The 51448-nt window shown below is 40.5% G+C and carries 49 protein-coding genes and 3 pseudogenes; 37 read left to right on the top strand and 15 right to left on the bottom strand.

Annotation, left to right across the window (positions count from 1 at the left end; genetic code table 11):
• From KTG12_RS17030 to KTG12_RS17075, 10 genes and pseudogenes are all read left to right on the top strand, one after another.
• Nucleotides 1–343: pseudogene (locus KTG12_RS17030) on the top strand (hypothetical protein); the annotation flags it as partial.
• 64 nt (nucleotides 344–407) lie between these two features.
• The gene (locus tag KTG12_RS17035) at nucleotides 408–959 is read left to right on the top strand and encodes a hypothetical protein (RefSeq protein ID WP_216945485.1); all 552 of its coding nucleotides are present in this window, start codon (nucleotides 408–410) and stop codon (nucleotides 957–959) included.
• A gap of 449 nt (nucleotides 960–1408) precedes the next feature.
• Entirely contained in the window at nucleotides 1409–1723 is a 315-nt protein-coding gene (locus KTG12_RS17040) for a hypothetical protein (RefSeq protein WP_122334187.1), read from the top strand.
• Between the two features lie 265 nt (nucleotides 1724–1988).
• Nucleotides 1989–2195: a hypothetical protein gene (locus KTG12_RS17045; RefSeq protein ID WP_075965687.1), complete on the top strand. Its 207-nt coding sequence runs from the start codon at nucleotides 1989–1991 to the stop codon at nucleotides 2193–2195.
• A gap of 10 nt (nucleotides 2196–2205) precedes the next feature.
• Nucleotides 2206–2529: a hypothetical protein gene (locus KTG12_RS17050; RefSeq protein WP_075965686.1), complete on the top strand. Its 324-nt coding sequence runs from the start codon at nucleotides 2206–2208 to the stop codon at nucleotides 2527–2529.
• Nucleotides 2530–3064: 535 nt separating this feature from the next.
• Nucleotides 3065–3400, top strand: coding sequence for a hypothetical protein (locus KTG12_RS17055; RefSeq protein WP_139322586.1), 336 nt, complete (start codon nucleotides 3065–3067; stop codon nucleotides 3398–3400).
• A 4-nt stretch (nucleotides 3401–3404) separates the two neighbouring features.
• Complete coding sequence (locus KTG12_RS17060) at nucleotides 3405–3980, top strand: hypothetical protein (RefSeq protein WP_075965683.1); 576 nt, start codon at nucleotides 3405–3407, stop codon at nucleotides 3978–3980.
• Between the two features lie 39 nt (nucleotides 3981–4019).
• On the top strand, nucleotides 4020–4643 hold the full coding sequence (locus tag KTG12_RS17065; RefSeq protein ID WP_147379075.1) for a hypothetical protein: 624 nt from the start codon (nucleotides 4020–4022) through the stop codon (nucleotides 4641–4643).
• Between the two features lie 21 nt (nucleotides 4644–4664).
• On the top strand, nucleotides 4665–5102 hold the full coding sequence (locus KTG12_RS17070) for a hypothetical protein (protein ID WP_122339027.1): 438 nt from the start codon (nucleotides 4665–4667) through the stop codon (nucleotides 5100–5102).
• Nucleotides 5103–5210: 108 nt separating this feature from the next.
• Nucleotides 5211–5696: a single-stranded DNA-binding protein gene (locus KTG12_RS17075; RefSeq protein WP_075965680.1), complete on the top strand. Its 486-nt coding sequence runs from the start codon at nucleotides 5211–5213 to the stop codon at nucleotides 5694–5696.
• 96 nt (nucleotides 5697–5792) lie between these two features.
• Here the strand turns inward: KTG12_RS17075 and KTG12_RS17080 are convergent, their stop codons facing one another.
• Nucleotides 5793–7034 (bottom strand): RepB family plasmid replication initiator protein, encoded by a 1242-nt coding sequence (locus KTG12_RS17080; RefSeq protein ID WP_075965679.1) that lies wholly within the window; start codon nucleotides 7032–7034, stop codon nucleotides 5793–5795.
• A gap of 1662 nt (nucleotides 7035–8696) precedes the next feature.
• Between KTG12_RS17080 and KTG12_RS17085 the strand changes: the two genes are divergently transcribed.
• The 5 genes from KTG12_RS17085 to KTG12_RS17105 all read left to right on the top strand — a co-directional run bounded on the left by KTG12_RS17085 (nucleotide 8697) and on the right by KTG12_RS17105 (nucleotide 12536).
• Nucleotides 8697–9284 carry a hypothetical protein gene (locus KTG12_RS17085; RefSeq protein WP_075965678.1) on the top strand — a complete coding sequence of 196 codons (588 nt, stop codon included), beginning with the start codon at nucleotides 8697–8699 and terminating at the stop codon, nucleotides 9282–9284.
• Between the two features lie 3 nt (nucleotides 9285–9287).
• Nucleotides 9288–9677 (top strand): hypothetical protein, encoded by a 390-nt coding sequence (locus tag KTG12_RS17090; RefSeq protein WP_139322584.1) that lies wholly within the window; start codon nucleotides 9288–9290, stop codon nucleotides 9675–9677.
• Nucleotides 9678–9784: 107 nt separating this feature from the next.
• A complete protein-coding gene (locus KTG12_RS17095) occupies nucleotides 9785–10105 on the top strand; it encodes a hypothetical protein (RefSeq protein WP_075965676.1) in 321 nt (106 codons plus the stop codon).
• A gap of 149 nt (nucleotides 10106–10254) precedes the next feature.
• Nucleotides 10255–10899, top strand: coding sequence for a hypothetical protein (locus KTG12_RS17100; RefSeq protein ID WP_075965675.1), 645 nt, complete (start codon nucleotides 10255–10257; stop codon nucleotides 10897–10899).
• Nucleotides 10900–11117: 218 nt separating this feature from the next.
• Nucleotides 11118–12536, top strand: coding sequence for an exodeoxyribonuclease VII large subunit (locus tag KTG12_RS17105; protein ID WP_081415414.1), 1419 nt, complete (start codon nucleotides 11118–11120; stop codon nucleotides 12534–12536).
• On the opposite strand, the gene KTG12_RS17110 is transcribed toward KTG12_RS17105, so the two are convergent.
• Nucleotides 12533–13903, bottom strand: a complete 1371-nt coding sequence (locus KTG12_RS17110; protein WP_075965673.1) for a DnaA N-terminal domain-containing protein — start codon at nucleotides 13901–13903, stop codon at nucleotides 12533–12535. The genes KTG12_RS17105 and KTG12_RS17110 overlap by 4 nt on opposite strands.
• A 2561-nt stretch (nucleotides 13904–16464) precedes the next feature.
• Here KTG12_RS17110 and KTG12_RS17115 point away from each other — a divergent pair.
• The 19 genes from KTG12_RS17115 to KTG12_RS17190 all read left to right on the top strand — a co-directional run bounded on the left by KTG12_RS17115 (nucleotide 16465) and on the right by KTG12_RS17190 (nucleotide 31745).
• The gene (locus KTG12_RS17115; protein ID WP_075965672.1) at nucleotides 16465–16803 is read left to right on the top strand and encodes a single-stranded DNA-binding protein; all 339 of its coding nucleotides are present in this window, start codon (nucleotides 16465–16467) and stop codon (nucleotides 16801–16803) included.
• A gap of 271 nt (nucleotides 16804–17074) precedes the next feature.
• Nucleotides 17075–17299 carry a hypothetical protein gene (locus tag KTG12_RS17120; protein ID WP_075965671.1) on the top strand — a complete coding sequence of 75 codons (225 nt, stop codon included), beginning with the start codon at nucleotides 17075–17077 and terminating at the stop codon, nucleotides 17297–17299.
• Nucleotides 17292–17483, top strand: a complete 192-nt coding sequence (locus KTG12_RS21840; protein ID WP_075965670.1) for a hypothetical protein — start codon at nucleotides 17292–17294, stop codon at nucleotides 17481–17483. The genes KTG12_RS17120 and KTG12_RS21840 overlap by 8 nt, the downstream gene beginning before the upstream one ends.
• A gap of 256 nt (nucleotides 17484–17739) precedes the next feature.
• A complete protein-coding gene (locus tag KTG12_RS17125; protein ID WP_122334191.1) occupies nucleotides 17740–18471 on the top strand; it encodes a hypothetical protein in 732 nt (243 codons plus the stop codon).
• A gap of 230 nt (nucleotides 18472–18701) precedes the next feature.
• On the top strand, nucleotides 18702–19559 hold the full coding sequence (locus KTG12_RS17130) for a DHHA1 domain-containing protein (RefSeq protein ID WP_075965668.1): 858 nt from the start codon (nucleotides 18702–18704) through the stop codon (nucleotides 19557–19559).
• Between the two features lie 15 nt (nucleotides 19560–19574).
• A complete protein-coding gene (locus KTG12_RS22165; RefSeq protein ID WP_216945486.1) occupies nucleotides 19575–20951 on the top strand; it encodes an ATP-dependent RecD-like DNA helicase in 1377 nt (458 codons plus the stop codon).
• A gap of 1967 nt (nucleotides 20952–22918) precedes the next feature.
• Nucleotides 22919–23758 carry a ParA family protein gene (locus KTG12_RS17140; protein ID WP_075965666.1) on the top strand — a complete coding sequence of 280 codons (840 nt, stop codon included), beginning with the start codon at nucleotides 22919–22921 and terminating at the stop codon, nucleotides 23756–23758.
• Between the two features lie 17 nt (nucleotides 23759–23775).
• Complete coding sequence (locus KTG12_RS17145; RefSeq protein WP_075965665.1) at nucleotides 23776–24294, top strand: hypothetical protein; 519 nt, start codon at nucleotides 23776–23778, stop codon at nucleotides 24292–24294.
• Between the two features lie 1180 nt (nucleotides 24295–25474).
• Nucleotides 25475–25897, top strand: a complete 423-nt coding sequence (locus tag KTG12_RS17150; protein ID WP_075965664.1) for a hypothetical protein — start codon at nucleotides 25475–25477, stop codon at nucleotides 25895–25897.
• A 637-nt stretch (nucleotides 25898–26534) separates the two neighbouring features.
• Nucleotides 26535–26726: a hypothetical protein gene (locus KTG12_RS17155; RefSeq protein WP_075965662.1), complete on the top strand. Its 192-nt coding sequence runs from the start codon at nucleotides 26535–26537 to the stop codon at nucleotides 26724–26726.
• A 335-nt stretch (nucleotides 26727–27061) separates the two neighbouring features.
• The gene (locus KTG12_RS17160) at nucleotides 27062–27373 is read left to right on the top strand and encodes a hypothetical protein (protein WP_139322583.1); all 312 of its coding nucleotides are present in this window, start codon (nucleotides 27062–27064) and stop codon (nucleotides 27371–27373) included.
• Nucleotides 27363–27731, top strand: coding sequence for a hypothetical protein (locus tag KTG12_RS17165; protein WP_216945487.1), 369 nt, complete (start codon nucleotides 27363–27365; stop codon nucleotides 27729–27731). Before KTG12_RS17160 ends, KTG12_RS17165 begins: the two co-directional genes overlap by 11 nt.
• Nucleotides 27712–28212: a helix-turn-helix domain-containing protein gene (locus KTG12_RS21855; protein ID WP_227226048.1), complete on the top strand. Its 501-nt coding sequence runs from the start codon at nucleotides 27712–27714 to the stop codon at nucleotides 28210–28212. Before KTG12_RS17165 ends, KTG12_RS21855 begins: the two co-directional genes overlap by 20 nt.
• A 550-nt stretch (nucleotides 28213–28762) precedes the next feature.
• Nucleotides 28763–28957, top strand: a complete 195-nt coding sequence (locus tag KTG12_RS22325) for a DUF6597 domain-containing transcriptional factor (RefSeq protein WP_049129949.1) — start codon at nucleotides 28763–28765, stop codon at nucleotides 28955–28957.
• 125 nt (nucleotides 28958–29082) lie between these two features.
• On the top strand, nucleotides 29083–29709 hold the full coding sequence (locus KTG12_RS17175) for a Type 1 glutamine amidotransferase-like domain-containing protein (RefSeq protein ID WP_004315354.1): 627 nt from the start codon (nucleotides 29083–29085) through the stop codon (nucleotides 29707–29709).
• Nucleotides 29706–30638, top strand: coding sequence for a YafY family protein (locus tag KTG12_RS17180; RefSeq protein WP_004315355.1), 933 nt, complete (start codon nucleotides 29706–29708; stop codon nucleotides 30636–30638). The genes KTG12_RS17175 and KTG12_RS17180 overlap by 4 nt, the downstream gene beginning before the upstream one ends.
• 31 nt (nucleotides 30639–30669) lie before the next feature.
• A complete protein-coding gene (locus KTG12_RS21860; protein ID WP_004315356.1) occupies nucleotides 30670–30909 on the top strand; it encodes a hypothetical protein in 240 nt (79 codons plus the stop codon).
• Nucleotides 30863–31282: an RteC domain-containing protein gene (locus KTG12_RS17185; RefSeq protein WP_008770715.1), complete on the top strand. Its 420-nt coding sequence runs from the start codon at nucleotides 30863–30865 to the stop codon at nucleotides 31280–31282. Before KTG12_RS21860 ends, KTG12_RS17185 begins: the two co-directional genes overlap by 47 nt.
• Before the next feature lie 130 nt (nucleotides 31283–31412).
• Nucleotides 31413–31745 (top strand): helix-turn-helix domain-containing protein, encoded by a 333-nt coding sequence (locus KTG12_RS17190; RefSeq protein ID WP_008997282.1) that lies wholly within the window; start codon nucleotides 31413–31415, stop codon nucleotides 31743–31745.
• A gap of 52 nt (nucleotides 31746–31797) precedes the next feature.
• Here the strand turns inward: KTG12_RS17190 and KTG12_RS17195 are convergent, their stop codons facing one another.
• The 10 genes and pseudogenes from KTG12_RS17195 to KTG12_RS17240 form a co-directional block, all read right to left on the bottom strand.
• Nucleotides 31798–32517, bottom strand: coding sequence for a hypothetical protein (locus tag KTG12_RS17195; protein WP_103877822.1), 720 nt, complete (start codon nucleotides 32515–32517; stop codon nucleotides 31798–31800).
• A 4-nt stretch (nucleotides 32518–32521) separates the two neighbouring features.
• A pseudogene (locus KTG12_RS17200) lies at nucleotides 32522–33441 on the bottom strand (relaxase/mobilization nuclease domain-containing protein).
• Nucleotides 33407–33790 carry a MobC family plasmid mobilization relaxosome protein gene (locus KTG12_RS17205; RefSeq protein ID WP_004315361.1) on the bottom strand — a complete coding sequence of 128 codons (384 nt, stop codon included), beginning with the start codon at nucleotides 33788–33790 and terminating at the stop codon, nucleotides 33407–33409. The pseudogene KTG12_RS17200 and the gene KTG12_RS17205 overlap by 35 nt, the downstream one beginning before the upstream one ends.
• A 145-nt stretch (nucleotides 33791–33935) precedes the next feature.
• Nucleotides 33936–34901 carry a toprim domain-containing protein gene (locus KTG12_RS17210; RefSeq protein WP_004315363.1) on the bottom strand — a complete coding sequence of 322 codons (966 nt, stop codon included), beginning with the start codon at nucleotides 34899–34901 and terminating at the stop codon, nucleotides 33936–33938.
• Between the two features lie 162 nt (nucleotides 34902–35063).
• Nucleotides 35064–36137 (bottom strand): AAA family ATPase, encoded by a 1074-nt coding sequence (locus KTG12_RS17215; protein WP_004315364.1) that lies wholly within the window; start codon nucleotides 36135–36137, stop codon nucleotides 35064–35066.
• Nucleotides 36138–36142: 5 nt separating this feature from the next.
• Nucleotides 36143–36430, bottom strand: coding sequence for a helix-turn-helix domain-containing protein (locus KTG12_RS17220; protein WP_005802192.1), 288 nt, complete (start codon nucleotides 36428–36430; stop codon nucleotides 36143–36145).
• A 131-nt stretch (nucleotides 36431–36561) separates the two neighbouring features.
• Entirely contained in the window at nucleotides 36562–37485 is a 924-nt protein-coding gene (locus KTG12_RS17225) for a hypothetical protein (RefSeq protein ID WP_004315366.1), read from the bottom strand.
• Between the two features lie 111 nt (nucleotides 37486–37596).
• Nucleotides 37597–38790, bottom strand: coding sequence for a site-specific integrase (locus KTG12_RS17230; protein WP_049129820.1), 1194 nt, complete (start codon nucleotides 38788–38790; stop codon nucleotides 37597–37599).
• 284 nt (nucleotides 38791–39074) lie between these two features.
• Nucleotides 39075–40234 (bottom strand): annotated as a pseudogene (locus KTG12_RS17235) (type II toxin-antitoxin system HipA family toxin); the annotation flags it as partial.
• Nucleotides 40224–40544 carry a helix-turn-helix transcriptional regulator gene (locus tag KTG12_RS17240; RefSeq protein WP_075965659.1) on the bottom strand — a complete coding sequence of 107 codons (321 nt, stop codon included), beginning with the start codon at nucleotides 40542–40544 and terminating at the stop codon, nucleotides 40224–40226. The gene KTG12_RS17240 and the pseudogene KTG12_RS17235, both read right to left, overlap by 11 nt.
• 839 nt (nucleotides 40545–41383) lie before the next feature.
• Between KTG12_RS17240 and KTG12_RS17245 the strand changes: the two genes are divergently transcribed.
• Nucleotides 41384–42079: a hypothetical protein gene (locus KTG12_RS17245; protein ID WP_075965658.1), complete on the top strand. Its 696-nt coding sequence runs from the start codon at nucleotides 41384–41386 to the stop codon at nucleotides 42077–42079.
• A gap of 107 nt (nucleotides 42080–42186) precedes the next feature.
• Nucleotides 42187–45051: a hypothetical protein gene (locus tag KTG12_RS17250; protein WP_216945488.1), complete on the top strand. Its 2865-nt coding sequence runs from the start codon at nucleotides 42187–42189 to the stop codon at nucleotides 45049–45051.
• A gap of 330 nt (nucleotides 45052–45381) precedes the next feature.
• On the opposite strand, the gene KTG12_RS17255 is transcribed toward KTG12_RS17250, so the two are convergent.
• Both KTG12_RS17255 and KTG12_RS17260 read right to left on the bottom strand, forming a co-directional pair.
• Nucleotides 45382–47592, bottom strand: coding sequence for a DUF262 domain-containing protein (locus tag KTG12_RS17255; RefSeq protein WP_122334238.1), 2211 nt, complete (start codon nucleotides 47590–47592; stop codon nucleotides 45382–45384).
• 9 nt (nucleotides 47593–47601) lie between these two features.
• A complete protein-coding gene (locus tag KTG12_RS17260) occupies nucleotides 47602–49335 on the bottom strand; it encodes a DUF262 domain-containing protein (RefSeq protein ID WP_122334239.1) in 1734 nt (577 codons plus the stop codon).
• 256 nt (nucleotides 49336–49591) lie between these two features.
• On the opposite strand from KTG12_RS17260, the gene KTG12_RS17265 reads away from it, so the two are divergent.
• Entirely contained in the window at nucleotides 49592–51139 is a 1548-nt protein-coding gene (locus KTG12_RS17265) for a leucine-rich repeat domain-containing protein (RefSeq protein WP_216945489.1), read from the top strand.
• A gap of 117 nt (nucleotides 51140–51256) precedes the next feature.
• Here KTG12_RS17265 and KTG12_RS17270 read toward each other — a convergent pair.
• On the bottom strand, nucleotides 51257–51448 hold a 192-nt coding region (locus KTG12_RS17270), incomplete at its 5' end, for a transposase (protein ID WP_216945490.1).

Below are 51448 nucleotides of genomic sequence, written 5' to 3' on the forward strand. Positions count from 1 at the left end.
AAAAGCAGGTTGGCAACTCTATGTCAGAGACCGCAATACGACATTCGAGCCGATGGGCATTTCAGCCGAAAATTATGGCGATGATTACATGGCATTCGATTCAAGCAGTGCGGAATCGTTTTATGAAGACGAAGTGAAACCATTGCTGGATGACATCAATAGCCTTGAAGACTTGGAGAAATTTGTGTCTGGCCGCAAAGAATTGCTTGACGAGATCAAGAGTATCGACGAAACCCAATTGGTAATAGCCTGCCATGGGCATTACTATGAAACGGTAGATAGGGAAACAATGGAATGGTCGTTCGATTCGAAAACATATGTTATCGGAGTTATCAAAGACTAATAATTAAGCATATGAAAACATATCAGACATCGTGTATGTGGCGATGTCATAAAACCACTATAATATGGAGTTACCTAAAAAAGCAGCCAAACTTTTTGCAGATAATGCCAAATTACAAAAAATGGCATACAACATGATGGTCGAAATTTGTAAAGGACACGGTGGAAAGTTTAGATTTTCATCTGATCTTTGCATTGATTTAGACTATGGGGTTATCGGAGTAACGACCTGTAACTTGAAAGGAATGTATCTTAAAGATGATTATCTTTTGGTTGAAAGCACTACTACTGACGGTGGATGTAGCAAAGATGTACATGTACTCAACAAGCAAAGCCTTGAGATTCTTGAAATTTTACAGGATGCAACCATCTTAGGTAATGAAGAGGTATTTTTAAAGGAACATCCCAGCCCGGAGACAGTAACGGATGATGATATAGAAAGTGCATGGGTGATGCTGGCAGATGTACCTGTCAATTCAAAAGGAAAAATTGACCGGGATTTCCTGTATTGGGAAAAGGGAACAGATCGGAAAGTTATCTGGAACTGGTTTGACCAAAATCACAGCCTGGGAATTGGATTTCTTAATGAAACCGTTGTATTTCTCCCCGTTTTCTGAGTTCTAATAGGAATAGCCGCCGGAGTAATTGCAAAAATAACTCCGGCAGCAAATCAGAAACGGTCAGCAGAATAGGTATCGGCCATCCTCCCACTCCAATAGGGAGGTTGCTTTACAAGCAATTTTTCCTCTATATGTGAGGTGTACGGGCGTCCGCTACTTATTCCTATAACAGCCCGGCTCAGATTTCCTTGCCTGCGTAATACACGGAAGATGAAAACATCTTCCTATTTCCATTTACCTTCAGTTAACCTGTTATGTTTGGAATGCTTCAATGGAATAGTCCCTACCTACCCTTCATAGACTTATATATTGAGGTTTAGGGCTGCAACTTATATATTATAACTACCTTTGTGTCAGAGAAATAAAGATAGTAATTCATTCCAGTGTACAGTCCGGAATGAGATTATCTTTTTTAGTTAAGTGTTCAACTTTTAAAATTTGTGTATATGACATGGAGTGAGCTAATGAGAGAGAACGGTTACGAAACCAAAACAACATTCTGGATGGATTTTTCCATTGCAGATCGGTTTGGAATAGAGGCGATCAAGGATACATTCAAGCGGGCTTTCGACGAGTGGAAAGAGCACTACGAGTATCTTACAGAGATGGTTTTGGTGTTGAACCACAAGATTTGGCAGCATTACAAGGGCAATCAGGAGGTAGCCAGATTATACGAGCAGTATTGGCGTGAAGCTAACGCATATGCGCTGGAACATCTGAAGGATGATGAACTGGAGTATTATATTAGTGTTACCGACTAATATCTGCTTCCCTGTGTCCGGACTTTTTAACAAGAACCGGCACGGGGATAATGTATTCGACTCCATAATACACGGAAGATGACAACATCTTCCTGTATTTCTTTAAGTCAGAAGCAACTCCTACAGGGTTCAGCTATGTCTGAGAAGCTTCAATGGAACAGTCTCTACCTGACCTTCAAGAATTTATACATTACGGTTTGTGATAGTAACTCAATTAATATAACTATCTTTGTATCAGAGAAATAAAGATAACATATAGACAACTATGGATAAGACAGCAGCAGAAGTATTAGGACAGGCAATGAACCGGAAGCCCTCAAACGGTAAAAGTGTTTGGTGTACTATGGTGTTGAGACTCATGGACACCGAAGAGTATAGCAATAATTATTGCCGTTCATTGGCACTGGTTCTTGAACTCTTTCCTGAGGTAAACAGGAAAGAATTGGAAAAGGAACTGGATAAATACATCTAAAAATAAGGCTATGGGAAAGACAGTAAACATAAAGGATTTAAGAGAAAAAGGGGATATTGTTCTTGTGGTGTTCAAAGAGCACACACTGGGCTATATCAACCTTGAACGACCGGGCACGCTGGCAGTATTACGTGCTTGCGTATGGAAAGGGGCAGACTGGAGCAGTTCACCTACAGTTCCGTTACCGCCCGCAGAATATAAGGTAAGGATTGCTACCCCAAAAGACTTTGACGATTATAATGTAGCCTTTGTGGGATACAACAATGACCCGGTATATAAGTATATCTATAATTCTGGTAATGAGCCAGTGTATGCTGAGTACAAGGTAAAATAACAGAAATGTGATGCTAAAAAACCAAATAAACTATAGAGTTACCACAAACAATGAAAAATCTTTTCATCAAAAATGAAAAGTTACAGGAGGAAGCATATAATACCCTTCTTGAATTATGTAAGAACAACGGCAATAAATTAAAAATTTCGTTTTCCACCTGCAATCTAAAAGGACTGTATATCTAAGATAACAGCCCCTTTGTGGAATGCTTTAGTATCTGTGGAGGAAACTCTAAAGACGTGCCCGTAAACAAATACCAGAGCCTCGAAATTCTTGATATTTTGCAGGATGCAGTTATAGAGTGATAGAAACTGGTTTTCCTGCGCCCACTTCCTGTTGAAGTCCGGGCACGGGAAGATCTGAAAACGGAATAATTTTGCCGAAAGCCGCCCCCGGTTTTCTTTAGGCTCCACAAAAATGGCATTTTGCTTATATGGAAAAGTTGTGGCTTGTTTTGCTTATTCAATTATATATCAGCATATTATGCAACAGAATAATAAATGATTATCTTTGTATAAACCAAAAAGATGAAGACATGAAAAAACTTTCAGTTGAGATATTGAAGAAATTGATCCTAGAGGCAATCAATGCCGGATACCACCATACTGGTGATATTATACAGGTTTGCGAAGCCGAGATCTCTTACCACAATTTCTGCCAAGCCATTGCGGGGCTTAAGCCTGTCATCATAGAGGACAACATCACTTACCGGTTGCGGTTTGGGGTATATCCGGACGAAAACGGTGAAAACAAATGGTTGGCAGGTTATCTGTCTGAGAAGCCGTACAATCAGTACCTGACCATCGGCGAGGGTAAGACCTTGTTTCAAGCAGCGTTCCACCTGAAACGATTGCTCAAAATTAAAGATTAAAGATATGAACAAACAGATAGACCTCAATGACGTCGTTCACGCTATACTCCGTGGAATGATGGATCAACACCCCAGCGAAATCACGATAGGTGACTTCAAACTGAACTGCTTCTACATCGCTTCGGCTGCAGGAAAGAAACATCTTGCCCCTACGTTCCAGCAGGCTACCCTTAAGCTTGCTGAATGGATCGAGATGTATGGTCTCGACCACCTATCCTTTTCCCTTTGGTCTATTGACGAGGAAGGGCAACCAGCCAAATGGACAGATTTGTCATCCAACGAAATATTCTACCTGTCTGTTTACAACTATCTGTTGAAATCACGGACGCCATTCGAAAGCAAAGGAGTGGTGAAGTTCATTGATGACAAAATTATACCTGCCGTAATGATCGATAATTACGAAGAGGTGTACAAGGACGAGATTCTTTTCCGGTTCTTTATGGATGCTCCGGCTATGCTGTGCCAAGACGGGATTATCCGTTCCCGCCGTGAACTTTTAGAACAGTATGAGTTTGAAGAAGATGATGAAATCTATGAGAGACTAATGAGTTCTAGGGCTAGTTATACCGCTGCATTATAACACAACCTTTGACAAATAAACAATCAAATACCTCTAGCTATGATATTACCCAACATGAGTTACCAGGAGATAGCGGCACACCTTTCTTCCGACATGGATGAAGCGTTGGCTTTCTCAAAAAAAATAAAGTTTGCCCGGTACCGGAGCGAAGCTATTAAGCTGAAACGATACCCGCTGTTTTTTAAGCCGGTAGGATTTACGTCCTCTCAGCATAACAAGTGGTTTATCTTTCCACATGTGAGAAACCGCGCTGACTTGGTCAGTATCCCTTTTTATGTAGGATGCACATTCACCAAGTACAATCGTCTCTGCCTTTTTATCCAAATGGATCTGGAAGGGGAAAACTCCTCACTCAAATTCATATTCACAAACAGGTTCTTCGAGAGATATGCCGACCGAAAAGGCATAACTGGTTCTTTAACTCAAGAAGAGATTGTCTATTCTTTCATCAAAGAGCTTGGACAACTCGGACTTAGGAATATGGAAAACAAAGATCCGCTTCATGCAATTCTATTCTATGAGACCGGAATGGCATTGGGACATTACGATTCGGTTGACCGGAACCTGGTGGTATTCCATTCTTATGTGTCGGTTCTAAACGGGCCGAATGATCTGAAGAAAATGCACCACGATTGGCTCTTATTCAGATCCGTATTCAACTAATAACTATAAACATTTAATGAAATGACAAATAACCCAATTATATTCAGTTCTTTCATTCATTCAGACTTGAAAGAGAAAATGGATAGATTTCATTCAATCTACAAGGCGATGGATCAGTCAACCAACGGAAACATCATCTCGTTCCTAATGGATGACAACGGGGAGATTATCGGATATAACTTGCACGGAAACAAATTGAACAGTCTCTTTTTCGGTCCCTCCCACCCTTGCGTCTGGCATTTCGAGAACAAGGATGTCGTTTCAGTGGAACACCTGCCTGACGGTCGGGTGATTCGTCGCCTGTTCCGCAGATTACATCCTAGAAAGAAATGCGACAGGTTCCTGACCGCAATTCTGAATGGCACATCCATATCGGAGAAGAGCATCAATTACTATACAGCATCATTGTATGATAGCGTCTCACAATTTGTAGAAGAACAGGAAATGGATGCAAATTGAGATAATTTTTCGAATATTTTCAGCTGTTAGTTTGCTGATTTACAAAAACAAACTTATCTTTACGCAATTATTAACCGACCGGATAACCGGTCACCAAAACCAAATAACATGAAAGAGCAACATCTTTACATCGGTCGCTTGGTCAAAGACGCTGACCAACGTGAAATCGGCGAGAACGTAGTATTTAACTTTACCATTGCAGTCGATTGTGGCTATACCGACAAGCAAGGACAATGGGTAGACCAAGCCAAATTTATTGAATGTGCTTTCTGGAGAAGCAAAAAATCCACTTCCGGTATCCGCTACAGTTCAGAAAGACTGGTAAAAGGCAATCTGGTGCAAATAACATCCCACAGCATGTCAGCACGTGCCTATCAGGAACGCGAGAATGACCAACTTAAATATGACAACAATGGTGATCCCGTATTGCGCACTGTCCAGACAGCAAAAGTGTCTGAAATTGAGTTTCTAATCGTAGACAAGAGTCGTCTCAGCCAGCAGAATACACAACAGCCTGCACACTCCAATCAGTCACCAGTCGTTGTGGCACAGTCCGAGACAGCAGACAATATCAAGGATGACTTGCCATTCTAAAAATCAGGATTACTGAAAAAGTTGTTTTGTTGTTCATAAAGAGAAAGAGGAAAGTTGGTTGTGAAACCAGTTTCCTCTTTATCATTAATCACTCATTCATTTATAGTAAGTCCCCTTACTTTCATCGTACTTATAGCCCATCCTTTTGGCAAACTTGCCTACAGTATTGATTTCACCAGGTACATTACTACCATAAGCATTTACATAGGCAATCCATTTTTGTTTCATCTGGTCGAAATTCAGTTCCTCTCTCTCAGCCGGTGGCATATCCCGCAAAATGTCTTCCGGTTTGATGTCAAATGCCATCTTATCAAAGAGATTCGCCATGTACTCAGCTTCTTCTTTGACTTTGGCATGATTTCTTTTGACACAATCAATTTCAGCATGCTTTTTAGTCTTATTGGCAGGAGATGGAATGCTGATAATGTTGATTTCACTGGGTTGTTCCACGTAATTTTCCTTCATTTTGACATCAAATGCCAGACCGACATATTTTCGGCACTTACGTTTGGCCCATACAGCTACAGTGATATCGGTAAGCTCATTGATGTAGTTGATGGATTTAGAGCTGACCTGGTTATTGTTAATGATCTCCATTTCAACATAGGTAACATCTATTTTCACAAATGTTCTCCCTTTTGGTTTTTTCCGAATTCCCAAGACTTTGTTAAAGAATCGGGTTACCGCATTTGGATATTGCGTTTCGTCATAGGTTTTGTCGGTGGCTTTGACTAACTGGGCCTTCAGTTCGTCCACGCTGACTTCCATCATTGTTTTCAGGTTTGCAGCTGACTTTAACCATGGATAGAGCCATGCCTGTACCTCATTATTCAACAAGTTGGCTATGGTGGGAGTAACCTTATTGTACCGTTGGAGAGAAGTGATAAAAGGCTTGGCTGATTCAGTCAGCTTATACATGATGTAGTCAGTCTCGGCATTGTATCCAAAGTACTCAAACCAATAGATATTCATAAAACTGACACCTTTGGGGCCTTGCTTCACAATCTTAAAGTAAGGCATGCAGGTCTTTATTTCTTCTTCCAGCTCCTTTATCAGATTATAGTTTATCTTTGTGGTCGTCAGTCCCAGATACTTGATAAGGTCTTTGCGTTTTATAGCATAGTCACTGTATTTAAATAGTTCCGGATTGCTTTCTTGTAGAGTAACATTTTGGCTGATTGTAATCAGCAAGCGGAAGTACCGGATGTTCCTGATCTCAAATTTGACATTTTTGAAATCATAAAGGGCATCTGGAATCCTTGCTGGCTTTTTGCCGTCGTATCTCTCTATGCAGAATGTTTCCTTAGGCAAATCAGTTTTGGTTTCTTTATTTGACATAAGTTTTTTATAATGAATGAGTTACGATTACTAAATTACTCCAATAATTTTAAATCAACAAAAAAGCAGTCAAAAAACGGGGATAATTTTGCACGTTTTAACAAAGCTGTCCTCACAGGACGTGAAATTCCACCGTTTTTCCACTACAGGTGAGATTTCCACCTGTGACCACTTTTTCATTTATAGTAACCACTAATAGGGCGAATAAGCTGTATTTTACCACATAATCGGGAACATTTCACGTTGATCCGGATATTTGCGGGCAATTATAACCATTCATGAGGTAATTGTGCTAGTCCGGGAACGCGATAATATGCCGCTGGCATCAGATGATAACCTATCGTAATATAAGCAGCTGTGGGGTAAATTAACCGATACCATCCCCCCCACCCCATAAATAGGTACATTTCGTGAAGATTGCGATAGTATACACTTAATATACACAGTTGTAGGGATATAGACATAATTTGAATATACTGATAATCTGACAATTATAAAATATGGGAGAATGTATTGTAACAACTTGAAGATGATATAATTTACCCCACAACTGAGTACATTACGAATCTCACAAAATGGCATTCAATCAAATATAACCTATCATAGGGCATAATATTCCCCACTAGAAATGTTCATCAGTCATGAGGAAAACCTCAAAAATTGTGGATATTTCCCCATTTATGCAAATATCTCTGGCTTTTCAGACTGTTTTTGTCCCAAAAATAATCACCTATGGGGATTTCTGAGTGATTGGTAGCATTAAAGAATGAAATATGATGATACTTTGAGGGGTTTATAATGTAACCACCTATGGGGTAAAATGGGTAATTTCCGTTATACAGCCCACAGCTGGTGACATTTCAGCGCTCATTTTCTCTGTTTTTTCCATATATAACCACTGATAAGGATAAAAGACTAAGAATCATAACAAACGGAAACTTTGATATTTAAGTCAATATATTGGAAAGATTTACAATCATATTGTACTCAATCATGGGGGATTAGGAATGTGAAAAGGATTTTTACAAATTACCATGGATGACGCCATTCTAAGGATACTGATAACAACAGGCAAATATCACCGATTGTGGGGAAAAATATGCAATTTGGGGTTATTTTTCCCCATTACCGGTTACATTACATCCATATTGCCGATGCCGTTAAGTGTTAAGCGGAAGTAAATGCAATTTTGCATAATACTATATTTCAGAAATTTACAAAATACAATGGTTCCAATTTACCCCACAGCTGATGATATTACAGGCCGAAAACCGATGATATTAAAAGGTTCGTAATATATTATTACAAATCGTAACCCCACAATTGGGTACATTACGACCCCACAGTTGAGTACTTTTTATCCCCATAGGTGGTTATATCTTAAGCAAATTTACCCCATAGGTGATGACATAATATCCCCACAGGTGGTGATATTATATATATTGTACATATTGATTATTAGACACTTACAACACCCTATACATATAGACATTTTTATAGACACTAATAAGACAATAATAGACATACCGGTAGGAGAGAGTTCATTTTAAAATTTTCAAGAGCCTTCGGCACAAAATGTTATTTTAGTGTAAATTAGATTGATTTACACTTGCGAATCATAATGAAAATTGATATCTTTGCAAGAAACTAATAATCAATCTTATGAACCAAAACGAAATAGATTTACTGTTTGGCAGAATTTGTTCTGCTTCTGAAAAACTTCACTATCTTAGAAACAAACTGTATCAATTCATAAAAGTAACCGATGATGGGGAGTTAACCCAATTGACGGTTCCTTTGACTGTCGTTCCACAGCACAGCCAGGTGGACATTTCAAATGTTCGCATAATTGTTACGCACGCATACAAAAGCCAAGCCGAATTGCTGAATCTGGTACATGACGATTTTCAAGTTAATGCAAACCTGGTTCCTCTGGAATGTCTCGTTTCCATTTCGGATGATCTTAAACTTGAATTGCAGAAAATCAAAGAGAACATCTACGACGTTGCCAAATCCCTTCTCGAGAAACAAAAGGAGACAGTATATTTTGATTTGACGAATGATTCCTCAGAGTGTCTTCGTACCAACGGCACTTACTTTAAAGTTTTTAATCTTACCTTGATCAATGACACACTCATATTGGGAGGTGCCGTTGAAAATGATACGCCAGAAGTCTGTCCTGCCGATGATGTCTTCATTGAGGATTTCTGTGGTCTGTTGATGGCTCATTGTTCAGATCTCAAACCGTAAATTATGAAATTCATAAATAATCTTCGTAATCTGCTGTCACTTGACCGCATGCAGCAACAGCGTCAGCTTCGTCTTTGCGAAAGAATGATCGACGAAGCTGAAAATTGTTCTTCGTTCAAAGAACTGCTTGCTTGCCATCAGCATATATTCAGCGAAGGGATTCATATACCCAATCTGGATTACCAGCCTACAGGCATGTTCCGTGCAGCTGCCGCCCAGCTGACTCTTGAGAAAGTCTATCTAGGAAACATTTGCGGATTATTCATAAAGAATGCAAGATACTGGGAGTCTTCCAAGGATTATATTGCCCGGGATATCTGTCTGAGGCAATGGCAAAATGCACTCATAGCCAATCTAACCGATTATTCCCGATCACTCACTCAAAAGAGATAACGCTTTAATGGAATAGTTCCTTCTCGTCTTATATTTTTAATATATATCTATTTATCAACTTGTTACATATCGTTTTCGTATCTTTGTATTAGAAAATAATCAGAGATATGGAAGCGATATTAGTGAACAACAAGACCGGACAAAGACGGGTCGAAGATCTGTCCTTGGAAGAGTATTATTACTTTGGTTCCAAAGAGGAACATCTCACTCCCGGACACCCTGAAATTTTCCGGAAGGAGATTGAAGATGTACTGAAACACCTGATATGGGGCGTTATTCATTCCTTCCCGTCAGACTACCCGAAAACAGATTTGAATATTTCCAATGAAACCGTAAAACAAGATGCCGCAAAAATAGCATTAGAAAGATTGAGAGACAAAATTGATAAAATACTAAAAGACAAGAAATATGAAGGTTTATTTATTTAACCAAGACTTTACGAAAAGTAAAGTCGCAAAATTCACAAAAAAACAATGCGAGAGAAACTGCATAGACAGTAAGCCTGTGCAGTGGCTGGAGAATTATATCAACACCGATGCTATCGGTTTGGATTTATACATCAGAATTATCTAATACTATGAATACAATATTATTAAATGCTGAAGATATTAAAATTGGATTCCGCTGTTTAGCGGAACTCCTTTTGGAAGGAATGAAAGAACTAGATGAAAACCAATGGTTTGAACTGGGAGTGAATTATGGCGATGAAATAGGTACGAAGACACTTTTGAGCAGCAACGAAAAGGAAGACTTAATTAGACTGGTTTTAACAGACCAATGCAGTCAGGAAGAAATTTTGAAGGTCGGATTTGACCATGTTTTCCTGGAATTGTGGGGAGAGAATTCAAAGGGGAATCCAGAACCTATTTATTCATCCCAACCGAATGCCTTCACCCTGTTCGGCAAATTGTGTGAAGCTATTCCGGAAGGACATTACATCTCCGAAGGCTCACTCAAACAGGAAAAAGGGAACTATATCATTGAAAAGGAATATCAGGGTGAAGGATTCCATTTCAAAAATGAAATAGGCTATGTATTCTTTACAGATTTTCCTGCCTATGCCGGAGAATATGCCGAACCTGACGAATACGAGACTAGAAAAGATTTTGAGAGGCGTGAGAACCTTCCAAGCTTAGGGGATGATACTGCCATTCGTATATTCCAAGAGGTTGAATGGACTTGTTCCGACACGTTATATAACGAGCTGCAATATTCAGAATAAAAAGATTCGGGTACTATTTGCATGAATGGTACCCGTTATCCCCCACCCTGACCGGGAACGCACCCACGTTCCCTATGTTTATGTCTGTAACTTTCCAAATGGCTATCAGCTTAGATGAAGAAGTGGAACTCTCCCCCTACCCTACACAGAATCATTCCGGCATTTCTTTAAGCCCCGAATCTTTTGTACTTTTGTAGTAGAAAAACAAACCAAGGAATATGAACCTAATGAATCAGACACCCATATTTACCCCAGCATCATTGTTGACTTGCTATAATTCAGCATTGAAGGTTGCAGTGGAAGCTTATCCTATTACCGTTCAAGGGATATACCGTCCGGATCGGATGAACAAACTGTATGGCGGTGTATTCTATGACCGCCTGATTCAAGAATCCGGCAAGGAGGAACTGGTCATCAAGGTTCGTCCCGCCCAACGGGAGCAACTGTCAGGTAAGGCTGAAAAGCTGATTACCATTTACGGATTTGTAAACCGTAAGGTAAGACCGGACAGCGTAATCGGCGTTTCCTTGGATCTTGAATCTGTCCTCAATGTGGAAGAAAGCAAGGTATCTGAGGACGAGAAGCAATTCTGGAACTTACAGAGAGAAAAAGCACAATCCGGCAAGAAGGATGTGTCCTTGTTGTTCAAAAACCGCCTTTTCAGCAACGAGAAGCCACGTGTTGCTCTTTTGTGGGCCACATCCTCATGTACACGGACAGAGTTCAACAACGCGGCTGGAAATGCCGCACAGAGCATCGAATTTGTACAGCTGGACACTACTTTCGCAAATATTGCCCAAACTGTCCGGACACTCAAAGAGGTGGACGGGAAATATGATGCCGTGGCTTTGGTGCGTGGCGGTGGTTCCGGTCTCGAAGTATTTAATAACAATGATCTTCTTGGCACAATAGTCCGGATGAAGTCGGCTGTAATCTCGGCAGTAGGTCATGCCGAGGAAAAACATAACCTCAAATTGCTTGCGGATCTGGTCATCGACACTCCGACAGGTTTGGGTAAGTTTTTCTCTGACATCACGGAATCCGTCACTTCCGAAAAGGCAAAATCCAAGGCTGCTTTGGTCGCAGAAGTACGCAAACAGTTTGCCGAACAAATTGAGACACAGAATAAGACCAATGCAAAACTACAGGAGCAATTGAAAGCAGCCACAGAAGCACAAAAGAAAGCGGACGAACAACATGCCATTCAGGTGAAAGGCCTCCAAAATCAACTGGAGCAAATATCCAAATCGAATCAAGTAAAGGATAAGACAAATCAGGAACAAGTCAAGAACCTTACAGATCAGATTGCAAAGCTGAACTCAACACATAAGGAGCAGACCGAAGCTGCCAACAAACAGATTCAGGAACTTCAAAAGCAGTTGGGCGAGGCCAATGAAAAATCTGCCATACAAATGGGAAAACTATCCCAAGGTTTTCAGGCACAACAGAAATCATTTACCGAACAAGTTGCGTCGTTGCAAAGGGACGCAGAACTTCGTCTTAAAGAAATCTCAACCAAAAACATTGAGATTGAGAATCTGAGAGCGAATCAAAGCAAAGGTGTGTCAACCACTATGCTGGCAGTCGCTTGTGCCGCTTCCACAGTCATAGGATTTATTCTTTCCTTTCTGTTTTAATTGGGCATACGGTATTTGAGAGATACTATTTTCTTTTTAAATCCGGTTTGAAGGGATTCCCTAAGTTGGGCAAGGTATTTTGATTCAATCATATCATAGACAAACTTTGAAGGCACTTCGAGAGTGAGATCGTAACCGCCTTCTACTTTGTCTATCTTGACAAAGCGCACAGGAGTAAACCAAGTTATATATGCTTCCTCTCCTACATTCTTCTTCATTGCCTTTCTGAATGCTTCAATTTCCTTAGCGAATATACGTTCATCGCCAAACTCTTCTTCTTTAGGTGTGTCAGGAACGATTTCTGCTTCTGGAGTATTTTTCAACAGAAATCTTTGACAAGAAGTGAAAGCATAGGCGCCAACATCAGTAATAGTACTATTTTCTGATTCAATTTTTGCTCCTAATTCGATAAGAAAGTCCGAAAAAAGATGTATGTTATCCTGATTAATCATTCTCAGCAATTGTTCTCTTTGTCTTTTAACCTTTATTTTGAAATCCACACGCAGACTTTCATCTGTCCGGATTTTTAAACTGGTATAGGTCAGATTCTTCATGTTTTCCTTCTCTTGCTTGGAAACAAAGATCTTAAAGTGCAAATAATCAGGGGTTCCGTTTTTTTGACCCTTCTTATAGACAGGAGAGGCTTCAAAATAACACTCACTTAAACCAGCTTCGAATTTTTCTATCAATTCTTTTTCTGCAGTTTTTATTACACTATTATAAAATGCGTTCCAACGAAGATACTTATTTTCTAGACGCAACATAGAACGTAATTTTTCTACCTGAATTTTGGTTTCTCCCTGCGATTTCCATGAAGTCACAAAAAAATATAAGCGCTGTGTATATTTGTTTTTTGTCTTAGTGATAACCTGCTTCAGATACTTCTGATATCCATACACCTTTGCATCTATCAGGGATAGTGCAACATCCTTTTTAATCTTGACTATAACCGTGCGCACATATTTTTCGTCCGGCATATATACTTCACACAATCCTGCATACCGGATATAATTACGACCTTCTTCATCTTTGACTGGCATTTCGAAAGGTGTTGTTGCAAGTTTGATAAGAGACTGCTTGATTTCAGGATATCTTCTAGGGTCTATACCCAAAGACTTCAATGGTATCTTCATTGTCAATTCATTATCATTATTTCCATCTGAGAATAATGGTAACTGTTCTACATTGTTAGTGATGGACTTTTTAATGGATTCCTGCATACATTCTATCATCGCCACCAAAAATTTGGTCTGAGTGGGGTCATAATCAAATTTGGAGACCGTCACTGTGATAGGTTGTACCAGCCATGTCATCTCGTTGACCGGTAAAACTGATTTGATTAGTTTTTCTTTGTTGCCTTTTGTCATTGTCAAGATATTTTGTGCCAAAAATACTCTTTTAAGAGAATAAAAAGTATTAAGATGTGTATATTTTTTTCATGTTAATGTTTTTTAAGGACAAAATAAGCTCGTTACATCTATTTCGGAACTTTTTGTCGTAATTTATCTTAATTATTTTTCTGTCTCCCATTATTTCAGACAGTTATGATTATAGCTATTCATTAGAAGGATGAAAAGTATCCCAAATGTTCCGAAATACGTGTAATGACAAATATAAATATTGAGATTAACCCCACTGTTAAGTTTTGCAAATTTCGTTTTCAAAAGTTCCGAAATTGGTGTAAGTAAAAAATGATATATGATAATCCGAAAGAAAAAATGAAGCTTGCTTCTCATGGTAATTTTATTAATATAAGAAGAAAAAGAAATATTGATAATATATAGATGCTTGTAAACTGCTGTATTTTAATATGATATAAATCATCCTTACATCTGATTCGGAACTTCAATACTTCTAAATCGGAACTTTACTCCCAATAGTCTGCATCCAAATCGGAACTTTTATTACATCTAAAACGGAAGTTTTGAAAAACTGAAAGTTCCGAAATAGATGTAACGGCATATTTATGATCTGTATATTAGGATGTTAAGCTTTATATGGATCTGTGGGAATCAGAGTTTCATAAGTAATCTAGTCAAAAGTTCCGAAATACGTGCAATGCTTTATGTAATATTCAGTATATCTGCACTTTTGTTAGCTCGATAGTCAAGTCAGCTATAATATAAACCTGATAAAAAAGTTCCGAAATACGTGTAACGACAGGCTGGCTACATCTATTTCGGAACTTTTGTAAACGGACTACCTGGAACATCTATGAGGAGTAGATAGTACATTGAAAAGTTCCGAAATAGATGCAATGGATTTGCAAAACATTGTATATCAGCGTAATATGAAACCTACGAAGTATTGATCGTGTGGAATATATTGGATAAAAAAGTTCCGAAATACGTGTAAGCAACCCGTTGTTGCATCGATTTCGGAACTTTTGCCTGCATGTTGTATAGACTGTAAATATACTGAGAAAAGTTCCGAAATAGATGTAACGGCATTGCGAATGGTACTATTTTTCAATTTACAGTCAGTTATTATGTATGTATAAAGCACTGTAAATAACCAGTATATATAGAAATGTGATTATTACTGGCAAATTTAAACTGCTTTGATGAACTTGGAATTAATGTTTCCTTTTACGTGTAAACAAGCCGTCGTTGCACGAGTTTCGGAACTTTTAGCTCATACGAACGGAATATCTCAATATAGTGAACCATGTCCTGAAAAGTTCCGGAATAGATGTAATGGTGTTGGTATTATATTGTATATCTGACTTCTACGTGATGGCTGATTCTCGATAAAGGTTCAATGAAAGTTCCGAAACAGGTGCAAACAGGCAACCGTTGCACGTATTTCGGAACTTTTTGAGCGGACCAAACACACTATCACAGCAAGATAGGCTGTATTCATTAAAAGTTCCGAAACAGATGCAACGATATATATAACCTTCTATATATCTTAGAAATATGAAACCATGGAATTATTGACTGTGTGAAATATATTGGATAAAAAAGTTCCGATTTACGTGTAAACAGCCCGTTGTTGCATCTATTTCGGAACTTTTGTCTTCGTGTTGTATAGACCGGAGGTAAACTGAAGAAAGTTCCGAAGTAGATGTAAGCCAATTTGAAATTAACTGTGTATCATTTGGTTGTATATGCACAAATTTCACTCTAATAAGTATGACATTCTTGATAATTATGTTACCTTTTACTTGTGAACTGCCAAACATTGCACGTATTTCGGAACTTTTGCCTTAATACAGTTTGAAGTATCACTCTATAATATATACAACCATGAAATGTTCCGAAACAGGTGTAGCCAAATATATATTTTATTGTTTTACTGGCTTCTATAGAATTTCGGTGATACTATATTCTATGATAATCACTTGATAAAAAAGTTCCGAAATACGTGTAAACCGTCAGATATTGCACGTGTTTCGGAACTTTCTAAATTTTGAAGTTCCGAAACACGTGTTGCAAACTACCGATCTTGATGTTAACATCGGAATTAAAAGTTCCGATTTAGATGCATCAAAGTTCCGAATCAGGTGTAATATCCTTAATTCCCCTTTTGACTTTCAGATAGTTATGAAATACTATAATTCAATATTCTCTTTGTTATATATTTAAAACATTGATCTGAGAAGCTTCGCTTCCGGGTTGTTCTACATTTTTTTGAGCGGTATATTGCGGTAGAACGCTCAAAAATGAGCGGAAATGTTCGCGGAGTTCGACAACCGATCACCTTGATTGGTACTCATTATGGCCCTACCTTGAAATACCTTAGGAAGAATTCTGAGTACAAATTGAATGGCGCTTAAATGAAGAAGTAAAGTTCGTTTGCCTTTTGCTGTAATGTTATCTAATATTCTGTGATATAGTCTATTATGACTATATTTGTAATAGAGAAAAGAAAGAGATAATAATCATAATAAGAACCGGAGGCACCGGTATAAAAACTGTCATTAGTTATGTCAACTATTAAAGGTTTCGTGCAGAATGAGAGAATTGAGATTCGTGAAAATAACGGTAGATCAGTTTGTAATTTTGACATTTGCGTTTCTGAGGGTGCGCAGTATAAGGACACCGAGGGTAATTACAAGCCCCGTACTGGCTGGAGGGCTCTTTTTGTGAAGGTTGAGATGTGGGGTCAGAAAGACAAGGTGCAGCCTATGGTCGAGAAATTGAAGAAAGGATCATTAGTTGCCGTAACTGGTGACCTGGGTATGAAGTCTCATGAGTACAATGGTCAGACCTACACAAATGTGTCGATGATGGCTTATAAAGTAGAGCCTCTTGTAAAAGGGTAATGCTTGGTTTGAGACTTTTTACCATCTGGAATTGAATTGATGCCATAATTGAGGATTCGCTGTGAAGTGCGTCCTCTCTTCGTTTTGCGGAGTCTGACACCAGACTCCTGATTTATTTCTCCCGAGAAAGCGGATCTGCTTAATTGGGAAAGTTCCTTTAGATGATGTAAATGGCTGAATATCCGGTTGTTGAAAAGTAAATGAGACCCTTTTTGTATCTTTGTATTAGAGATAATTACCCCGATTACCAAACCATTTAAATTTATCAATTATGAAAAGAAAGAAAATTGGACTATTTGTTTTGTTGTCTGTAATCCTGTTTGGATATGCCGGTACAGTTGACTATACGGAAGCTGTTGTCTACAATATGCCGCAGGTTATCTATGATGGGATTGTGGAAGAACATCCCGATTTCTCTCAAAAACAGATAGCAGACTATTATGTTGAAAACCAAGAAGAGTTGAATCTCTTCTATAAATTTGCTATGAATGAGTAAAGTAAAGTACTTGCCATCCTCTGTTGGGGAACGGTTTAATCTTAGCCGTTTCCCTAACTTTCACAAGTCTGGTTCTGTTTCTGGAATGAAAAAGTTGTATTATGGTAAAGACGCCTTGCTGGTACGGTGTGGAAATTATATCTATAATGTCAGTTCAGAACCTGACATCTATCATTCGATATAGATTTTGCATTTAGTTTTGTATATTGGAGAGGATTCGCTGTGAAGCGCGTCCTTTCTCGCGTTTCACGAAGCCTGATTAACAGGCTTCTTTTTCATAAGAACCGGTTTGCTAAAATGGGAATGTAGAGTTAGGATAACAGATGAGCGCTAATCTTCCCTTTTGTTGTTATTGGATAGTTATATTACTAAATTTGTGATAGTTAAGATATAAAATAATAATGAATGGGTATCCCCTACCCTATTAAAATAAAAGGACGATGAAGGAGAAAATATTCCGATTTAACAATGGATTTATAGGTACTATGAATGAATTCTGCCTGAAATTTGGTACATCTAAAGAAAAGAATTATCGCAATGCTCTTAAGTGGGTTGGACGTCGGTATAATGTGATGACCGCCCTCGAGCAAGAGGCATACGAACGTAAACGTAAATATGCCAGGCCGGATTATCGGGTTTATACTGGGACAAACTGCTTCTACAGTATAACTAAGTCGCTCTTTGAAAAACTGGACCTTCCGGTTTCCAAACCTGAAATCAGACATGATGTATTTGTACTACCTGAAAAAAATCTCCTTTTTTTCAGGTATATTTCTAATGAATGGTCAGGAGACAGGTATTGGGAGGATGCCATGGCGCAATATGCCAAGGATGCTAGCGAACAGACATTTCGTTTGTTGGTAGGTGCCGGATGGATTCACACAGGGAACTTTGATTCAGAAAAGATAATCGAGACGATTATCAGCCATACCGATGTAGATGTGAGGATTCAGGTGAAAGGTGAAAACCGGAGTTTTCAGTTTCAATATTCCAGTGTGCTTGGGGATAGAGGCGTTGATTATTGTCGTCTGTCCTATGCGGATATGACAGAAGCCGGTAAAATTATCCGGATCTTGAATAATCAGCAGCATTATTATAATTTCAACACATTGGTTGATAGAATGACAGATTGTCCAGATACAAAGCGGGCTGATTTGATTTATTTAGATTGATATTTTCCGGCTCATGAGGTTAGGGTGCTGGCAGTGCCCTTTCTTCAGTCGGTATTTTCGAAAGCCGACCAACGACTTTCTGTTTAAGTTCTCCCCTCTCCTACTCCTAGCTATGTATAAGAGCTTTAATGGAAAAATTTGATTGTGTGTCCATTTTAGAGATATCAGCTTCAGATCTGTGTAGGTCCCTGATTTATTTCTATCTTTGTGTACGATAAATGATTAAGACTATGATATACGTTTTTCACCATAATGATATTGACGGTCATGCAAGTGCAGCACTCGTAAGACTGGCTCACACCGGAAAGGAGTTTTCCTTTGTAGAATGTGACTATTCCTTTTCTTTGATTCCTTTCATTCAGGAAATCCAACAGGACGATATGGTATATGTCGTTGATTATTCGTTCAAGGAGAATACCTTGCACGAGTTGAAAGCTCTAATGCATGCTACCGATAATCTCGTGTGGATTGATCATCATGTATGTTCTGTCCAGCTTGTTGAGCAGCACCTGGAGCTGGTGTCAGTGAAAGGAGTATTGGATATGAGATATTCAGCGGCAGCATTGGTTTATACATGGTTCCATAAGGGTGCTGCCCGTATCCCGTACTGGATACAGCTGGTATCTGATTATGACACATGGGCGAAGCAGTTGGTCGATACGGACGCTTTCAATTATGGAATGTTGGCCTCTGACTGGTCTGTAGAATCAGACTTGTGGGAATCGCTTACTGATGACGTTACCATGAACATCGTGCGCAAAGGAGAGTCTGTACTGGAGTATATCAAACAGAGGTCTAAGTCACATCTGAAATCCTATGGATTTGTGACTGAATTCGCTGGTTACAAATGTTTGGCAGTAAACAGCCGATACGAGTCAAGCATGATCTTCGACAGTGTGCGTAACCAATATCCGGTATGTGTCATGTTTGAGTTTACTGGGCGATGCTGGAAATATTCTCTCTATACGAATGGCAGACTGAACGCTTCCCAAATCGCTTCCATCTATGGAGGTGGTGGACATGCCGGTGCAGCCGGATTTACAACAGATACTCTCCTACCCTGTTTTACCAAAGAAATATCAGAATAATAAGAAGAGACTACTATGAATGCTAAGACAATGAGTGATAGAACTATCCAAAAAAAGAAAAGAATGATTGTAACCGGTGAGATGAAGCATTTTCTGGATCTAGTAGAGAATACATCTCAATGTATTTTTCTCACTGGTAAGGCTGGTACCGGCAAATCATCTCTACTGAGAATGCTACTTGCCAGGACATCAAAACAAATCGTGGTGGCCGCCCCTACCGGTGTTGCAGCTGTCAATGTGGGCGGTGTTACCCTGCATTCATTGTTTCAGTTGCCTTTTGGTCCATTCATTCCAAACATCGACCTGTTGGGATACACGCATGACGCTCTGCCTGCCTATAAATTTAGTTCAGAAAAGGCAGAGGTTCTTCAAAATATGGAGGTGCTTGTGATTGATGAAGTCTCTATGCTGAGAGCTGATGTACTGGATGCCATTAATGACGTGCTTTGCCATGTCCGTAATAATCCTCTTCCTTTTGGTGGTGTGCAGGTGGTGTTCATCGGCGATCTTTACCAGTTGCCGCCTGTAGTGAATAAAACGGAGTGGAAATTGCTCTCTTCTGTTTACCAAACTCCTTTTTTCTTCTCTTCAAAGGCTTTGGTGTTGACAGAATTGAGATTAGTCTGTCTGACTCACATTTTCCGTCAGACAGATGACAACTTCATTTCCCTTCTGAATGATGTTCGATGCGGTAAATTGTCAGATTCTTCACGTCGGTTACTGAACGCTTTGTATAAGCCTGGGATTGATGCATCTGAGTTGGAGGATGGTTTTGTAATGCTGACAACGCATAATGCCAAGGCAGACAAAGTGAATCAGGATAAACTGGATGAACTCTCTACACAACAGCAGGTGTTTACTGCCAGTGTCAAGGGAAATTTCAGCGCATCTGCAATGCCGGCTGAGTTCGAGCTGTGTCTGAAGATTGGAGCCAAAGTTATGTTTTTGGCAAATGATAACGAGGCACATCTCTATCATAATGGAAGCACAGGAGTCGTTGTCTCTTTCAAGAAGAATTCAGTATACGTGCGTCTTGATAGCAATGGTATTGAAATTGAAGTACTGCGCCACAAATGGGTCAACAACAAGTACGAGTATAATTCAACCTCAAAGATGATGGAGTTTGTTGAATGCGGATCATTCTCCCAGTTGCCCTTACGATTGGCGTGGGCAGTAACCATTCACAAGTCCCAAGGAATGACTTTTGACAAGCTTGTGGTAGATGCCAAGGCTTCATTTTCTCCGGGGCAGGTGTATGTGGCATTGTCCCGGGCTACAGGGACCAAGAACCTTACTCTTTCGTCCCCTATCCTACCCGAGACCCTTTCAGTTGACCCACAAATCTTAAACTTCTTTAATTCATATAGTTATGATGAACAGACAATGGATTAAATGGTGTAACTTTCGCAATCAAAATCTATTAACTTTTTAAACTATGAAATTATGAACAAGTGGTATTTAATTTTTAAAGCCAAAGACACAAACGGTAAGTTTTCCCGTTTCGGAGTCGAATGCGAGTCCAAAGATAAGGCACTATCCTTAGTAGATGTTGTTCAGTCCAAATATAACGTCATGTATAGCCGGGTATGCTGTCATCCGGTTATGTCCAATCTGAATATGGTTGATTTGAACTCTAAGTGTTTGTTACCGTTAAGATAATATTTATGTTCTCTGAGGAGCTGGTGTGTGAACATAGGCTTCTTTTTAATATGAATGATTATGGATAATGTTTTAGTATGCTTTTTGGTCGTTCTGGGTGCAACCTACCTGCTTCGTTTGGGGTTTACCTTATTCAGGAACATTCTTTCCTTGCTTGCAAAGATTGTTCTGTTTCTCAATCGGTATTTACTTAGGCGTTGATTGAAAAGCTTTTATTATAGATTATTGGTGTTCTATATGTGCAGAATTATAGGTAATTAAAACTCTACATTTCTATTATTGTATTATTCTGTATTACTACAATTCTCAATGGTATTTTTGGATATACTATAGTTCTAGGTTTACAGTTGATTGTAGTATTGAGGTTTTAGGTAATTGAAACACCTGTCGTTTGTTTACTCTGTAGTTTTAAGGAATCGGAGAACTGGGCAATCAAAACCCAGTTAACCTATAATACCCTCCCCTATCTTTCTTTCTGTTGTTACGTTGTTTTATAATTCTGTAATTGTAGATGCCTAGAGTTATAGGTAACTATAATATACATTATTCTGTGGTTATGGGGTAATGTAGTTTTAGGTAACTGAAAGCCTAGATGTGCAAGATGCTATTAGTTATATAATCTGGGAGTATTGTTGTTTTAGTGTCCTGGACGTCTTGGTTTCTGAGGTTCTATATATATGAAGTAATATAGTTGTAGGTATATTGTGTTCTGGGTAACTATAACTCTATAATATTGAAATTGCTTTTATTTTGTGTTGTAGGGTTCTGAAATCCTAAGGTTTTAGATGACTGTTGTTCTGAGGTTGTGGTTTTCTGTTTTTATATTTATAAAGATTTAGGTATTTGTAGTATTAAGAATTTGGTGTATTGTTTGCATAGCTTATTGGGATTATAGCGTTATAATGCCATGATGTTATAGGTAATCAGTGATATAGGTGAATAGTATTCTGTATGTCTGTATGTTTAAGGTTGTAATCATTCAGTGATTTATACTTCTAAAACTCTATTGATATAAGGCAATAGGTTTTAGGTGACTGGGGTACTATGGTTTTATTAACCCAATATTCTGAATGTTTAATATGCGGTTGTTTTGTTTGTCTAGGTTTCTGATATTATAGGATAATGGGTGAAGGGAACAATGGTAATATAGGGAACTGAAACGCTATATCATCAGCAATCTAGTGATATAGATTTTCGAGTGTTTGTTTTGCTGTTTTGGTGGTGTGGCTTTCTATATGATTGGTGATATGGTGTTGTGGTGGCTCAGGTAAACAGGGTTATAGATAATCAAAACTTAATGGTATTGTTTGTTCATAATTTTGGATCGTTGGATTCTTGTCGGGGTGGGGGCTTTTTTAGTGGATTGGAGTGGTTGTTGAAGTTGTATTTGGATTCTGATGTTGCAAGTGATTAAGAAATTGTGTTGTTTTGGATATGTGTTTAGATATTTAGATACTTCGTTTTATATTTAACATGTGGCGCTTATTGCTAAATGGCAATGATTGATTTGTGGTTTTTGTATTATGGAGTTATGGGTAATCAAAACTCTGGTGGTATAGATATCCAAGGATATAGAGTGTTGATGTTGTAGAAATATAAAGTTTTAGAATATTATAGTATTAAAAATATGGATAATTATTTGTCTGTTTGCTTAAAACTTTGTATCTTTGATACGTTGAATTTCTAACGTTTTTTTATCAATGACAAAAGTAATATCTGTATTAAATTACAAGGGTGGGGTAGGGAAGTCTACCACAGCCTATAATTTGGGGGTGGCACTGTGGATCTTGGGCAAGAAGGTGTTGCTGATTGACACTGACGCACAGTGTAACTTATCTGCCCTCTTAGGGTTTGACCAGACCGAAGGCGACAGTACCTTTTATGAATGGATGGACAAAGATGACGCTCAGATACCCCTATATTGTTTGTATGACGGACTGTCATATATCCCGGCCTCCAAGTCTCTAAGTGCCTTAGAAGGGACTTTGTATAGCAAAAGAAGTCGCGAACGGATTTTGGCCAAGAAACTTGCTCCGTATTTACAAGCGAACGAAAATGGGGAGTGTCTGTTCGATTATGTTTTGATTGATTGCGCTCCCAAGGAAGGAGTCGTTAATGACAACGTGATGACAGTGAGTGATAGCGTGCTAATACCCATCGAATGTAGTGGTTTCTCTTTGCAAGGTATGCAAAATCTGCTGCTTTCCATTAGAGACATTTCTGAGAACACCAACGAAAAGCTGGACATCCTTGGTTTCTTAATGGTAAAATACGACAAGCAGACCCGCATTACCCGACAAGTTTTGCAATATTTCGAATCCAATTACCCGAACAAAGTGCTTAAAACAAAAATCCGCAAAAATATCAAATTTGACGAAAGCCCCTTGGCACATCAAGGTATCTTTGAATATGCTCCAGATTCAAATGGTGCACAGGACTACATGTCTCTGGCTGAAGAGTTGACCGGACAGGAGCGTCCAGCAGATTGGCAGTCTAAGGCAGTTAACGCATGGAATAACAATAATGAGTCATATAACTAAAACCAGGAGGAAAACATATGGCGAAAAAGAATAAACCTTTAAATGTGGGTGGATTCATGCAGGAAGTAAAGAATAATCAGCCCACCAAGAATGAAGAATTTCCTGAAAAGAATAAGGAAGTTACAGTTCCGGAATCTACACAGTCTTCTGTTGTAGATGACGGCGGGCGCAAGCTAGATCCGGTTGTACAGCCCGTAGAAGAGATGTCGGCTCAGGAAACCAAACCCGAAAGCAAGAAAGTATCTCGTGATTCGCAAGCTGATGTTGCCAAAGAACGTAAATCAACGCAAATCAAAAAACAGCTTGGAGGCAGACCTACGAAAGTCACTCAAAGAAATATTAAGCAGGTCTTTAAAGTAGATGCACAATCATCTACTGATTTGATGATGATAAAAGCCATCAACAGGATTGACGTTCAGGATGTAGTTTTCACTGCTGTCCAAGAATTCCTGGCGAAGTATTATACAAGAGGGCTTGGTCTCAGTAATGATGCGATAGAAAGAATTACCGAGATTACAGAAAAGTACGATGTTTAGTCCAAAGGAAAGAAGGGTAGGAGAGAGTCATTTATCTTCTACCTTTTTCTTTTTCTTTTCGCATACTTTGAATCGTTGATGTGTAAATGCCAAGGAAACGGTGTCTGGAGTCATTTATGTCCCGCCTGAGGTGTTTTCTTGCCCTGGGCAATCTTTGCCTCGCTAAAGTCTTTTTTCGTGTCCTGAGGCTTCTATTTGCGTTGATCTTATTTCTGCTCAATCCTATACATACCTGTTCGCGGAATCCGACCCCGAATTCCTGTTGTTTTCCCTTCTGGGTAGATTTGCTTTAAAACCCGGCAAAGCCTTGTATGTGAGATTGGCTACGATGAAATGGTTGCCAAAATTAAAGATGTACAGAAGCCCGCTCTTTGATACTCCATCTAAAATGCTCCGGATGGAGCAGCGAATCAAAAGCCTTCGATAGAAAGTCAAAAAGTCAATCCGGTTTTCAGTGGGCAACATAGCCGTCCCTGGGAATCGGATCTTTCTTTTATCAAAATGTCGTTTCGGAGCCTTACCACCAGGCTTCCGTTATATTTACCTTATAGTTTTGCCATCTGAAACAATTTCGCTGAAATGGACAGTCCTCATGTATAAATGTAGGTTTATAATTTTAGATTTTTGTTTCTGGAATTATTTGATAAACACAACCCATTCTACGATATTCACCTGTATACTTGTTCGGTCGCACGCCTGTGCACTTGTTCAGTTGCACACCTGATCTATTTTTGTACTTTTTTAAGTTGATTCTTATGTTAATATTCAAATAATCAATGAAATAAATTATTGTTTTAGTTTTTGGTAATTAACACGGATTATGGAATGGCGGTCGTATTTAATTCGTGTTAACATAATAGTGATTCTCTTTATTCCTTTTTCATTTGTTGGCGTTTTGCTTAAATAATCAGAGCGAATTAAAAATCGGTCATATGATTTGTAATAATAAAAAGCAGGTTTTTATGGGAGGGAGTCCTAAAGCAAAGAGCACGGATTTTACCCCTGCATTTTTCCTATTGCAAGATGTGTTTCTGTATATACCGAAATCAAACCTACCGCTTTGAATTCTGTATATACAGAAACTCTTGGTGCCTTCAGCACTTGAAAAGGCTCCAGAGTCGCCTTTTATTTTGATATTCGTAAATAGTTCGTAACTTTGCATAAACCAATCAATTTGACTATGGATTTTAAAAAAGCGGGCCGTCCTAAGGCTTCAAAAGAAGAAAAGAGAGACAAAAAGATTCTCTTAAAATTAACCGTCGCTGAATACGATGCCTTACAAAATAAAGCGCAAGGCTTTATCTCTGTTAGTGATTTTATTCGGACTAGAATTTTCTACAACTCAACTTTTCAGCAGGTTCAACCAGAGGAATTCATAAAGATTTTGAAGCAGTATCTTGATATTTTAGCCGAAACAAAAGCGGCTATGTCTGAAAGTTTATCGGAAATAAAGAGGCATATAAACGATGGTGATGACTCCTTGAAAGATACTTTTTCTGCTATGATGGAACAGTTTAAATGGCAGGTCAAAGTAGAAAAGGAAATTGCCACTTATATGCAACGGATGCTGAAAGCCGGTCGTAAATCTAAGAATATAAGCTAGGGTAGGGGAGTACCCTAGCTTATATTCAGCAGCTTTTATCGTTCAACCAACCGGGCATGGAAGTCGTTTATGATCTTCTTCATTTCATCAGATAAATAGCCTAACGCTTCAATTTTCATCCATTCAGGAATGTCCTAAATGGTTTCGGCCATACTGCCTACAATGGTCCCTAATGTATCTGCATCGACTCCTAAACTAACAACTGTCTGATTGCATCTTCAAAATTGTGGCTATGCATGATTATCCAGAGAGCTACAGGTACAGTCCCTTGGCATGTTTCATCAAATAGGTTTCTGTATTCTGATAGATTCAACTGAAACTCTTTGGGGTTTTCGTAATACAGGCTGATAGCTTGATGTAATACATTGTCCCGAAGAATTTCCGGCGTTATGTTTTTTCTGGATTCTGATGTCCAGTATCGAGCATCCCTGGATATGCCGATTGCATTGGTAAAGGGTTGTTATAATCTTCCTCAAAAATGGAAGAACTTTTCTGTTCTTGACAAAAAAGATATTGATGGAGTAATGATAGGAGATTTTAGAAACGGAGTGGTTAAGATATATTTCTTTGATTAATCACCCATAACTCAATAATAAAAGAACTGAGCCTTGGGCGGCTTTGTAAAACCCATATTCATATGAGCGATTTTAAATCATGCCTGATTGAAGAACATGCACAACTTGAAGAAAAGCTGAACAAGCTGAATGATTTCAATCAAAGCGAAAAGGTCAATGCGATTGATCCGGCACAGAAGTATCTTTTGCTTGTACAGGCCGGAGCGATGTACACCTATAACGAGTGCTTGAAAGCCAGATTGGAACGGTTGTAATTGTGCTGCAGGATAGTCTGAGAGCTATCCCGCACTAATAACTAAATATAAATGAGTCGAAATAGCTCATTTCACGAAATAATTGGCTAACACCACTATTAGTAAGGATGTCGTGGATCACGACGCCCTATGGCTTACTATTGCATCCCCAGGATTGACATAACGAAAGAATAAGAAGATCTGAGCCTAAATAGCTCAAATCAATTATATTTTTATGTTTTCTAACATGTGAAATAATTAGATAAACGCTTGCGCATATCACAAATATGTGATATATTTGCAGTGTCAATAATTAATCAAGAGTGGCGGCAACACTATAAATGCGGCAGAGAATTATGAAAGCAATAGCAGTACCAACATTAGAACAAGCCATTGAGCTTGTTCATACAGGCAAAATTCACGATTTCAACTTTGAGATAAACGGCTGGAATGCCAAATTGAATGGGTTTGAATATGTCGTTAACGGGACGACATACAATGTCCCTGAATTAAGAAAGATATCTCCGGATACCAATCGAGAAGCCGATAGGCTGGAAGCACATATTGCCAAACAATATGTGGCTTATATGGAGAGACAAAAGGCAGCTCCTTACGTGAAAGCAGTAGAAAACCTTATAAATAGAAAATACAGAAAATATGGAAAATAAAACAAGCGTACTGTCCAACTTCGGACGGTATATGGCAATTGCCGAATACCTTATTTACAGTCGCGATTGTGAATGTTACTGGTTAGATTTTACAGCTCTGGCACTTACGCAACCAACTATTTTCTTTGTCAAAACGATAAAGAAAATACATGAAAATCGTACCCCAAGAAGGAAGTTTTTTAATACTTCGGAAGGTGTTGTGCATAAATATCGAGACGTAAATGATATATTGGCAGAAATAGTAGGCTCCTTCCCAGCGGAAGGATTACCGACTCGGTTTACATTGGATGAGCAATCAACAATCATGATTAACTACCATAAGCAAAAAAGCGAATTGTATGAAACTGTTAACAAATAAAATAGAAGGCGATTACGAGTTGGGCGAACACGTGACATCGCTTTACGCTGCATATCTCGATATAGACGAAGATAAGGTGATTTACATCTTTGATGAGTCCAACAAACCGGAAGAACATTTTGACTTTTTAGCGAAAATGGATATCACCCACCCCTATATTATGTCCGGCAATACAGAGGAGTGGAAAAGTGACTTTATCATCATGTTTAAAAAAGAATTATTAAAAAAAGGGCTTTGTAAAGAGAATGCCTCTGGATCTTTATTTGCCCTGTCCGATTCGGACTCCCAACGCATGCGTATTGGGCAACGTATAGCACAATTGCGAAAAGAAGCAGGGATGTCTCAGGCTGAATTGGCTGAAAAAATAGGGACAAAGCAACATGCTATCACTCGAATAGAGAAGGGGGCTTTTAATATCGGATTTGACACATTGCAGTCTATCGCCGAAGTTTTCGGCTTAAGGATTGATTTTATAAAATAAACTTTATATATTTGCCAAGTATACTACCATATGTAGTATGGTTAACAAATTATAAAATGCCTGGGTAGTGATTATTCGGGCATTTTTTCGGCCTTGTTTTTACTATGTTTTGCCACACATTATACATACAGCATAATATAGCCCTGATTATCAAAGTAAAAGCCCACCTATTACTAATAGTGGGTAACAAAATAGTAACAAAAAAAACGAAGAAATCGCTTTGCGGTGGGCTTCATGTGCAAAGGTAACAAAAGCTCTCTAACCATAAAAGCAAAACTGGCGAAAAGAAGAATACTGTTTTTCTTTTCGCCAGCATATATAATTTGCTGTCAATAGAAATTAGTTTAGTCCGTTTTGGATATATAGACAAAAACACAAACTAAACTTGTGTTTATAATAACTTTTTCAACTTATCTATGACATATCTTCCAATGCAGAGAACTTTGAATGATTTAGGTAACAGATATTTGGATGTTTTAATTAGAATGTCCCTTTTTTACACCTAATATCTATCTAAGAAATCTTACTTTTGTTTGATAATTAAAACAGAATGGAGAAAATTCAAGTAATACAACCTACCAAATTGCTCGCTCCTTATATAAAGCAATATTGGCTTTTAAGGATAGATGATGTAAAGCAAGGCTTTCAACGTTCTATCCCGGCAGGTTGTGTAGCACTTGTTTTTCATAAAGGGAACAAAATTATTTCTTCTTTTCATAAGGGAACGCAGCCACATTACAAATAGGGTAAATTTCAATAATGGATTGTTTTGATGAAAAAAACTCTTCAATATTTAGACTTACTGACATAGGGCTGTCATAGAAGACGCTATCTTTGTATCAAAAAGTATTCAACTTAATATTATAGAATATGAAAAGATTATTTTTATGCTCATCATTTGCTGATGTTGCTAATCTATTTGTCGATTGTGCCAAAGAAGATTTGCAAGGGAAAATTATAGCTTTTATACCAACTGCAAGCCTTACAGAACCAATACGATTCTATGTAAAAAAGGGGAAAAAGGCTTTAGAAGAAGCAGGAATGATTGTTGAAGAAGTCGAGATTACCCAACTGCCCAAAGAGGAAATATCTTCTATATTACATAAATGCGATTATATCTACATAACAGGTGGAAATACATTTTTCCTTTTGCAAGAGTTAAAAAGAAAAGGTGTTGATAAAATTATATCTAAACAAGTGAAATTGGGTAAACTGTATATTGGGGAATCTGCCGGAGCAATAATAGCCTCTCCCGATGCAGAATATATGAGAAGTGTGAATTTTGATCCAATAGAAAAGGCTCCTGAATTGAAAGACTGTACTTCTTTAGATTTGGTCGATTTTTATACGATTCCCCATTATGGAAATTTTCCATTCAAGAAAAAAGGTGAAAAGATAGTTCAACTATATAATGAGAAGTTGCAGCTTATTCCTATAAGTAATAAACAAGCTGTTATTATTGAAGATTCAAATATTCAAATTAAAGATGCAAAATGAATAGAATAGACCGTATTTCTGCTATATTGATTCAGTTACAATCGCACTCGTTAGTGAAAGCACAGCAAATTTCAGAACGTTTTAATATAAGCATTCGCACTGTATATCGAGATATAAGAACATTGGAAGAGGCAGGCATTCCTATCATAGGAAATCCCGGTATTGGTTATTCACTTGCAGAAGGATTCAAATTATCTCCTCTAATGTTTACTCAAAAAGAGGCTTTGTCCTTTTTGATTGCAGAGAAATTAGTACATGAACTAACTGATTCAAATAGCAACGAACATTATAAGTCTGGAATAGAAAAGATTAGGTCTGTCATGCGTTTTGCAGACAAAAATATGTTAGAAACAATGGAAAAGTGCATGTCTGTATTGGATACTTATAAATCATCGACCTATAAACCTGATATTCTTTTACTTATTTTACAAAGTATATACCAAAAAAGAATTATTGAAATATCTTATTTGGGAAGTAATGCGTTAAGTGTTTCAGAACGAAAGATTGAAGCTGTTGGAATTTTCTTTTCGAGAACTAACTGGTATCTAATAGGCTTTTATCTTCCCAAAGAAATCTATCTTACATTTCGGATAGATAGAATTCAAAAAATGCACATTCTTAATGAATTACAATCACGGGAGCATCCTCCTTTGGAAAAATTCATACGCGAGTTTTACGATAAAGAAAAATTACATGAAATCGTTATAAGAATAGAAAAGAATAAAACCTCCATAATGAATGATGATAAATATTATTACGGATTAACATCTGAGAAAGAGATAGGGGATATGTTTGAACTTCATTTTCTAACATTTTCAATCAGTAAGTTTGCACATTGGTATCTGTCTTTTGCAGATAGTGCAACTATAATAAGACCAGATTCTTTAAAATATGAAGTTAAAAATATTATCAATAACATTTCTATTTGATTGCTGCCAAATAGTATTTTTAATCGACTCAATGAAAAAAATATTCGACCAAAGATTTTTCCGCTTATTGTCGGAATGCTCACAACGTAAAGTGTCTGCATCTGAATTTGCAGAAGCTATCGAAGAATTGGCGACCCATGTAGCCAATTTTAGTATCAATGAGCAGGATTACAACGTTTTACTACGTTATTTTTCCTTTGGTTTGCACCGTCTTAAATCGTATCGTGTACGGTTTGAGCAAGAAAAAAATGCCCCATCTGCATCTAATTGATGAAGCGATAGGACTTTTGAACACTGAAATACGCCTTATCGAGTGGCGCATCAAATACCCGGAACAGCTACAGCAACGTATCAACAAACAGCCCCTTTCCCCTCTCTATCTCGCAGACAAGACAACCCTTATCAACATCATGGAAATGGTAAGCGGTCTGTTCCTCTCCAAAAACATCGTGTATCAGAACGGCAAGCCCGCCTACTTGGTGGACTTGGCGAAAGCCTTTGAATGGCTGTTCAACATCAAGATAGGCGACTGTTACCAAAAACATGAGGACGTGATAAAACGAAAGCCGGGCAAACTGACCGGGTTTCTTAATGGATTGGTAGAACTTATCAAAAAGGAACATGACAAGAAAGGATATAGATAATCAGTGACTTATGATTTATTTATAGGGGATTCCATTAGTTCCCCCGTAATTTCTTTGCGCCTATTTTCTGAACTTTGCTTCATCAATTGATTGACAGACAAGAATGTATAATCAGAAAAATGAAGCAATCATGTATATAGACAATGACGATTTCAGCGTATGGATGCAGAAGCTGTACGCCAAGCTGGAAGAACTCTGCAAGGATGTACGGGTACTACGCAATGCGGACAAGGTACTACCCGAAGATGACAACCTATTGGATAATCAAGACTTGTGTTTATTATTCAAAGTAAGTATCAAAACTCTGCAACGCTACCGGGCTATCGGTGCGCTGCCTTACTTCACTATCAGCGGAAAAGTGTATTACAAGGCTTCCGATGTCCGGGAGTTTATTAAAGAACGGTTCAGCGTCACCACGCTACGCCAGTTCGAGAAAGAACACTGTACGAAGAAAAAGAAGTGAATCTGAAAAGCCGGAACGGTGAATGTACTTCATCTGTTCCGACTTTCCCTGCTTATGGCTTACCCAACTTATCGGCTTCTTTCTTTAGCTGTTCGGCTTGCTCATTCAACAGCCTTGCACGTTCCAGTGCTTCTGCCTGCTTTTGGATGCGATATTCAAAATCCATCACTGAATCGGTCAAACTTCGGATAAAACCGTTATCCCGTTGCCACTTGAACTTGTTTTCCAGCATATCAAAAGTTTCCCCGTCTGCCTGTCCTTGCATCAGCAAATAGCGGTATTTCATATCGTTGTCCTGCAACTGCTGCATACGTTCAGCCAAACGGACATTCAAGAATATGGAAACGGAACAGACGACCAGCACTGCCGAAAAAACAAACAATCCCGGACGAATCCAAGAAGTGACCTTGTTGTAAATCCGTTGATAGAACGGTAAGGGCGTAGCTTCCTCTTTATCCGTCTTGCAAGAGCCCAAAGTATCAATCATTACCTTGAAACAACGGTAAGTTTCCAATGTTATTTTCTTGGTGTCCTCTATGTTCTTCTGCTGACCTTGCATCCTGCTCCTTATGTCGTCAAGTTGGCTTTGAATAACCCGCAACTTTTCTTCGGGAACAGCCGAATTACTGTGCAGTTCCGACAACGCTTGTTCGATTGCTCCCAGCCGTTCGAGAGTTTCCTCCCGACTGGCTGGCGTTGCCTGTGCTTCCTGCTTCTCTTTCAGTTCCGTAACCATAGAGAGAAGCCCCTCTAAAATCAAATTATCTTCCATGTCTTTACAGTTTAAGTTGTTTTTTCTTTTTCTTCTTCTTTCTCAAATTAAAATTAGGTTCTTCATCCACTGGGGGAGAAGAAGCGGAAAACAGACCGAGCGAACCAGTTATCAACGGACTGTCAGCCTTGCCCGGTGCAAGTGCTTGCTCCCGAACGGGCGCGAAAGTTGTTTGCCGTTGGCTTCCGGCAACATTCATTCCTGCATACCCGAAACTTTGTCCAGTTTGGAAAAACTGAAACTCCGGTCTATCTCCGAACCCTTGAACGTGTATTCACCTTTGGAAAAGGATATGCCCTGTATCTCGTCGGTCTGTCCCTTTCGTTTGAACCGGACGGTAATACCCTTTTCTGCTAACCGCTCCTGTAACTGCTGCCAGTTACGGGATTTGCCGATTTCGTTCTTCACAGCCGTGTAAATCTCGTATTTCGACTTGTCCGGCTCTTTCAGTCGGTGCTGCTTTACCTGTTCTTTTCCACCAGCGAAATAAAGCCCGTGTTTGGCTTTCAGCTTCTTGCATACCTGTTCGTTACGGTACATATCGTTCCTGTCCGAAATGGTCTTGCCGTTATTGTCTATGCGGTTGAACACGATATGCACGTGCGGATGTTCCCGGTCTTGATGACGCACGATGATATACTGCGTATCGGTGATTTTCATTTCACGCATATACTCCTGCGCAAGTTGTACCATCTTCCCGTCTGTCAATTTGGGCGCATCCACTGTCGAATAACTTAACGCAATATGTCCGACAGGCTTCTTCAAATCGGGATTCATCCCGGTCTGCATACAGAAGCTGCGGATTATATCACCCCGGCTTTCAGTCAGAACCCCGTCCGCATGAAGCAAAACCGCCTGCTCCTTGCCAAGCACATAGTTCACACAGCCCTTAAAACCGCTTCCCTTTTTTATTTTTCCAATCATCCGACAAATGGTTTATGATTCCAATAATCCTGTTTTTGAGCTTCACCAGTTCCACCGCCACCAGTGCGAAACCTCCGGCATTCGCCCGGTGCGCCAACTGGTTGATGTTGTTGGCTTCCCCTGCCAGTTTGCGGATGGTGTCCGCATCCTGCCTGTTCAGCCGGGGTATGACCTCTGCCGAAACAACCGCCTGCCTTACATACTCACTGACACGCAACCCGGCTTCCCCGGCTCGCTTCCTGATGGCGTAATACTGCAACTCGGTCAGTTTCGTACTGACAACCCGTTGCTGCTTCTCTATCCGTTTCTTTGCCGGACGTCCCCCCGGCTTGTCCTTTATACTCGTCATGGTTTTTTACGTTTGAATGGTGTCTTAAAAATTGCGACCAACGGGAGAAATTTTCTTTGCGGTGAGCAAAGCAAGGTAGTTTCGGTTTACCGAAACATAACCTTGCTCTCCAAATAAACCGCCAGCCGTTGATAGTCCTGCCGGATTAAATGCCCCTGCCTCTCTTTTGTCTTGAGGCGGCACGTTGTCCGGTTTCCTGCTTCGTTTCCTGCACTTGGCTGGCTTCGTTTTTCTGTTCCTGCTTCCTGCCGCACAGATAATCGTTCAAGTCCGAATATCCCCTATAATTGTGCGAGAAGTCACGCACACGGTAGGAGTATTCCAATTCGATAGCCCGTGTCGCTTCATATCCAGCCTTGTCATTGTCAAGCATACAGTGGATGCGTTCATACGGGTACAGCACGTCAATGGCTTTCGGCACGTTGACAGTCGAATTAAGAATGACATAGTCCTGTCTGTCAAGGTCGGGCATGGTCGGGCAGTTCTTCATCCGGAGCGTGAGGAAAGAAAGATAGTCCATAAACCCCTCGAATACCAAACACTTCTCTCTCGGCTCTCCCTGCTGCCGTATATGGGTGATGTCTTTCGGGGCAATGCAGCCTTTGAAAAAGGAATTGCGAACCTCGTAACCTCCTGCCATGTTCGGGAAACCGATAGCAAAGAACGGTCTGCCGTTATTGGTAAAATGGAGTTCCTTACATTCTCTTTTTGCCAGTTCGACATTGATACCCCGTCCCTGCAAATAACGGAGCAATGCCGGATGGATAAGGTCACGGACTTCCAAATGCTGGAAGCTCGGTTCTGTCCTACGCTGGGGAAAAGAAAAACTGACCGGACGGACGTGCGGTGTCTGTTCCGCTATCCGGTTTAAAAGGTATGGCAAGCTGTCTGAACAATAGAGTTCCTTTGCCAGTGCGATGATGTTGCCGCCCTTGCCTGCGCCAAAGTCATACCAAAGGTTGCGGTCAGTGTTCACCTTGAAAGACGGTTCGTGTTCCTCCCTTAACGGTGATTTGTACCATAAACCGTTACCCTGCTGCTTGACAGGAGAGTAACCTAAACTGTGCAGATAGTCTGCGATGGGTATTTGTTTCACATCTTCGATGTTCATAACATTTTCTTTTTGGGGATTAAAAAATAGTTGAAAAGTGCACCAGTCCTGTTTAGTCCGTTATATATACACCCGTACCATACTAAACCTGCCTGTTCCGATACTGGGAAATAGTAAGTCCGTTCCTCTTGTATATACACCCGGACTAAACCAAACTGACTTTTAATAATGGAAATCGGGATTATAGCGGTAGCCCTTGCCCTCTTTCACAATCATGCGCTTGTTCACAAGAAACTTGTTAAGCGACACAAGAACATTGCGTCCACGCTCGTAACCGATACTCGCATAACCCTGTTTCAATGCCGCTATGACATTGGAATAGCCTTGTACCACCTGCTTGCCGAAACCGTTCTCCAACGCTTCCCGGTGTTGCTGTTCAGTCAGTTCCGTAAGCGAAAAGTTCCTGTCCTGCTTAGGTTGTTGGAATACATAATCATCCACGATTTCGGGTAAAGCGTTGTCATTGATACGGAATGCGAACGGGTCAAATTCCCGGTCACGTATGTGCATCGCCTTTACCTCGCTTATGTTGCCGTCCTGCTGGCTTTTCGTGATTTGCAGGACGGTTTCAGCCTTGTTGTTCAGTTCCGTACCGATATGCCCCCTTGTGTTGTCATCCCCCTTATTCAAATGCAGAACAGTGTGGATATGCAGGTTATATCCGCTTGACCAGCGCATCAAGAGGTTGATTAGGTCGGTTGATTCGCTGGGGCTGTTGATGTCATACATCAAGTCACGGATTCCGTCAATGATGAGCAACCCCACATCGGGCATATTTTCAAGCATATAGCCGATAATCTGTTTCCGCTTGTCGGGGGTCTGCTCCCTTAGCACGATGAAAACAAAATCGTCCCTGTCCTTGTCGGTAGGCAGTCCGGCAAGTCGCAAAATACGCTCCATGACCTTATGGCAATGGTATTTGCTCTGCTCGGTATCTACATAGAGGATTTTCCGCTTGTTCGGTGGCAGATATGCCGAATACTTCAGTACCTCGTCATTCTTCAACGCCGCCGCAACGATGGCGGAAATGTTGAATGTCTTTTTGCTCTTGGCTTTTCCTGTGGATGCGCTGAAATTACCCAGCGTGCCAATGGTAGAGCCGTTCACCCAGAGTATTTCGGGCGGCACTTCGTAAGTGTCCGTCACCTTTAGATGGATGGTTTTCCAAAGGGCTGCAAAATCCTCTTTCTGCATGGTGACATCCTGCCCGGCTTCTGTCGCTTTTCTATTTTCCATAGCCGCTATTTCTTTAAGGGACGGTTAAGGATATATTTCTGCGCTTCCTGCTCTATCTGCGCCTGCGTCTTCACCGGGTTCTGACGCAACCACGCTTCTAATTCCGCTTTCTCAAAATAAAGCATTTTGCCCTGCGGCTTGTAATGGGGTATCAAGTTACCCGAAGTCAGCTTGTACAGGTAACTTTTTGAAAGGTTCAAGAACTTGCTCGCTTCATCAAAACTAAGCACATTCTTTGAAAGGAACACTAAATTTTCGAGTTCTGCAACTCGCTTCTCAATACTTGTTTCCATATAACAAAAGTATTTGCGTTAGACAATATGGAGTGCATGCCCTCCAGTTTCTTGTAATCGATTACGGGGGCAAAAGTATTGAGGAATAGCTTGATAGTGGATTAAGCTATGTTTGAGGTATTAACCTATTCTTAAAGTTTTTTCAGTTGTTTGATATAATTGCTGATGGTTACATAATCTTTTTCATGTTCCACCCCTTTTACATAATTGGCGGCTGTGGCTAAATCACCTTGATTCAGATATTTATCTTTCTTTATATTCTTCGTAACAAACAACTTATTCTTTGCTATAACAGATTGCCAGTTAGGTGTTATCAAACCACGATTGCTTAATTCCGAAAAAAGAAAAGCTACCTGCCTGTTGTTATTAGACCTAAATATAACTTTTGGCTTACAGGAAAGTATTGCTTTCAAATCTTCAAAAGTCATAGGAGCATTGAAAATTTCCACTTCATTGATACAATCCACCAACAATGCTATTTGTCTGTCGTTTAAAATAGACTTAAACGGATTTTCTGTTTCAGCAATATGGGAGATAATTTTAGGCTCTTGGCATTTATCTTGAATTGGTTGCGGCTCTTTCTGTTGTGGCTGCATTTCCGCTTGCACCTTACTTTCTTTCTTTTTTCGCAAGTACGCAGAATATTTTTCCAATACAACAGTTTTAACTATTACGGAAAAATAAGGCAGTTCTTCATCATAAACCGTATTATCTTGCTCATACCGGGAATAATCAAATGAAAGAGGATTAAACGACATGTATTTTCTTTTCTCATCGGATTTCAAGGATTCATAAAAACCGCTTTCCCAAAAGAAATCAGATACAGAATAAAAATATTGAATATCATTCAACACAGAATAACGAATATATAACTGCACCAACTCATCAGCGGTACGAACATATTCTTGCTGTTCCAGTTTATCTGCCTGTTCTTCGTCGAAATATAAGGACTTAGAGGCAATATTATCTATCATAACTTGGCTGGCATGATTGATACAGCGATTGAATATACCTTGTATATGGTCGAATTTTATTTTCAGTTCTTCTTCTGTCATAATAATCTATGTTTCAGTTAGTAGAAACAAAGATATATTTTTCCGGCTAAACAAAGACAAAAAAAGAAAGAAAGTACGGTAACTGTGATATAACCATACTTTCTTTTTAAATCAGTCCGTCAAATTCGGTATCAAACTTATAGCTTCTTCTTTTTTCTTATCGACAATCTTCGCATAAATTTGAGTTGTGGCAATATTTTTATGTCCTAACAATTTGCTAACTGTGTACAAGTCAGCCCCCAATGTAAGCATCATGGTAGCATGGGTATGCCGGGCAACATGAAACGAGATATGCTTAATAATCCCTGCGTCTTTCGCCCATTTTTGAAGTATTTTATTTATAGTTCCCTCATGCGTCAAAGGAAAAATCAAATCATCGCCTTTTGCTTCATTTTGTTGCGGCAACCACTTTAACGCTTCATCGGATATAGGCAGATAAAGCGGTTCTTTTGTTTTCTGCATCTTTATTTCAATTCTTATTCTTTCACCGCTTTTCTGCAAATCGTTCCACTTCAATTTTCTTATATCGCTTACACGCAGCCCACACAAACAACTGAAAAGAAAGGCTTGTTTCATTATCCCATACTTGCACTCTGTCCCGATAAGCCGCTTCAATTCCTCTATTGTCAAATACTCCCTGCGGCTGACTTCCGCTTTTACCTTACTGGCAAAATCAAACTCTTTCGTTGGATTGACCGTAATAATCCCCTCTTTATAGGCTCTATTTATAGCGGTACGCAGCACCCCATAGTAAGCAATAACGGAATTATTACTTAATACACCCCCAGCCTTTAACAAACCAAACTTGCTTGCTTTCTTCGCTTGTTTCAAGAAATCCACAAAGCTATTCAAGAAGTCCTTATCTATATCACGAAAAGCGATATAATCCCCTCTGAACAATTTTAGTTCACGAATGGTATTACCAACGGTCTTTTCATAGTTCAAGCTGCCACGTTCTTTAGATTGGCTTCTCATGTTCATTAAATAATCAATCACATTCGCTTTTGACTTGTTGGTGTTCTGAAAGCCGTGTGCATCATTTTGCAACTCTACTATCCGCTTGCTTTGAATAGCTTTTGCAAGAGCCAACGTAGCTTCGTTCTTTGCCTTATCCTCTCTTGTCTTTTCGGGTATAAGGTATAATTTCAAAAATTCATATTGCCGTTTACCGCCAACATAATTTTCTTTTCTAATAACATCACCTGTATAGTAGTCCAAATAAATAGACTGGTTGCCATTGGCAAGCTGCTTGAATCTAATCCTTACAGGTTCTTTCAATTTAACTTCTTGTTTTTTCTTCGCCATAATTATGTTCTTATTTTGTTACCGATACAAATATAGCGATTTGTTTTGTTACTTCAATGAATACAGGTAACAAAATAGTAACAAAATAAAGGCATTTATTAGACTAAACAAGAAAATAAGGAAAATAAAGGAAATTACATTCAACAAATATAAAATACTAAATATCAATATCTTATGTTCAATATTTTATCTCATTTTTTCTCTTTTTCCACAACTGACAGCTGTTGATGATGTTCTGCCACATTATGTATGTTTCTGAATATCAACTATAAATTTCAGCGGCGCAGGCTGACTTTTTCGATTATCTTTTTGGCATTCTTGATTCCGTTCTGTCTGGCAAATTGCAGTAGGTCATCTTCCGTGATGTCGCTATTTTTCCCTGCAATGCTCATAGAGTGTACGTTTTCGTATGCCGCACCGTCTAAATTGGTGGTGAACATCATGTCGTATGCTGGGGTGATGTGCCATGTGCCGTTTCTTTCCATCAGGAAAGAGAAATTCTTGATGTGGTCATCCACGTTGCCGCCCATGACATTGAATACCATCCGGCGGTACAGTTCGGACTGTTCGCTGGCCGGGATGCTCAGCTTTCGGCAGACTTCAAACAACTCCTCATAGCTTGTTGCGTCCGGATTCATGGCAGCAAGGGTCTGTGTATGTATCTTTTCTCCGTTTATCCTGTCGTAACGTTCCGTTAGGAAGTGATGTTTTCCCTCAATTAGAATGAGTCGGGAAGGCATCATCGTAATCCCGGCTTCTTTTGCAATCTCATAATATGCCATTTCCGTTTGCGTGAACGGGAAGTCATCACCCTCTGCAAACTTCAATATGTAGTAGGTATATCCCTCTGGCAAAGGAACTTGTCCGGAACGTATATCATGTGTCGTTTTATTGATGGCGATGATCGCTTTCGGGTGCTGTCCTCCGGCTGATGTTCCTACTTCATAGATACTTTGCAGTTGCAGAGCTTCATCATCTTGTACGGAAATTTCTTCCCGTTCTTCAAAAATACGGCGTGCCAGTTGGTATAAACTCTCTATCTGGAGGGTAGAAGAGGATTCCAATCCCGGAGTGGCCGGAATGAACTCAAAGGCTCCCATTCCCCGTTTCCCGATGAAAGACAGTTTATCTACTGGCGTGAGTTTACGCTTGGGGATATGGTTTTGTGACACCCATTGGTCGAATACCATGTTACCCCATCGGTCAGGCAATGAATCTGCCAAAAACGGTGGGAGACCTTGATAAATCTTTTCTTTGTTTCCGAGTATGGGCATACCCTTTGCTGCCGATCCTTTGACAGAAGCGGTTAGTGGGGCGATTTCCAGCCCTTTCTTGATGAAGTCCGGATGATAGTTGAAGACGGCTCTTTGACTCCTTTCGTCCCAATAGAGCTTTCCGACTTCTTCCCCCCCCATAACATCACACTCACAATATTATTTTCCATGTCTTATCCTTTTCGGCTTTTTATTCATGATTTTTTCCATTGTATAGGCTGAAACAGGTATTTGCGGCAGCAGGTCGTCCATCTGTTCCAGACAGTCCACTACTCGCAGCAGGGCAAGAAAGTTGCCCATATTGATGTTGTAGGCCTTTCCGTTCTCAAACTGGCGCAAGGTGACAAGGCAGACACCGGCTTTCTCGGCAACTTCTTTCTGGGTGAGCCTATAGGTTAGCCTGTATTCCTTAAATCGTCTGCCTAATTCCGCTATGATTTCCGGATTGGCCATGGTTTGGGTGATATGGTCCGTTGTCATATTACAAAGGTAAATATATTAACTGTTATATCAAAATAATATGGATAACAATTAATATATTTACTATTATATTGGATTGTGTGAGTGTCGTTTGTGTGCTAATTTCTCAATTCCATGCTCCGCGTATTCTCTTCTATGAAAGAAGAATCATAAACCGATCCTGTTTTTAGCCCAAACGCGCCTCCCGCTGTCTTTATTTGCTTGAAAAGAAAGGAATTGACTGACGGCGGATTTTTGTGAAAAGGGGAAACTAGAGAGAAAAGAGGATCAAAGAATTAGTAATAGCTTGTATAGTAATATATTATGGAAAAATATTTTTCGAATTTGGAAGCTGGCTGTACTTTGCCCCGAAATAATCGATTTTCCGATGGTTGAGATGTCAAAGTGTTAGAATGACAATTCGTTAAAAGGGGGAGGGAGAGCATGTATTTCCACACGTAAGCCTTTTTGTTATTTCTTGTTTTCTTGTTTCTTGTTTTTTCTGCTATATTTCCTCTATAAATAAACAAACGTGAGTCTATTTTTATTAGACGCGTTTATAAAATCCCAATATTTCAGTAAGTTTGCGGGATAGAATAAAAAAACGAATATGACGAGTAACCCCTTACATTATCTCATAATGCGCTCTTTTGGGGCGAAGGCGAGCAAACCCGGCGAAAAGTTTGTTAAATTGCGTATTCCGTTTATTCGTATAAATACAGAATTCTTTCATAATCTAATCCTTTTTAGGAACGGATTGGGGCGATGTACTGGAACATCATACCTCTGCAGGGGTACTATGCCTTGCCGTTTCATGAGTGTTACCTTTTAAATTATTAATAATAAAAACAAACAGACAAATGAAAAACAAATCGAAAGAAAATCCGACCTGTACAGGTCGTAGCGTCAAGCAGACGCTACGGTTTCTCTTATGTATAGCCCTCTTGCTGGCCGTGCCGAAGGCCGGGGCGCAAGATGTATGGGATGGCAAGCCGGATAAGTCGTGGTATACGGATGATTCTCAGGAAGATGATGGAGTCTACCATATCAAGACTGCCGCCGAATTGGCGGGGATGGCAGAGCTGGTGAATGGAGGGTATGACTTCTGCGATAAGACCGTGATGCTGGATGCGGATATTGTCTTGAATGAGACGGATGGCTGGGAGAACTGGGGATATAAAGCACCGGATGGTTTGAAAGAGTGGACGCCGATAGGTACTTATGACTCTCCTTTTTCCGGCATTTTCGATGGCCAGGGGCATACGGTGAAAGGGGTTTATATTATGAGAAAGAACTATGCTGGCCTATTCGGTTATCTTGATGGAGGAACGATCCAGAACGTCGGTGTTGTGGAGAGCAATATTAGCGGGTCTCGCATTGGCGGTATCGTAGGCCATAATAGGGGTGATATCAATTCTTGTTATTACACAGGAGAAGTTGTGGGGCCTATTAGTGGCGGTATCATAGGTATGAGAGAAGAAGGTGATATCTCGAATTGTTACTATTCAGATAATATCGGCCAAGGGGTTGTAGTGAATCTGATGGTAATCCCCTGAGAGTAGCGAAAAAGGAAAAATCCGCATTCCACAACGGTGAGGTAGCTGCCTTGCTAAATGAATATGATGGAATAGATCCTCCTGTTTGGGGTCAAGACCTCAGCGGCATGAATGGCGCTACCTATCCCACGATAGGTGGGCCGGAGGTAATAGAGGTAGTTTCGGGTATCTACTCGAATGAGTGGAAGCCTAATGACGAAGGTATCTATGAAATCTACACGGTCGGACATCTGTATCAGTTCGCTAAGAAGGTGAATGATGATGGCATGAGCTTTCAGAACATGGAGGTACGACTAAAGAACAATATCGGGCTGAATAATACGGAAAATTGGGAGAGCTGGAATATGAATAATGCGCCCAAGAATAAGTGGACACCGATAGGTAATCCTAGCTCTCCTTTTAAAGGTACTTTCGATGGCCAGGGGCATATCGTGAAAGGGGTTAAGGTTGATAGCGAGGACTATGCTGGCCTTTTCGGTATACTTTATGATGCTGGCACGATCCGGAACGTCGGTGTTGTGGAGAGCGATATCAGCGGGGCGAATGCTGGCGGTATCGTAGGTGGGAGTTCTGGTACGATCCAATCCTGTTATTACACGGGAACGGTTGAGAGAAGTTTGGTTGCTGGTGGTATTGTGGGCAATTATAAAAACGGCACAGTCACTAACTGTTACTATTTGGATGGTTGCGTAAAAGGGAATGAAAATAAAGTCCTCGGAACGACACCTAAGCCCGCCGCTGCCTTCCACAACGGCGAGGTAGCTTACTTGCTGAATGCGTGGCAAGGGCAAGATAGGATGGATTGGGGGCAAAAACTCAGCGACACGGATGCCTACCCCACGAAACAGGACGGCAATAATGCGGTATATGGCATCACTTTTAACTATACGAACAAGGATGGTGATGAGACAGAAACGCTTATCTGCGGTAACGCAGGGCAGCTGATACAGGAACCTGATGATATACCAATGAATGATAACTTCGTTTGGGTTCCGAAACTGCCCGATAATTTCCCGAGCAAGAATATGGAGACATATGGTTATATATTACCTGATGAAACGGATATAGACTGGTATAATCCAGATGCCAATCCGAAAGAATTCACTATTACCACCGCCGCCCAGTTGCGTGGGGTATCTTGGTTGACTAACAACGTGAGTAATCTTGATTTCAAAGACTGGACATTGAGGTTGGGGGCAAATATCGAGCTGAATAACACGGAGAAATGGCAGCAGTGGAACGAGACTACAGAAGGACTGAATATGTGGGAGCCGATAGGGAGTTACCCGAATCGTTTTAATGGTACATTCGATGGTAAGGGATATACTGTGGGAGGTATTTATGTGAGGGATGGTAATGGCGCTGTCGGCCTTTTCGGTTATCTTGGTTCTGATGGCACGATCTGGAACGTCGGTGTTGTAAAGAGTTATATTCACGGGGATGAAGAAGCCCATAATGGTGGTATTGCAGGGAGCAATGACGGCAAAATTTACTCTTGTTATAATACAGGAGATGTTATGGATAGAGGGAATACCACTATTGGCGGTATCGTAGGCGAGTTATTCGAGGAAGGTTCGAACACGAACTGTTTCTATTTGAAGAAGGACGATCTCAAAGGAGTAGGTGCCGGTCTTTCTGATGGAACGACCGACAAAACCGAAGCCCAGTTCCACAGCGGCGAGGTAGCGTGGGAACTCAAGCAGAAGCCTGCGCCGGAGGGGGCTTTTCCTTGGGGACAGAAGTTGGGTGCTGATGGTAACTTGTTCCCCGTGTTGGGTGGCGAGGCAGTGTACAAAGTCACCTTCGAGTACCCCTCTGCCGCAAATCAACCCGCAACCAAGTCCATCTTTAAATATGGGAATACCAATCAACTGGTGAACTTGACCGAGAGTGAGTTGAACCAGATTCAGATTCCTGGTTATCAGTTGGTGTGGAGTGAGGAATTACCATATAACGTCAAAATTAGCGACGTGACCATCACAGCCGATTACAAACAGCTGTATACCATTACGATACCAACTATGACGGGCGGGTCAGTAACGGCAAATATGGACAAAGCCCCCGCTGGCGAAGAGATCACCCTAACGATCTTCCCTGCTGAAGGTTACGAGTATGTGGAAGGGACATTGACCGTAACCAACGCCACTCCGACTGAGGTAACGGACAACCAATACACCTTCAAGATGCCCGCTGAGGACGTAACGGTAACGGCCACCTTTAAACAGATCGAATATGTTATCACGATCCCAACTATGCCGGGCGGTTCAGTAACGGCAAACATGGACAAGGCCCCCGCTGGCGAAGAGATCACCCTAACGATCTTCCCAGCTGAGGGCTACGAGTATGTGGAAGGAACATTGACTGTAACCAACGCTACTCCGACAGAGGTAGTGAACAACGGATGCACCTTCGTAATGCCTGCCTCAGACGTAACGGTAACGGCCACCTTCCAGCAGAAGGAAACCCCGAATCCTGATCCTGAGCCCGAACCGGAGCCTTCCTACGTCACCCTTCACTTCGAGCCGAACGACAGCGTCTGCCTCGAGGCCGAGAGCGACTACATCGAGGCGGGCGGCACTTTCGTCTTCACCGCCACCGTAGCCGAGGGCTACGACCCCGCCACGCTACTGGTAGAGTACCGCAAGAGCCCTTACTTATCCTGGAGCCCGCTCAAACCCGCTGCCGACGGCAGCTATCGTCTATCCTGGGTCTATAGCGATGCTTACGTCCGTGCCTCAGTCCGTCCGATGGCCCCAACCGGCATCGACGTGATCACCGGTACGCAAGTCTATACCGAATCCGGCACGGTGGTTGTCCGCACCGCTGCCCGGGCACGAGTGACGATCGTCAGTCTCTTCGGCACGACGCTCTACACCCGCGAGCAAGAGGGCACGGAGCGCTACACCGATCTGACGAGCGGCGTCTACATCGTTCGTGTTGGTGACCATACATATAAGGTGAGGGTGCGCTAGTCGCGAGATATACCATCGCTTTTGTTCTTGCCGATACTGCCGTGTCCTCACGATGGTATCGGCATTTTTTTATACGCTCCACCTCTGGGGTGATTTGCCGGAATGTTTTCCTGGCTTCTGTTTTTTCTTTTATTTGCCATTCCTAAAATCAGATGGATGAAAGGTGATAAAATATAAGCAGGCATTGGAACAGAACGACAAGCGATTACAAAGCACTAAATAAATATTTTTAGCAGTTAAATATCTTCTGCACCCACAATCGGATATTTCATTTTCCTATAATGGGGCAGGAGAGGCCGGTTGGTTTAAGCTTTGTATAGTCTATCCCTGCTATAGGGTGGCTTCAATCGCTTTTGTGATGTCAATATACTTGTGCTTCGCCTCTATGGGGTCGGTCAGGTAAGGGAATGACCAAATTCCTTTTTCTTGAATGAATCCTTGTTCTTTCAGTATAGTTGTATCCAGCGACTTTTTGGCCGGTTCCCTATCCAAATGGGCTATTATCCTGTATCCGTTCCAATCGATTCTCATATCCAGTGTAAGATTGTACTTGATGCTTTGGGTGTAGAAATAAGTAACATTCCCATCACGATCGGGCCAAACATTTAGTCCAGTCCAATTATCTGAGTTAATTGTATTCTTTCTAAACACTTCGCATTTATGGAAGATAATGTAGTTTCCGCTTCCTGTTTTTTTCTCCATCAGCTCTATAACTTCTTGGGGAAGTATTCTGATATTTTGCTTTTGAGCAAAATTCAGATACGAAATATCATTAATCAAAGGAAAATAAGGGGATGTTGGGTCCTTGTACTTCTCAATAATCGTATCTAGGTTTCCTTCATCGAGCAACTTGACGATGTGCTCTCCTTGCCGCTCGAAAAGTTGGCTCCATTCTTCGTCTGTACACAAGGTACGGTTGGAATTGGTTCTGGCTGCCGGGTAGCCAGGCGTTTTACTTGCAAGAAGAGCCTGACGTACTCTGTTTTGGTTGTCACAGTCAATCCACCATTCTTTTATCTTTCCATATAGGTATCGTAACCTGTCAAGAGAATCTTCGCTCCAGCTGACAAGTGTGGCTATTCGCCCCTTATAGATTGGAAAACTTTCGGCTTTGGCAAACAGTTCTTCTATTTCCATACGTAATTCTGGGGTGGGGGAGTTGCGCTGTATGAATATCATTTTTTGCCGTTCTTCTTCCACATTGAAGTCCTGATTTCCCAACAGCGATAGGACATCCCTACACTCTGTTTCCCTTATGAGCCGGTAAGCCCTGAACGCCGGAACTCTTAAAGACTCTTTCTGAGATGAACGGTTGGTATCTCTGTATCTGCTCATATTACTGAACAGATGATATATTCGCTGGATCTCCTGTTCGGTAGCATCGGGATATTTCCTGCAATACTCCATGGATGGGAGTAAGGCATACAGATCTTTTTGAGTATAGTGTTTTCTTGATTCCGGATATCGTATATTAGGAGTGGTAAGCCTTTTGTAGTTGAGTTCATAGAGCCGTTTATAGGAATAGAACCATTCCCAAATTCTTTCCATTGGTATGGTCAACGGGAAATCATCGTTTTCTGTTTCCATATGTTTATGCCACCCTTCTTCAGTATCGTTCTCAAGGATGCGGACGCAATGGAAGAAGGCAAGCATGCCTTCGGTGGATGTGTCAGAGTCGTTTCTGTGACGCTTCTGCCAGAACCAGGTTTCCATCGTTTCCCAATCTTCAGCGGTGGTATGAATGATTGCTTGACCGTTCTCTGTCTGTTCTTCTCTTGTATAGCTCTCATTCTCCTTGATGATCAGCGGTTTTAGATTCTGGTTCGCTGTCAGCGGCTCGCCGGTAGTGTTTATGACCACAAATGTCTCTTCTCCGTTTAGTCTGTTGTTCATGTCGTAGAACAAGAACTTCAAACGCTCAATCAAGAAATCTCCAAAACTGTAGATGTCCGGTTTTTCATTGTCATCATTGGAAGCTAACTTTGCCTCGATGGTCTCAATGGCGCATTTAATGCTTATAATGGTGGGGTCGTTGTTGTATGAGTTCAGGAACCAGGGCTGTTTGTCCAGGTCTGATAAAGACAGGTTGCTGTTTAGGAAATAATATATCGTCAGGTCGCTTAGGAAATAGAGCGAGCTTTCCCGGATGCCGTATAGCAAATGGGGCTCTTTGTCATCTTCCTCCAACTCAAAATTGGAAATAAGGATATCTTTGTACCGGTCATCACCGGCTTTTCTGTTCAAAACACCGAGGATCAAGAACAGGGTGGTGAGTCTTTGCTGTCCATCACATAACTGGAGATGGTTGGGTGTCAGTTCCTTGTCATAATAACCGTATATGAGTCCCATGGTAATGTCCCTGGACCGGTCTAATTTCAACAAACTGTCCATAAATGAACTTACCAGTGTTTCGGTTGAATTGGAAGGAATATGATCACCCCAACAATAGTCGCGCTGCAAATCCGGGACTATAATCTTATCATTTTCGCCACAGAATATTTCCTTTAATGAATGCGGCTTTCCACTCTCTAATTGTGCCATACTACTATCTTAGTTTTTTAATTCCGGATATTCTTTTTTGAACTCTTCTATTTCTTTTTTCTTTCTCATAGGAATCTGCTCTTTGTTCCATGATGAATCACCATCTTTCCATTTGGTGTCGGAGAATACCATTGTCGTATGGATAAGATGCCTGCTTTTGAATGCGTCATCGTCTTGATCCGTGAAGAAATACTTATTCTTTGTATCAAAATCTGCGTCATTGAACTTGGAGTTGTCCCGCCTGTATAACAATAGAAGGTTCCCGATGCAATGTTCTGATCCGGAGTATTCCTGTCCTTCTGACTTCCATTTCATCTCTTCGCGCCATAATTTGATCTCTTTTTCTTTTTGTGTGTCAAGTCTGTTGTCTCCCCAGTCAAGAGCGATTCCTTCTTCACTCCTATGTCCTATTTTGGATTTTGGATAGACGTGTTCCAGCGAACGGTCACGCTCTATCTCAAAATTGAATTTCCGGCCGTTGTGAAGATTGTCCTGACGGATGTTCTGACGAATAAGCCACCTGTATGCCGTTTCATAAAAATTCCGGAACAACAGATCATCACTCAGCTCATTCAGAAACCGGTCTCTGGCTTCTGTGTACTTGGATATATCATTTGAAACGATGTCCTCATGGTTCACGCCAATGATAGACCAGTCATAGTAGCGTTTCAACTCAGACCGGGTGTGACTGTGGTTCTCCCGGCTGTTTAGATTGAAATACCAGCGTAAGAATGCAAATCGTTCTTCCGAACTGTTTCGAATATACATAATGACACCTATATAATTGTAGGATATCGAGTCGTTATAGGTATCTTCTATGCTTTTCTGCAGCAAGCGCATTTTCTTGAACACGGCTTTAGCCTGTTTCATGGATTGCTCGGTGAGAATCTTTTCCCGGAACTCCCGGAAACCGACTTTGTTGTTCCCGCGTATAAGGGGTAGGAGCCATCCCAACTGTCTGCCTCCGGTCCGGAAGAATGTCTTCACACGATCGTCGTTCCACCAATACAGCCAACTGTCCCATTCACGGGCAAGCCGGCTGCGTAATGCCGAATGCTCTGCCTCATTGATGTACTCATGCTTTAAGGATGCACAGCGGAGCAACTCTGCCTTGATAAGCTCTTCATTCGTCATCTTGGCCTTGTTGCCGTTCATCATGGTGAATACAATCTTGGCCTGTTCTTCGGGTATGACAACATAGAGGAACTTGACATTCTTCAGTATATAATCTAAGAAGGACTTCTTGCCTGTATCTTTCAGCTCGCGCCCAAAGATTCTTAATGTCCTCTTAAAGAAGAATATATCTTGATAGGGTTCGTCATCATCTCTGGCAATATCGTCCAGTGACAGATTCTTCAGGTAGTCATTGGACTGACGCCGGATTTCATACCTGATTTGCAAGTATCCGTCGTATCCCAGATACTTGAGAAGCAGATAGAAGAACGTGGTCCGCTGTTGACCGTCCACGAGTACGATCTCTTTTGTATATTCAACTTCATGGACGGTAATACCTTGGAGAAATATTTCTTTGTTTTCCTGATAGGATTGGGCCAGGGTACTTATAAGGTATGTGACAGAGTCCTCCTTTTCGTTTTTCTTCCGTTGACCCCACACATAGCCTCTCTGATAATCCGGTATAACGAACTGCCCTTTATTGTCTAGGCGGTTAAGATAGTCCTGCAGCGAGATCGTGGTCTTGCTTGAACTATCCTCTGAGTGGGTATTTGGTTCTGTACTTGCCATATTATTGCTTGGTCTCAAACCTTTGGCTTGAAATATGGTGCAAGTTATGAAAATATCGGGCTTAATCCAATCTTATGGCTGGATTTATAGAGGGTTATGGTATTTTTTAGTGCCCTTCCCGTGTTTTACACGTTTGCTATACCTTATATATATAGGAATTGTATGTTTTTCTATGTTAATCAGTTATTTTTTCGTTGACAATTTTTTCTATTAACTGAAATGTTGTATTTTTGCGTCATAATCAAAACATTAACTTATGAATATGAAGTATTACTTGGCATCCGCTTTCTTCGCTTTCTCCCTTTCGGCCTTTGCTCAAAGCGGTGTCTCAGTGAAGACTGTTTCAAAGGCTGGAATATTGCATAACCAATTTCAAGGAGAATTGCTTGAGCGGATAAAGTTCCTCAAATTAAAGGGTGCGTTGAACAAGCAGGACATTAAGTTCATCAATAATGAGCTTCATGTTGCCGAACTTGATTTGTCAGAGGCTGTGTTTGACAACTCAATCGCCAAGGAAGGGCATTTCCCGAGTTATTTGTTTGAAAAGCTTCAAGGCTGCCTGGAACGAATAGTGCTTCCAGGTAATATCTCATATATTGATGACAATGCGTTTACAGACATGTTCAAACTGGAACGAATCGTCATGCGTAATAAAATATATACGGTAGGGAAGTCAGCCTTCAAGGGTTGTGGCCGTCTGGTTATAAACGGAGACGAATTTAACGAAGCTTCGTTGCTTGATGACTATGCTTTCTATGAATGTGCATCTATCCCATCTATCCAGTTAAGTGCTGCACTGAATAAATTGGGATTGAAAGTGTTCTGGGGATGTAAGTCCTTACAGAGAATAGAGATTGATCCCAAAAATGAGGAACTGTTGTTTATCCCTGAAGGGGCTTTCTTCAATTGTGAATCATTGCAGAAGATAGATATCCCGACATTGGTGAAGTCTATCGACAAGTCCGCATTTGTCGGTTGCCGGTCTTTGAATACCATCAATATGCGGACCATTATACCGCCCATGCTGGCAGATAAGGCGTTTGACGATTTCATTCATCCGCTGTCTGTTGTAGTACATGAGCGCTCACTCAAACTTTACACCCGTTCTTCTAACTGGAAGAAATTCCGTGGTTACTTGATGACAGACGCTTCCCAGAAATTGTATGAGAGAGGGAAGGAGGAAGAACGTATCCGACCTACTGTAACGCAAAAGGTGGAAGAAGAAAATCCCGGAACTGAGGCAAAACCGGATTCAACACTGCTCCTTGCACAGGACAACTTTAAAGAGGCGAAAACGGATACTGTTAAGTCCCCGACTGTGAAAGAAACACCTGTAGCAGAGCCAAAGTCAGAAAAGAAGAAAGAAGGAAAGAAAAAGGATAAAGAACCGGTGAAGGAAGCTCCTGCTCAAAAGGCAAAACCGGCGGTGGTCACCAATGAAGGTAGCCGGACTCCGGTATTGTCTGTACCTGAAAAGAAAGAAGAAAAAAAGGAAGTGACAGAGGATGCTTTTGCCAAGTTGGTTCGTGAGAATACCCGCATCGTAGAAACAAAACCGACCACCTATTATGGTTCTCCGATTATAAACTCTGCAGTCTCCGAGTTGAGTCTGTATATGAAGGACGGCATGATCCATATCGAAGCTCCTGTAAAGATAAAGCAGTTGACTATCATAGACCGTACAGGACGTACTATCTATGCGAACAGACTGTCCGAGACTCTTTACAGCACGATCGTGGAACAGTCTTCTATCAAACTGCTTCGTGCGGTTTACGAGAATGGTATTGAAACTAAACGTTATTGATAAATCAAATGGGTAATATTATGAAAGGAATTTTAGCGTGGGGCTTTTTTATAGAACTTCGCATTTGAAAACTCCTAAATCTTCAGTTTATGGGATGAAAAATGCGGGATAGCGCAGCTATCCTTGGTTTTCAATATACTTCTTGATAGTTTCCTGACTGACATTTTGGACTGATGACACAAAGTAACCATCTGCCCAAAATGTGTTTTCCCTGTAAAATATATGTCTAAGGTAATTTTCATGCTTCTTCCAAGTGGCGGTTGTTGACATTTGCTTGAGTCTTCTTACAATTTGCAGCGGAGATAGTTT

Source organism: Parabacteroides sp. MSK.9.14 (assembly GCF_019041495.1).
GTDB classification, from domain to species: domain Bacteria; phylum Bacteroidota; class Bacteroidia; order Bacteroidales; family Tannerellaceae; genus Parabacteroides; species Parabacteroides merdae.

Excerpts from the sequence above, each read along its gene's own strand:
- KTG12_RS17035 (WP_216945485.1), top strand. The coding sequence starts at position 408 with ATGGAGTTACCTAAAAAAGCAGCCAAACTTTTTGCAGATAATGCCAAA.
- KTG12_RS17040 (WP_122334187.1), top strand. The coding sequence starts at position 1,409 with ATGACATGGAGTGAGCTAATGAGAGAGAACGGTTACGAAACCAAAACA.
- KTG12_RS17045 (WP_075965687.1), top strand. The coding sequence starts at position 1,989 with ATGGATAAGACAGCAGCAGAAGTATTAGGACAGGCAATGAACCGGAAG.
- KTG12_RS17050 (WP_075965686.1), top strand. The coding sequence starts at position 2,206 with ATGGGAAAGACAGTAAACATAAAGGATTTAAGAGAAAAAGGGGATATT.
- KTG12_RS17055 (WP_139322586.1), top strand. The coding sequence starts at position 3,065 with ATGAAAAAACTTTCAGTTGAGATATTGAAGAAATTGATCCTAGAGGCA.
- KTG12_RS17060 (WP_075965683.1), top strand. The coding sequence starts at position 3,405 with ATGAACAAACAGATAGACCTCAATGACGTCGTTCACGCTATACTCCGT.
- KTG12_RS17065 (WP_147379075.1), top strand. The coding sequence starts at position 4,020 with ATGATATTACCCAACATGAGTTACCAGGAGATAGCGGCACACCTTTCT.
- KTG12_RS17070 (WP_122339027.1), top strand. The coding sequence starts at position 4,665 with ATGACAAATAACCCAATTATATTCAGTTCTTTCATTCATTCAGACTTG.
- KTG12_RS17075 (WP_075965680.1), top strand. The coding sequence starts at position 5,211 with ATGAAAGAGCAACATCTTTACATCGGTCGCTTGGTCAAAGACGCTGAC.
- KTG12_RS17080 (WP_075965679.1), bottom strand. The coding sequence starts at position 7,034 with ATGTCAAATAAAGAAACCAAAACTGATTTGCCTAAGGAAACATTCTGC.
- KTG12_RS17085 (WP_075965678.1), top strand. The coding sequence starts at position 8,697 with ATGAACCAAAACGAAATAGATTTACTGTTTGGCAGAATTTGTTCTGCT.
- KTG12_RS17090 (WP_139322584.1), top strand. The coding sequence starts at position 9,288 with ATGAAATTCATAAATAATCTTCGTAATCTGCTGTCACTTGACCGCATG.
- KTG12_RS17095 (WP_075965676.1), top strand. The coding sequence starts at position 9,785 with ATGGAAGCGATATTAGTGAACAACAAGACCGGACAAAGACGGGTCGAA.
- KTG12_RS17100 (WP_075965675.1), top strand. The coding sequence starts at position 10,255 with ATGAATACAATATTATTAAATGCTGAAGATATTAAAATTGGATTCCGC.
- KTG12_RS17105 (WP_081415414.1), top strand. The coding sequence starts at position 11,118 with ATGAACCTAATGAATCAGACACCCATATTTACCCCAGCATCATTGTTG.
- KTG12_RS17110 (WP_075965673.1), bottom strand. The coding sequence starts at position 13,903 with ATGACAAAAGGCAACAAAGAAAAACTAATCAAATCAGTTTTACCGGTC.
- KTG12_RS17115 (WP_075965672.1), top strand. The coding sequence starts at position 16,465 with ATGTCAACTATTAAAGGTTTCGTGCAGAATGAGAGAATTGAGATTCGT.
- KTG12_RS17120 (WP_075965671.1), top strand. The coding sequence starts at position 17,075 with ATGAAAAGAAAGAAAATTGGACTATTTGTTTTGTTGTCTGTAATCCTG.
- KTG12_RS21840 (WP_075965670.1), top strand. The coding sequence starts at position 17,292 with ATGAGTAAAGTAAAGTACTTGCCATCCTCTGTTGGGGAACGGTTTAAT.
- KTG12_RS17125 (WP_122334191.1), top strand. The coding sequence starts at position 17,740 with ATGAAGGAGAAAATATTCCGATTTAACAATGGATTTATAGGTACTATG.
- KTG12_RS17130 (WP_075965668.1), top strand. The coding sequence starts at position 18,702 with ATGATATACGTTTTTCACCATAATGATATTGACGGTCATGCAAGTGCA.
- KTG12_RS22165 (WP_216945486.1), top strand. The coding sequence starts at position 19,575 with ATGAATGCTAAGACAATGAGTGATAGAACTATCCAAAAAAAGAAAAGA.
- KTG12_RS17140 (WP_075965666.1), top strand. The coding sequence starts at position 22,919 with ATGACAAAAGTAATATCTGTATTAAATTACAAGGGTGGGGTAGGGAAG.
- KTG12_RS17145 (WP_075965665.1), top strand. The coding sequence starts at position 23,776 with ATGGCGAAAAAGAATAAACCTTTAAATGTGGGTGGATTCATGCAGGAA.
- KTG12_RS17150 (WP_075965664.1), top strand. The coding sequence starts at position 25,475 with ATGGATTTTAAAAAAGCGGGCCGTCCTAAGGCTTCAAAAGAAGAAAAG.
- KTG12_RS17155 (WP_075965662.1), top strand. The coding sequence starts at position 26,535 with ATGAGCGATTTTAAATCATGCCTGATTGAAGAACATGCACAACTTGAA.
- KTG12_RS17160 (WP_139322583.1), top strand. The coding sequence starts at position 27,062 with ATGAAAGCAATAGCAGTACCAACATTAGAACAAGCCATTGAGCTTGTT.
- KTG12_RS17165 (WP_216945487.1), top strand. The coding sequence starts at position 27,363 with ATGGAAAATAAAACAAGCGTACTGTCCAACTTCGGACGGTATATGGCA.
- KTG12_RS21855 (WP_227226048.1), top strand. The coding sequence starts at position 27,712 with ATGAAACTGTTAACAAATAAAATAGAAGGCGATTACGAGTTGGGCGAA.
- KTG12_RS22325 (WP_049129949.1), top strand. The coding sequence starts at position 28,763 with ATGGAGAAAATTCAAGTAATACAACCTACCAAATTGCTCGCTCCTTAT.
- KTG12_RS17175 (WP_004315354.1), top strand. The coding sequence starts at position 29,083 with ATGAAAAGATTATTTTTATGCTCATCATTTGCTGATGTTGCTAATCTA.
- KTG12_RS17180 (WP_004315355.1), top strand. The coding sequence starts at position 29,706 with ATGAATAGAATAGACCGTATTTCTGCTATATTGATTCAGTTACAATCG.
- KTG12_RS21860 (WP_004315356.1), top strand. The coding sequence starts at position 30,670 with ATGAAAAAAATATTCGACCAAAGATTTTTCCGCTTATTGTCGGAATGC.
- KTG12_RS17190 (WP_008997282.1), top strand. The coding sequence starts at position 31,413 with ATGTATATAGACAATGACGATTTCAGCGTATGGATGCAGAAGCTGTAC.
- KTG12_RS17195 (WP_103877822.1), bottom strand. The coding sequence starts at position 32,517 with ATGGAAGATAATTTGATTTTAGAGGGGCTTCTCTCTATGGTTACGGAA.
- KTG12_RS17205 (WP_004315361.1), bottom strand. The coding sequence starts at position 33,790 with ATGACGAGTATAAAGGACAAGCCGGGGGGACGTCCGGCAAAGAAACGG.
- KTG12_RS17210 (WP_004315363.1), bottom strand. The coding sequence starts at position 34,901 with ATGAACATCGAAGATGTGAAACAAATACCCATCGCAGACTATCTGCAC.
- KTG12_RS17215 (WP_004315364.1), bottom strand. The coding sequence starts at position 36,137 with ATGGAAAATAGAAAAGCGACAGAAGCCGGGCAGGATGTCACCATGCAG.
- KTG12_RS17220 (WP_005802192.1), bottom strand. The coding sequence starts at position 36,430 with ATGGAAACAAGTATTGAGAAGCGAGTTGCAGAACTCGAAAATTTAGTG.
- KTG12_RS17225 (WP_004315366.1), bottom strand. The coding sequence starts at position 37,485 with ATGACAGAAGAAGAACTGAAAATAAAATTCGACCATATACAAGGTATA.
- KTG12_RS17230 (WP_049129820.1), bottom strand. The coding sequence starts at position 38,790 with ATGGCGAAGAAAAAACAAGAAGTTAAATTGAAAGAACCTGTAAGGATT.
- KTG12_RS17240 (WP_075965659.1), bottom strand. The coding sequence starts at position 40,544 with ATGACAACGGACCATATCACCCAAACCATGGCCAATCCGGAAATCATA.
- KTG12_RS17245 (WP_075965658.1), top strand. The coding sequence starts at position 41,384 with ATGAAAAACAAATCGAAAGAAAATCCGACCTGTACAGGTCGTAGCGTC.
- KTG12_RS17250 (WP_216945488.1), top strand. The coding sequence starts at position 42,187 with ATGAATGGCGCTACCTATCCCACGATAGGTGGGCCGGAGGTAATAGAG.
- KTG12_RS17255 (WP_122334238.1), bottom strand. The coding sequence starts at position 47,592 with ATGGCACAATTAGAGAGTGGAAAGCCGCATTCATTAAAGGAAATATTC.
- KTG12_RS17260 (WP_122334239.1), bottom strand. The coding sequence starts at position 49,335 with ATGGCAAGTACAGAACCAAATACCCACTCAGAGGATAGTTCAAGCAAG.
- KTG12_RS17265 (WP_216945489.1), top strand. The coding sequence starts at position 49,592 with ATGAATATGAAGTATTACTTGGCATCCGCTTTCTTCGCTTTCTCCCTT.